The sequence below is a fragment of the Variovorax sp. RTB1 genome (assembly GCF_035018765.1).
Lineage (GTDB): Bacteria > Pseudomonadota > Gammaproteobacteria > Burkholderiales > Burkholderiaceae_C > Variovorax.
In genome coordinates this window covers 1-56425 of sequence record NZ_JASJXG010000020.1, presented here as the reverse complement: position 1 = coordinate 56425, position 56425 = coordinate 1, and the positions used below count along the sequence as shown (strand labels likewise).

Here is a 56425-nt window from a genome sequence, read left to right as displayed (position 1 = left end):
CTTTCCGGTTGCCGCCGAAAAAGTAAGTCTGGTCGGCGATCTCGCATTTCTCAAAGGGAGCCTCGATTTTCACGCACACCTGCTCGAAGAATTCTCTTGCGTGGTTTCTCCGGGCATCGACCTCGTCGAGGGCCGAACTGAAGATCCTCAGGAGATCCTCGAGGCGTTGCGGGTGCTGTTCGACCAATTCGAAATGAAGCACGTCATCATCGTGTCCCACGATTCCAGGAGCGAGTTCGGACTTCCTTTTTGCGAAGCTTTCGAATCGGTCGTTCGCGAGGCGCTTCCAGTGACGGTGGAAGTGATTACGCAAAAGGGAATCGAACACGGCCTGATGGAACCGTATGGCGGAGCGCGCTGGATCATCACGGGTCGCCTTCATGGTCTGATCATCGGCGCCATGCTGCGCAGACGGGTGTTCTACACGACCGGCTCTGCCAAAAAGCTGCGGCCGTTTGCGGAACTCTTTGAATATGGAATGGCAACGCACGTGCAGGGCATCCAATCCCCAAGTACCGCAAATGACTCGATTGCGCCGGCTGTTCTCAAGCAGGGAATTGCCGCCGAATTGAACTTTAATGTTTAGAGCGCTTTCAGTCTTGGGTGTCCATCGACTTCGTCGCGCTACGCGCTGGGCAGCAAGCGCTGTCTTGCTTGCCGTGACGATGGCATCGACCCATGGCGCCGACCCTGCAAGCGCGGCGCGTCCCTTCGGTGATTTCGTCGGCCTGGGCGTCAAGTTCCTGCAGGGCCAGCCACTCGACACCTTGCCCATGCTGGCCGACCTGAAGGTCAAGTGGGTGCGCGAGCACGTCAGCTGGTCGGCTGTCGAGCCATCGCCCAGCCAAATACCCGGTCGCTATGCCGCGTTGCCCGACAACCTTCGAACGCAACTCGCCTATTACCGCGCAAACGACATCGGCGTGGTGGCGCTGCTTACCCTTTCCAACGGAAGGACCGCACCCCAGACGGCTGCAGATGTGGGGCGTGATTCCGACCCTGCGGCTTTCGGTCGGTTCGCGGCGGAAGCTGCACGCCTGCTGAAGGCAGAGGGTGTGCGCTTCGTGCTCGAAGTGGGCAATGAACCGCACAACTCGTTCCTTCCCAAGGCGCTCGGCGGGCAGTGGAACGGCAAGGCTCCGTCGCCATGGCTCGATCACTACGTTCGCATGGTGAACGCCGCGGTGCAGGAAGTGAAAGCCATCGACCCCGCCGTCAAGGTGCTCGCCGGCGACGACATGTGGGTCATCGATTACTGGTTGCTTGCAGGCGGTCTCGATCCGCGTCTCGACGGTCTCACGGTGCACCCCTACACGCCCAGCATTCCCGAGATCACGGCGATCGCGAACGACACCGACTGGGTGCGCCCCTTTGTCGCCGTCGATCCGGATCGCTCGTTCCAGTCTGCATTCGTGCGCTTGCGTGCAGCGGCGCTCGCGCGGCAGGGCCGTCCGTTGGAGCTTTGGGTCACGGAAATGGGATGGCCGGTCGTAGAGGGCGCGAGCCCTGTCAAGGGCAGCGTCACAGAGCGCACAGCGGCGGCGTACATCCCGAGGTCTTTTATCCTGGCCGCTGAGGCAGGGGTCGAAGGGTTCTTGTGGTTCTCGTCGAACGACTCGGTGGACGGTCCGATGGGGCTCACACGCAACGACCGTATGCAAAGGCTGACATATGGCGCATTCAAAACGATGACGTCGGAGCTCGGCACCTTGCGCTTCGCGCGGCGCTTGCTCGGGGGGCAGGGCACTTCGGCCGCTGCACAGGCGTTCCTGTTCACGGACGATCGCGTTAGCACCGTCGTTGCCTGGCAAGCCACGGGCAGCAACGACTCGGAGCTCGTTATCCCGCAAGCTGGCACGGAGCAGTTGATGGTCACCGACTTACTGGGTCGTCAGCGAACGCTGCAGGCGAAAGACGGTCGATTCGAAGTGGCGCTCAGCGGCGAGCCCGTCTACGTACGTTTTTCATCAGGGGCAACGCAGATTTCCCAGATCACGGTCAAGTCATCGACTGCGAAGGTCCGCCCATGAGAACGATCGTGAAGATCGGTCCCTCGAGTGCCCTGACCAACGGTGGCGAGAGGCTGGCTGGCATCGATGGTTTGCGCGCAATCGCGATGACCATGGTGATCGCACAGCACTGCGGCCTGCTTCCTTTCGGATGGATCGGCGTGTGGTTGTTCTTTGTCATCTCGGGCTATGTGATTACCCGGGGTTTCATCGCGGAAGAGTCTTCGGTTCACCTTGGCCGGGCCCTGCCATCGGCAGGTCGGAGGTATGGCGCATTCGTGCGGCGGCGGCTCCTGCGCATCGTTCATGCGTACGCCCTCTATGTCGGCGCGTGCGTGTTGCTCTTTGCCATTCCGTACGGAATGGCCGGTTCGACCGACTTGATCGGCCTGATCACATTCACCTACAACTGGCAGATGGTGTTTCAGCCAGCGGCATCGACAGTGCATTGGCCCGCGATTGCACATCTTTGGACATTAAGCGTCGAACAGCAGTTCTATGTGTTCTTCCCTTTGCTCTTTCTAGGTGTGCCGGAACGGTGGCGCTGGAAGTTGGCATGTGCCCTTGTGTTGCTGGCGCCGCTGACGCGCTGGCTCTGGCTGCTCGTCGTTGGCGCAGCAATGCCGGACGCAGACGCCGGCAGGCTGGCCTTCAGTGTCTATGCGGCGACCATCTGCCAGATCGATGCATTCCTGCTTGGCGCGTTAATCGCACGGTTTCAGCCGCAGCTCTTGCGCAACCCGCGCCTGCCGATGCGCTGGTTGTGGATGGCGGTTGCCTCGGTTGCGGTGTTTGGCGTGATCTACATGTCACTGAACTACGCGCGGGGTGATCGCGGTGCAGACGTGTTCAAGAATATCTTCTCCGGTACCTTGTACGGCCAGGGGCGCGAGTTGTTCGGATACTCGGTCATCAACCTGTTTGCGGCCGGGGTACTGCTGGTGACCATCGCGGGTGTGCGTGGAACAGCCTGGTTGTCGAAGCCATGGATGACTTGGATCGGCCGCATTTCCTACGGCGGCTATCTGTTCCACGCGTTGGTGCTGTGGGGTCTGTCTGATTCGATCGGTGAGCAGTTGAAGTACGCGCCTACGGCATGGCGTGTCGCCGGGTTCGCTACCGTATTCATGACAACAGTAGGGCTGGCCTCGCTGTCATTTAGCTTTTTCGAGCAGCCGATTGCTCGGCGCTTCAAGACTTGGGCGTCGAGACGCGCGTCTGTACCTCGCATGCTCAAGTCGGCAAAGATCGAGCTTTGAAGCACTCGTTCAGCGGCGGTGTGCGGCCGTAGCGGTTTTCCTTTTTCGAATGGAAAGTATCCGCTTCAAATACCGTCGCGCCGCAGGATCGTAGGTTCTGGCGAGGTAGAGCGACACAGCACAAATGCCGACAATAAATGCCGGAATCCAGACAGCCGGGCTGACGCCAAGCTTGCGAGCGAGATAGGAGAAACTGAACAGCGGACCGAAGTGCAGCATGTAGACCGGGTATGAGATGTCACCGAGCACCGTCGCAACACGCTTCAAGGCAGCCGGTGGATTGAAGGCGACTCCCATGTAGACGATCGCCGGGAAGCATAGAACGATTGCAACGATGTCGTAGAACGCCCGGTATGCTGGCGAAACGTCGACAATCAGCACCGCGCAAAGCGCAGCTGCAGCGACGACTGAGAGTGCCGAATCACGCGGCTGGCTCCCGGTCCAGGATTTAGCCAGCAGCACACCGAGGCCGAAACCGAAGAAGCTGCGGATGACGCCGAAGTGAACGTCTGACCAAGCATAGCCCGCTTCCGCCCATCCGGTGCCAACGATCAATGCGCACAGTGCGATGCACAGAACGACAACGTATGCAGCCAGCGTGCGTTTCGATGCTTTGACGAGCACGCTGGCCCAGACTACGTTGACGAGAAGTTCGAAGTAAATCGACCACGACGGGCCATTGATGGGAGCGAGTTCATCCGTTGCAGGAGAAGGCAACATCAGAACATTGAAGACGGCGCTGATCCCAAGGTGTGGCCACGACATTTGAATGGTGTGGTCCGTCGCGATCTGCGCTAGGCGCCGGAGCAAGCCGACCAAGAAGCCCAGGAGGTACAGCGGATAAAGCCGAATGACCCGTTCCAGCAGAAAATCGGTGAACGGCAGGCCTCTGTCGAGTCTCGTCTGGTAGGCGCGCGCGATAACGAGGCCACTCAGCAGAAAGAAGAAATCGACTGCGAGGTAGCCGCTCTGCGCGAACGGTCCGATGAAATCGAGATGAAACAGGATGACACCGATGGCGGCAAGGCCGCGCATGGCATCGAGCGTCAACAGACGCGGATTTTTGGAAGGAAGCATTGGAAGGCTAGCCGCCTCTCGCGCGGCTAGGCGACTTGTTACGCTGCTTTGGCCGCGTACTCATATTCCGAGTACTTGTAGCCCCCATGGCGATAGCCCTGGTTGCCGTTGTACCGGCGACTGAAATCCATTCCGTTGAAGAGCACCCCGTCGATCTTCACACCGGCTTTTGCAAGCCGGCGAACACTCTCGTTCAGTTCCCCCAGCTGGCTCTTTCCGGCGCGCGCCACGAGCAGCACGAGTCCACAGGCGGGTGCCACTGCCGCCGCATCGGCTGCCACCAGCACTGGCGCAGAGTCGATAACCACGCTGTCGTAGCGAGATGAAAGTTCATCGAGCGCAACGGTAAATGCCGCCGACTCCAGCATGTCCGCAGGCAAGCGAGGCAGCTTGCCGGTGGTCAGCACATCGAGATTAGGGTGCACCTGCACATGGATGGCTTGTTGCGCACTGAGTTTGCCGGTGAGCAGTTCAGACAACCCTCCCTCGTGCTGAAGGCTGAAGGTGCCACTCAGATCGCGTTTTCGAAGGTCGGCATTGATGAGCAGCACACGCTTGCCGGACTGGGCCAGCAGCATCGCGAAGTTGCGGGCGATAAAGCTTTTGCCGATACCGGGGGTGGCACCGGTAACGAGGATGCGGTTATTGCTTGCCTCGGCCATCGCAATCTTGAGACCGACCCGCAGTTCACGCAAAGCTTCTATGGGGTGACTGTGGGGAGATACATCGGCCAGCAAGGTGCCGGACGACTTCTTTCTGCCGGTGCCTCGATCGATCAGAAGCTGCTCCGGGCTGTGGGGCACTACGGCATACACGTCCAGGCCGGTGTGGACTTCGATCTCTTCAGGGTTGTGAACGCCCGGCCTCGAGCGGGAGCGCCAGATTGCAAGTGCTGGCCCCGCCATGAGCCCGAGCACCAATGCAAGAGCGAGGACGATCAGCTTCTGCGGCTTGACCGGCACCTTGGACACGGCAGCCTTGTCGACCAGCCGCACATTGCCGGTCTTTCCTTCCTTGAGCAACCGCATTTGCAATACGTTGCTCTGCATGGACTGGTAAAGCGCGCCATTGACGCGCACGTCGCGCTCCAGCCTCAAGGCATCGCGCTGCACATTGGGCATGCCGGCAATGCGCGAATTGAGCGCGCCGAGTTCGCCCTGTACGGCGCCGATTTGCTTGTCCAACGTCAGCACGCGAGAGCTTTGATCGGTGAAGTAGGGCTCCGTCTCGCGCCGCTTCTGTTGCAAGTCGAGAAGGCTGGTCTGCAAGGTCGCTGTTTTGGCCAGCCAGACCTTGGCCTCCTCGTCGAAAGCGACGGTGCCGTTCTCATTGCGAAAGTGCGCATAGGCATCTTCTGAAGCCCTGAGCTGACGCTCGAAGATGGGAAGTTGCGTGTTGAGAAACGTGATGGTCTTTTCGGCTTCTGCCGATTTGCGTTCCATGTTCTGCCGCAGATACTGCTCGGCGATGGCATTGAGAACAGCGGCCAGACGAACCCGGTTGCTGTCTTCCAGCGTCACGCCGATCACGTTGGACTGGCGGCCCTGCTCGACCATTTGCAGACGTCCTTGCAAGGCGTCGACGGCGCGATCCAATGATGCCGCATAGACGTTGAATTGAGCCCCGGGCTTGCCGGACAACTGGCTCAGCTGAATGTCCACGACGCCTTCGGAAAGTGTTTGCTGCAGCGGTTGCCCGACCACGCCTTCGAGCGGCACGTCCAGCAGTTCATGACTCACTCGATAGCGTCCGCCGCCGAGGGTCGTAATGATGAACGGCCCGGTGTCCTCGAGCGAAGGCGGCACATTGAAGCGGGTCACGTCGATGCGTTCGGTTCCACTCACATAGCCGCCGAGAAGGGGGTCCGAAAAACCAACGGCGCGGCGGGCGAGCCATGGGCCGACCAGTGGCAGATAACGCGGTTGTGCACTTGTCTGCAAGCCCGCCTGTTCCGCCGCAGCGTTGAGCACCATGCGAGAACCGAGGACTTGAATTTCTCCGCTGACTGGCGTCTTGACCTCGAACATGCCAGTGGTCTCATTGAGAAAACTCTTGCTGTCGGGTGCGGAGTCTTCGACCTGCACCAGGAGGTTGGCGCGATAGACGGGTGTGGCCAGAGTCACATAGGCCAAGCCGATCAGCAATGTCAATGCAACGATGCAGGCGATCAGCCACTTGTGGTCGAGCAGGATGTCTTTGTAGGCCGACAAGCGTGGCGCCTCTTCGGCATCTACCAACATGGTGCTTTCACCCGAATTTGTGAGTGTCCGCGCGCGAACATCGGGCGTCAAAGTAAGGGGGGATCTGCTCATGCTAAGTGGAAAGTTCCTGTATGCAACGCAAGAGCGCGCATCGAGTGTTGGAACTGCATTAGAGAGCAGAAATCGTGCCTCAGGCCCTCAATGGAGAGTCATCAATAGAACGTTGCATTGCGATACAAGAGCGTCTGAAAGGAGAGTCAGAGAAATCTGTGGGCGCTCCCGGTCACTCATCAGTTTCCGTAGCCCTTTGGGTTACTTTTTTGCCAGCGCCAACTGTCTTCGCACATCTGTTGCAGTCCGCGACGTGCCTTCCAGCCAAGTGTTGAATGCGCGAGTGACGGGTCGCCCCAATAAGCAGGCACATCGCCTGCACGGCGCGGCCCAATGTCATAGGCAATGGGCTGGCCGCTCGCCAGCTCAAAGGCCTTGACGACATCGAGCACCGAGGCCCCTTGACCCGTGCCGAGATTCACTGTCACGAGGCCGGGTGCAAGCGCCGCGTGACTTAACGCGGCTACATGCCCTTCGGCCAGGTCCATCACATGCACGTAGTCGCGCACGCCCGTGCCATCGGGTGTCGGGTAGTCACCGCCATGCACTGCAAGACGGTCGCGCAGACCCACTGCGACCTGGCACACATAGGGCATCAGGTTGTTTGGCTTGCCCTGCGGGTGTTCGCCGATGAGTCCGCTTTCATGCGCGCCGACCGGATTGAAATACCGCAGCAATGCAATACGCCAGTCAGGCTGTGCGACGTGCAAGTCGGCCAGCATCTGCTCGACCATGCGCTTCGAATGTCCGTAGGGGCTTTCTGGCCGACATGGCGCGCTCTCGGGTATGGGCGAACTTTCCGGTTCGCCGTAGACGGTGGCCGATGACGAAAAGATCAGCGCCTTGACGCCTGCCGCTTGCATTGCCGCGGCGAGAACCAGCGTGCCGTTCACGTTGTTGTCGTAGTAGTGCAGCGGGTCTGCGACGGAATCGCCTACGGCTTTGAGTCCGGCGAAATGAATCACGGCTGCAATGGCGTGTTCTCGGAACAGGCGGTCGAGCAGGGCGCGGTCACGCACGTCGCCTTCGATGAATTCGATGCTTTTGCCAGTGATCGTGCCAAGCCGCTGGAGCACACGCACGTCGCTGTTGCCGAGGTTGTCGAGGATCACAGGTGTGTAGCCGGCTGCCACCAGCGCGACGCAAGTGTGGCTGCCGATAAAGCCGGCGCCGCCGGTGACGAGGATCAGTTCGCTCATGTCGTTCCCTCAGAAAATTGTCGGACCGTTGGTCATTCTGCGTGACTTCAACAGGGCCATCTGGCGGCGAAGATTTCCACTTTAGATGGCGTGTCATCCATCGGCTTGTCAATAGAAAATGGCATGCCAACCGGACCACATTCGAACCTCGTTCGCTACCGTAATCTCTCAACTTTTCCGGCTCTGGCGCCGTGCGGTGGATGTGGAACTTCAGCCTTTCGGTCTCACTCAAGCGACACGGCTCGCCTTGCTGCACATCGCCCATTCCAAGGAGGGGCGCGTCAAAAAGATCTGGCGCTTTCACTCTGGCTCGCCAGCTCTTCTGTTGCGCTGACGACGCGTCGCACGTCGGTGGTGGCGTGGGTCGAAAATGCACATGTTCGTGCCGGCGTGCCCGACGGCACCAAAGAGCTGCCTTGCCACATCAACCGGGTCAATGCCGTTCTTGCCTTCGGACCATCAGGCGCGCGCAAGCCGTCGTCGCAAAAAGGCCTTGAGCGGACCGGAGCCGTAGACCATGCGCGAAAAACTCACATACCAGGACTTCGGCAGGCAGATGGCCGCGTAGTAATACATGCGCTGTTGTAGCGGTGCGGCGCGCGTTTGCGGGTGCAGCAAGATCCGGCTCAGCAAACCCATGTCCTTGCCCGAGCCCGACCACCACTTATCGAGAAACTGCAGCCACTGGTAGGACGGCTGGTCTTTCAATGGTGCCCACGGTGCTGCGATCTGCGGCCGGTATTTTTTGAATAGGCCGGTGATCCACGGTTCGAGGCGCTCGTAGCGATGGCGAAGCATTTGCACGTTCGGCAACGAGGACATCAGGCCGCCGGCGGACGAAGATTCCGGATGGATTCGGTATTGCGTCAACCCTTCGTCGATGAAGGCGACCGGGCTGAACAAGGTGCCGGCCAACGAGAGCTGCATGTCTTGCTGCATCCCGCGGTCGTCGTCGAGTGGACCTATGGCCCGAAGCAACTCGCGACGAAACGCCAGGCCCGACATCGGCGTGACGACAGGGCAGTGCACGAGCTGGTGAACTCGGTCGACCAGATAGCCGTGCGGCAGCGCGCCCGCTGCGTAGTGGGGGATCAGCCCGAGGTCCTGTTGCGCAGCCGAGAACCGCTTGAGCGGGTGATGCACCCACCCCGGTATGCGCCCGCCGACTGGCATGCGCAGCGCAGCGAGCACCTTTTCGATCCGCTCGGGTGCCATGATGTCGTCGGAGTCGATCATCAGCACCACATCGCCTGAACTCGCTGCTATTGCAGCGTTGGCGGCGTTGCACATGCCCTGATTTTTGTTCCGTATTGCCCTGATGTTCGGATACCGTTGTGCGTACGACGAGGCAATTTCCCACGAGTTGTCGGTCGACCCGTCGTCGACCATCACGATCTCGTCTGCAGCGATGGTCTGTGCCAAACAAGACTCAAGGCACTCGGCAAGATACCGCCCGTAGTTGTAGCAAGTGACCGCCACGACTCACAGTCGGCCTTGCCGGTCGTTCATCGAGTAGCAGCGGCTCGGGTGCGGTTTGCGTCATGCGAAAGGTTTGGCCTGCGCGCCCCGCTCGCCGTTCGTCGGACCGGGCCACTCAAGGCGCACCTTCACCCTCAACTTCTGCGCCCGCATGCCGATATGAGAAGGAATGGCCGATTCCCCTTTTCTTAGTTCGCACCACGACCTGTGGATCGTCGCGGCTTCGGTCGTGATCGCGACGCTTGCGTCGTTCGTCACGCTCGACCTGTCGATGCGCGTGCGTTCGCCCAGCGGCGACGTGAGCAACACGTGGTGGATGACGGGTTCTCTGGTCATGGGCACGGGCATCTGGGCCATGCATTTTGTCGGCATGCTGGCATACACCTTGCCGATTCAGATCGGCTTTACCGCCTTCATCACGCTGGTGTCATGGGTGGCCGCAGTGGCCGCTGCCGCCGTTGCGCTGCGGGTGGCCAGCAGCGCCGACTACAGCACGCGGTCGATCGGCGTGGCCTCGATGGCGATGGGCGTCGGCATCTGCGGCATGCACTACATCGGCATGGCGGCGCTGAGCGTTACGCCGGGCATCGTCTGGGACTACAGGATCGTGGTGGCCTCCGCGGTCATCGCTGTCGCTGCGTCGGCGGCGGCGCTGCTCATTTTCCGGATGCTGCTGCAAGTACGCGCGGAGCGGCGCTTCCCGATGCAACTGCTCGCGGCCGTCATCATGGGGGTGGCGATCTCCGGCATGCACTACACCGGCATGGCCGCGGCGCAGTTTCCGGTCGGCACCGTGTGCCTGAGCGCCAATGCGCTGAACGGCAGCGGGCTGACCGCCATCGTCGTCGTTGCGTCGTGCATGCTGCTGGTCGGCGCGCTGCTGGCTTCGCTGCTCGAGGCGCGGCTGCAGATTGTCGCGCGGCAGCTGTCGCAGTCGCTGACCGAGTCGAACGCCCGCTTGCAAAGCGCCAACGACGAGCTGCTCAAACGCGCCTTCTCCGACCCGCTGACAGGCTTGCCGAACCGGCTGCTGTTCGAAGACCGCTTGCGACACGCGGTGCAACGGCTGGAGCAGGTCAACCAGTCGGGTGCCGCCGAACAACTGGCCGTGCTCTTCGTCGACCTCGACGGTTTCAAGCCGGTCAACGACTCGTTCGGCCACGCGGCCGGCGACCAGATCCTTAAGATCACCGCCGAGCGCCTCATCAAGCAGTCGCGTCCCGGTGATACCGTGGCCCGCGTCGGCGGCGACGAGTTCCTGCTGCTGCTCGAAGGCATGAAGGCGCAAGAAGACTGCGTGCAGATCATCGACCGCATCCTCTACGCGCTGTCTCGGCCCTTCGACATGATGGGCAAGCACCTGCAGATTGCGTGCTCCATCGGCGTGGTCATGCATCCGCTGCAAGGCGAGCCGGACAAACTGATCGCCAACGCGGACGTGGCCATGTACGCGGCCAAGCGCTCCGGCGGCTCCAGTTATGCGTTCTTCGAGTCGCACATGGCGGTCGACACGGCCGACCAGCTCCAGTTGCAGAGCGACCTCCGGCTGGCGCTGGAGAGCAACCAGTTCGAGCTGTACTACCAGCCCAAGATCGATGGCCGCCGCAATCGCATGAGTGGAGTCGAGGCGCTGGTTCGCTGGAACCATCCGCGGCTCGGTCTCGTGAGCCCCGACAGCTTCATCGGGCTTGCCGAACGCTACGGGCTGATCGTGCGGCTGGGCAACTGGGTGCTCAACGAGGCTTGCCGCCAGGTCGCAGACTGGAGCAAGGAGGGCACGCACATGCGGGTCGCCATCAACCTCTCTGCCAACCAACTGCGCGAGCCGACGTTGGTCGACAAAGTCGAAGAGGCGTTGCGCAAGCACGGCGTGCTCGGCTCGCAGTTGCTGTGCGAGATCACCGAATCGGTCGCGATGCAGGACATGAAGGTGACGCAGCGCACCTTCGAAGGCCTCTCGCGGCTGGGCGTGCATCTGTCGATCGACGACTTCGGCACTGGCTATTCCAGTCTGAGCCACTTGCGCGATTTGCCGGCGCGGCAACTCAAGATCGATCGCAGCTTCGTCAAGGACCTGGAGACCAAGGCGGATGCGCGCGCTGTCGTCGAAGCGGTGGTCAAGCTCGCCCATGCATTGAACCTGACGGTGGTGGCGGAGGGCGTCGAGACACTGGGACAGCGCGACATCGTGTTGAAGCTCGGCTGCGACGAGCTGCAGGGATTTTTCTACGCCCGGCCGATGCGAGCCTGCAAGATCCTGCCCTGGAAGTTCGACCAGGCAGCCAACGCCACGCGACCCGCAGAATTGGCGACGGCCTTCGGCACGCGGTTCTAGGCGGCGTTTTGCGGTCGGGCAGCGGCGGGACAGCGCTGCCAGAATAGGCGCGAAAGGAATCCCATGAGCCGCACTCGAGCCCTGACCCTGGCCGCCAACTACTTCGACGACGGCCGTTTCCAGCATGTGCTGGCGCGCCGTGTGGCGTGCCCCACCGAAAGCCAGGAGCCGTCGCGCGACGCGGTGCTGGCGCAGTACCTTGCGCAGCAGATCGTGCCGGACCTCGAAGCGCTCGGCTTTGTCTGCCGCACCGTTGCCAACCCGATGGCCGGCGGCAGTCCGTTTCTCCTCGCCGAGCGCGCCGAGACGGGTGCGTCTTTTACCGTGCTGAGCTACGGCCACGGCGACGTGGTGCGCGGACATGCGGCGCAGTGGCGGCAAGGACTCGACCCCTGGCAGCTGACCATCGAAGGCGACCGCTGGTACGGCCGCGGCACTGCGGACAACAAGGGGCAGCACTCGGTCAATCTGGGCGCTCTGTCGCAGGTGCTGGTCGCGCGTGAAGGTCGGCTCGGCTACAACCTGAAGCTGCTGCTGGAGATGGGCGAAGAGACTGGGTCGCCAGGCCTGCGCGAGGTGTGCGAACTGCATAGCGAGGCGCTGCGCGCCGATCTCTTTCTCGCATCCGACGGCCCACGCGTCGCCGCCGCTCGACCGACGCTGTTTCTCGGCTCGCGCGGTGGCCTCAACTTCGATTTGCGCATCGCGCTGCGGCCGTCGGGTCATCACTCCGGCAACTGGGGCGGCTTGCTGCGCAACCCCGGCATCCGGTTGGCGAACGCCATCGCATGCCTGGTCGACGAGCGCGGCCGCATTCGTGTTCCGAGCCTGCTGCCTGATGCCTTGCCCGACAACGTGCGCCAGGCGCTCAAGTCCATCGAAGTCGGCGGCGGCGTGGACGACCCCCAAGTCGATGCGGATTGGGGCGAGCCGGGCCTGTCGCCGGCCGAGCGCGTCTTCGGCTGGAACACGCTGGAGGTGCTGGCTTTCAAGACCGGCAACCCGGAAGCGCCGGTCAACGCCATCCCCGGCCGCGCCAGCGCGCATTGCCAGATCCGTTATGTGGTCGGCAGCGACAGCACGCACTTCCTGGCGCATGTGCGCGAGCATCTCGACGCCCATGGCTACACCGATGTCGAAGTCACGCAGAGCGGCGAGTTGATGGAAGCCACGCGGCTCGACCCCGACAACCCATGGGTGCGCTGGGCGCTGGCATCCATCGAGCGCAGCACCGGCAAGGTGCCCGCGCTGTTGCCCAACCTGGGCGGCACGCTGCCCAACGATGTCTTCGCCCACGTGCTCGGTTTGCCGACGCTGTGGGTGCCGCACTCGTACCCGGCCTGCGCGCAGCACGCGCCCAACGAGCACATGCTCGGCAGCGTGGCGCGCGAGTCGTTGCAGCTGATGGCTGGCTTGTTCTGGGACCTGGGCGCGGAGGGCGCGGCGATTGCCGCCGAGCGCCGATCAGCACCTGTAAACACCCGCAGTTCCGCGTTTTGAAGCCGCGCGTCTCCGCTTAAATGCAGGGACCACGTTTCAAAGTGTCGCTGCATGCCGGTTCCGCAAAGTCAAGCCAACGAAGAACCGCGCATCAAAGCGCTGGACGACCTGCGCGTGCGCGACTCCGAAGCCGAAGCGGCCTATGACGACATCGCAGCGCTCGCGGCGCAGATTTGCGGCACGCCGGTGGCATTGGTGTCGTTCGTCGACCGGGAGCTGCAATGGAACAAGGCCACGGTCGGCCTGACGATCTCCGACACAGCGCGTGCGCATTCGTTTTGTGCGCACGCCATCGAAGTGTCCGACGCACTGCTGGTGATCGAAGACGCCACGCTCGACGTCCGGTTCGCGAGCGACCCGCTCGTGACGGCCGCTCCGCACCTGCGCTTCTACGCCGCTGCGCCCATCGTGACAGCGGCCGGTGCCGCGCTGGGCACCGTCTGCGTCATCGACACCCGCCCCAGACAAATCAGCGACGCGCAGCGCGATGCCTTGGCCATGTTGGCACGCCAGGCCGCATCGCTGCTGGCGTTGCGCGCACGCACGCATGAAGCCGAAGCGCTGGCGCTGGAACGTGACCGGCTCGCCACTGAGGCCGATATGCATCAAAAGCGAAGCGACCAGTTGCTCGACCTGGTGCTGCGCGGTGGCGACCTGGGCCTGTGGGACCTCGATGTGGCGTCGGGCCGGTGGACGATCAACACACGCGAGCGCACCATGCTCGGCTACAGCGCCGATGAAGCGCAGCCGGGCAGCCTCGACTGGAAGGGGCTGATCCACCCAGACGACTGGCGTGCCTATGCGGCCGAGTTCAACAGCCATCTGCTGGGCCGCACGCCGTTCTGCGAGTTCGTGCACCGCATGCGCCACCGCGATGGGCAATGGATCTGGGTCATGAGCCGGAGCGTTGCCGTCGAGCGCAGCGCCGACGGCCGTCCGCTGCGCGTGGTCGGCACGCACATTGACGTGACTGCGCAGCGGCAGGCTGAAGAAGAGCGGCGCAAGACCGGCGAGCGGCTTGAACTGGCGCTGAGCGGTGGCGACATCGGCCTGTGGGATCTCGACTTGCGCACGGGCAGGGCGACCTACAACGCGCAGTGGTGGGGCATGTTCGGCTACGTGGTCGGCGAGATCGAGGCCGCCGACGGGCTGTGGCAAAGCATGGTTCATCCGGAGGACTACGACGCGGCGCGCACTGGGCTGGAGCGGCATGTGAATGGCGAGACGCCCATGTACGAAGGCGAAGTCAGGGTGCGCCATAAAGACGGCCGCTGGTTGTGGATTCAGAACCGCGCCAAGGTGGTCGAGCGCGGGCTGGACGGCGCCGCGCTGCGCATCGTCGGCGTTAACCTGAACATCAGCGAACTCAAGCAAAAGCAACTGCTGCTCGATGCGCTGGCCCGAGAAGACGCACTCACCGGTTTGCCCAATCGCCGCTCGTTCGAAGAGCGCGTGTGCGATGCCATGGCGCGGTCGCGCCGTTCACGCACTCCTATGTGCCTGATGTACCTCGACGTCGACAACTTCAAGCACATCAACGACTCGCACGGCCATGCCGGCGGCGATGCGGTGTTGAAGGAATTCGCGCGACGCATCAAGCGCGGCGTGCGCACCACCGACATGGCGGCGCGCTATGCGGGAGACGAGTTCGTGCTGCTGCTGGAAGACGTGGCTGGCGAAGAGGCTGCAGCCATCGCAGCGCGCAGAATTTTGATGGCACTGAAGCCTGTCTTCGGCATCCCGGGCGGTGCGTTGCGTGTGACGACCAGCATCGGCGTCGCGTTGTCGGGCATCGACGATGAAGACATTCCTGCGCTCCTGGCACGTGCCGATGCGGCCCTGTACGAAGCCAAGAAGGGCGGGCGCAACGGTTTCCGCATGGCGGGTGCGGAGTTCAACTCGGTGCTTGGCAGCGATGCGGTGCCGGCCGCTGCTTCGACGTTGAAGCATTGAGACACTGGCGCCCGATTTCCGGGTCGCTAGGGCATGGCAAACTTCTGCCGCCCCGTCAGTTCAATCCACACGAGAGCGCCTGCCCGTCATGACCGCCATGAGTACGTCAGAAATCTTCCTGATAGCGATGTTGATCATCTTCACCGCGCCCTATCTGATCTGGCGTTTGGGGCGCACGGAGTACTTCGCGCCGCTCGTGGTGGTGCAGATCATCACCGGCATCCTGCTCGGCCCCGGCGTGTTGGGTACGCTGTTCCCCGACTACTACAAATTCGTCTTCAGCGCGCCGGTGATCCTGTCGCTCAACGCCATCGCGCAGTGGGCGGTGATGCTCTTCGTCTTCATCGCCGGGATCGAGCTGGATTTGAAGCAGGCCTGGACGCATCGGCGCGAGAGCGGCATCACCGCGGGAATGGCACTCGGCGTGCCGCTGCTGTTCGGTGGTGCGGCCGCAATGGGCATGCTCATGTTTCCGGGCTGGATCGGCGCCAAGGCGCTCACCTGGCAGTTCGTGCTCGGCATCGGCATGGCGTGCGCGGTCACTGCGCTGCCCATCCTCATCCTGCTGATGGAAAAGCTGCAGATCCTGCGGCAGCCGATCGGCCAGCGCATCCTGCGTTACGCGAGCGTCGACGACATCGCGATATGGGGTGTACTCGCGTTGATCCTGATGGACTGGGAACGCGTCGGCAAGCAGGTCGCCTTCCTGGTGATCTTCGGCGTTGCCAGCGTGGTCTATCGCTGGCTGATGGCTCGCATTCCGGAGCGCGACCGCTGGTACTGCAGCTTGACCTGGCTGGCCGCCTGCGGCCTTGGCGCCGACTGGTCGGGGCTGCACTACATGGTGGGCGCCTTCATCGCGGGGGCCGTCATGGATTCGGCGTGGTTCGACCAGAAGCAGATGGACTGGCTGCGCCACAACGTGCTGCTGGTGTTGATGCCGGTGTTTTTCCTGAGCACTGGCTTGCGCACCAACTGGCAGGTGGGCGGGGCTGCGGTGTTCATCGCGGCGGCGGTCTTGCTGGTTGCCTCGGTCGCCGGCAAGCTGATCGGCATTCACATCGCCGGCAAGATCCTGAAGTGGCAACCCGGCGAAAGTTCGCTCGTCGGCTGGCTGCTGCAGACCAAGGCTTTGATCATGATCATCTTCGCCAACGTGCTGCTCGACAAGACGATCATCACCAACGAGAGCTTCACCGCGTTGCTGGTGATGGCGGTCGCCAGCACCATGCTGACGGTGCCAATCGTTTCGCCGAAGCTGGCGCGGATGAAAGAGATCGTCTTCAGGTCGAAGTAGAAGCCAGCATGGTCCCGCGGCAGTTCTCCGAGCCGCAGTGGCACGGAAAGTCCGCCGCCACCTTGTCGTTGTCTGCGGCCAGCCCATAGTCGATGAAGAGTTCGTCGCCGGCCTCGACTGCCACGATGGTCTGGAACCTGAGCACCAGTTCGCCGGATTCGTCGTACTCCTCGACCGCTTCGCAGTTGGGGTCGCACGAGTGGTTCAGGTGGCGCGTCGCGTTCCCGCCCTTGGCACCGTCGATGGTCTCGTCGTTCGTCAGCTTGAAGAGATAGGTGAGGTTGTCGTCCCACGTCTTGGCTGCGATCTGCGCGGGCGAATAGCGCCGGCCTTCGTACAGGCCCAGGAAGGCGTCGGCCGGCAGGTCGCGTGTCGCAAATCCGCCGAGCCCGTGCACGCCGCTGGCTGAAACCCGGATGCAGGGCGTTGAAGAAACGCTGGAACGTGCCATGGATCAAGGGTCTTGAAAAAGAGCGAGCATAGACTCGACCGTGACGGCGTCAATACGGTGCCGCAGGAGACCTCGAAATGCAGATGCGCGACCTCTACCAGCAGAAGCGAACGACAGCCGCGGAGGCGATTCGGCACGTGAAGAACGGCGACTTCATCGTCGTGCCGACGGGCGTCGGGGAGCCACCCGCGCTGCTCACGGCACTGTCGGACCAGCGGCGCGATTTCCTCGATGTGAAGGTCGGGCAAATCCTCGCGATGCGCAAATACGCCTACCTCGACCCCGAGACGGTCGACCATGTCCGGCACGTGGCTTTCTTCTACGGCGGCGCCTCACGGGCGGGTGGACAAGCCGGCTGGATCGACTTCATTCCCAACTACTTTTCAGAGATCCCGGCGCAGATCGAACGCGGCCAGATGGCAGCCGACGTGGTGTTCAGCATGGCATCGCCGATGGACGATGAAGGCTTTTTCGCGCTCAGCCTCGGTGTCGACTACACGATGGCTGCTGTGGCCAAAGCGCGCGCGGTGGTGCTCGAAGTCAACCCGAACGTGCCTTACGCATTCGGCGAGTGTCGCGTGCACATCTCGCAGGTCACCTCGCTCATCGAAAGCGATGAGCCGGTGCTCGAAGTCGGTCTGCCCAAGATTGGCCCGGTGCAGGAGGCGATCGGCAAGTACGTCGCCGACATGATCGAAGACGGCTCGACGCTGCAGATCGGCTACGGCGGCATCCCGGATGCGGTGGTGATGCAACTCACCCACAAGCACGACCTCGGCATTCACACCGAGATGATCGGCGACGGCATCCTGTCGCTGGTGGAATGCGGCGCCGTGACCAATCGCCGCAAGAACTACCTTCCGGGGAAGATGATCGCGACCTTCGCGCTCGGGTCCAAAAAGCTCTATCGGTTCATGGAGCGCAACCCGATGCTGGAGATGCATCCGGTCAACTTCACCAACGACCCCGCGCTGGCCGGCCTGAACGACAACATGGTCGCCATCAACGCGACGCTGCAGATCGATTTGCTGGGGCAGTGCGGCTCGGAGAGTCTGGGCTCGGCGCCGTTTTCAGGCACCGGCGGCCAGAGCGACTTCGTGCGGGCAGCCAATCGCTCGCGAGGCGGCAAGGCGTTCATCGTCGTGCCTTCTACCGCCCGCAACGACACCATCTCGCGCATCGTGCCGGTGCTGTCGCCTGGCACGCATGTGAGCACCAGCAAGAACGACATCAACTACGTCGTCACCGAATACGGCGTGGCGCAGTTGCGCGGCAAATCGGCCAAGCAGCGAGCGAAAGAACTGATCGGTATCGCGCACCCGGACTTTCGCGAGGAACTCACAGCGCAGGCGAGGCTGATTCATCTGCTTTGAGTGAGCGAACTACCGCAGCTGCGTGTACACGACGACGCCCAGCACGACCACGATCGCGAGCAGCAAAGTCCAGCGGTTCAATAAGCCCGACTGCTTCGTCGCGCGATAGCCTTCGAGGCGGCCGGGCAGGGTCTGTATGTCTTCGATGCGCTTGGGCGGCGCCAGCCGCGCGTCTTGCGCGATGAGCGTCAGCAGCGGCACGACGGCGGCATGCGCGTCCGGATCTTCATCGCTGTCGTTGTGGTCGTCCGACGCCCGCTCGACACTCGCGACATACGCGAGGAAGGCGCTGCCCTCGTGCGTGAAGCCAATGTCGTCGCCGCTCATCGCCAAGGCGCCATGCTCGACCAGCGCGTCGAGTCCGCGCCGTACATAGGAGCGCTCGTTGCCGGGCACGCTTTCCTGAAGTTCGATGCGCGAGGTTTCGGTGCTGCGCGACGCCATGCAGCGTTCGAGGATGAGGGTGGTGAGTACGCTGGCAAAGGCTTCGCGGTCGGTCAGGCTGCGGGGCATTCGTGGTCCATTCGTTTTCCATTCGTGTTGTTCTGTGGCCTCCCTGAATGTGGGGTCGATTCTTCCATCTTCGGCCTTCGCCACAATAGGGGTCATGACCCAGCCTTCGACCGAACTCATCCATCACCCCTACGTACCGCCGGCCAGGTTCGCCGCGCCGCAACCCGGTGTGTTCAAGGCCTCGACCGTGTTCTTCGCCGACGTGGCCGCGCTGCGCGCACGCGACTGGAAAACCAAGGCCGGCTACACCTACGGCCTGCACGGCACGCCGACCACGTTCACGCTCGAAGAACGGCTCGCCACGCTCGAAGGCGGCACGGCCGCGTTGTTGGTGCCGAGCGGCCTCGCATCGATCACGCTGGTGTCTTTCGCCTTTCTGAAGGCGGGCGACGAGGTGCTGCTGCCCGACAACGTCTACGGCCCGAGCAAGGCGCTGGCGACAGGCGAACTGGCTAACTTCGGCATCACCCACAAGCTGTACGACGCGATGAATCCGGCCGATCTCGCAGCCAAGATTTCCGACCGCACGCGGCTGGTGTGGGTCGAGGCGGCCGGCTCGGTCACGATGGAATTCCCGGATTTGCCGGCGCTGGTCGCCGTCTGCCGTGCGCGCGACGTGCTGTGCGCGCTCGACAACACCTGGGGCGCCGGGCTGGCTTTTGCGCCGTTCGATCTGGACGGCAGCGGCACAGGGCAGGGTGTCGACATCGTTGCGCACGCGCTTACCAAGTACCCGAGCGGTGGCGGCGACGTGCTGATGGGCGGCGTGACCACGCGCGATGACCGCCTGCACAACGCGCTCAAGCTCACGCACATGCGCATGGGCTTCGGCGTTGGGGTGAACGATGTCGAACTGGTGCTGCGATCGTTGCCGAGCATCGGCTTGCGCTATGCGGCGCACGACCGGGCGGCGAGAGAGCTTGCACGCTGGTTGCAGGCCCGCGACGAGATCGCGCAAGTACTGCACCCGGCCCTCGAAGGCTCACCGGGCCATGACCACTGGCGTGCCCTGTGCGGCAAGACAGATCGGGCCGCTGGCTTGTTCTCGATCGTTTTCGACGAGCGCTTCAGCAGCGAGCAGGCCGACCGTTTCTGCGACAGCCTCAAGCTCTTCCGGCTCGGCTATTCGTGGGGCGGCCCGATCAGTTTGGTGGTGCCGTACGACATCGGCCTGATGCGCGACCCGACTGTTGCGCGCTGGTCGTACAAAGGGACGCTGGTGCGATTTTCGGTCGGCCTGGAAGATGTCGGTGACCTGCGCGACGACCTGGAACAAGCCCTGGGCAAGCTCTGAGCCGTCTTTCGTAATCGCGTACAGTCGGAAGCATCGCAATCCCACGGATTGCCCCGCACCAAGGAGACGCAGTGGCCGCACCCAATTACGGATACGAGAAGCGACAGAAGGAACTGGCCAAGAGGAAGAAAAAGGAAGAAAAGCTGCGCGACAAAGTCAATCGCAAGCTGAGCCCGAGCAGCGATGGCCTGGCACCCGGAGATCCGGAAAGCGACGTGGCCTCGCTCGAACGCGATCCGCCAACCGTGCCGGACCTTCCGACCAAGAACGGCTGATCGTCTCTCGACTTTCTTTTCGCTCTACTTTTAGCGTTCGTGAAAAAGCCGCCATCTGCTTCGTGCAGTGGCGGCTTTTTCGTTGGCTCGTCGGCTTGAATCGATCGTTTACTTCAACAGCTTGCGCAGTTGCGGCCAGACGTTGTCGAGCATCTGCGGATGCGCGGCCGCCACCGGATGGATGCGGTCGGCCTGAAACATCTTGATCGGGTCGGGCGCGTCGGCGACGCCCTTCAAGAAGAACGGAACGACCGGCGCACCGGTGGCGCTGCCTGTGCCGGTAAACATCCGCGAGAAGCGATTCAGATAGTCCATGCCGTAGTTCGGCGGCACCTGCATGCCGAGCAGCAGCACCTTGGCGCCGGCAGCCTGCGCCGCCTTCGTCATCGCGGTGAGGTTGGCTTCGGAGTCCTTGATGGCCAGCCCGCGCAACGCGTCGTTGGCGCCGAGTTCGAGCACCATCACGTCGGGCTTGTTGAGCTTGAGCAGCGCATCCATGCGTGAGCGGCCACCCGACGTGGTCTCGCCGCTGATGCTCGCATTGACCACGCGGGCATCGATCTTCTGCTCTGCCAGCCGCTTTTGCAGCAACGCCACCCAGCCTTCGCCGCGCTTCAGGCCATATTCGGCGCTGAGCGAGTCGCCCATGATGAGGATGGTCTGTGGCGCGGCCTGCGCGAAGGAAGCCCCTGCGCCCAGAAGCCCCGCTGCGCCGGCCAGCGTGGCGCTCAAGATAAAGTGACGTCGCTCCCACCGTCGATCCACAAGTCGATTCAACACGCAAAGCCTTTCAAAGTACCTGATGTCCGCACTGTCACAAGCCACTGCCACTGAAATTGTTGCCGTCGACCATGTTTTCAAGTCCGTCACCGATTCGAGCGGCACACTGGACATTTTGCAGGACATCCATTTCACCCTCGGCGCACGGGAGACCGCGGCCATCGTCGGCGCATCGGGCTCCGGCAAGAGCACTTTGCTGTCGATCATCGCGGGCCTCGACACACCGACCCGCGGCACGGTGCGGCTCGGTGGCGAAGACCTGTTCGCCATCGACGAAGACGACCGCGCCGCGCTGCGTGCCCAAAAGGTCGGCTTCGTATTCCAGAGCTTTCAGTTGCTCGCCAACCTGAGCGCCCTCGAAAACGTGATGCTGCCGCTGGAGCTCGCCAACCGCAAGGACGCGCGCAAGGCCGCGACGGAGATGCTGGGCCGCGTCGGCTTGAGCCAGCGCCTCGGCCACTATCCGAAGGTGCTGTCGGGCGGAGAGCAGCAGCGCGTGGCGCTGGCCCGCGCCTTCGTCGTTCAACCAGCCTTGCTGCTGGCCGACGAGCCGACCGGCAGCCTCGACCACGCGACCGGCGAGCAGGTCATGAAGTTGATGTTCGATCTCAATCGCGAGCTAGGCACCACGCTCGTGATGGTGACGCACGACCGCGGCATCGCCGACCGTTGCGAGCGCCGCATCACCATCGAAGCCGGGCGCGTTGCGTCGGACGACAAGAGCGCCTGAAGTACTGGCCTGAGCATTCGCCCGGCCGACGCCTGACCTTGATAATCGCCGGATGTCTTCCCCCAAAGTGATCTTCGGCTTTCATGCCGTGGGCGTGCGTATCAAAACCGCGCCGAAGTCGGTGCTCGAAGTGCTGTTCGACTCGAGCCGTCGCGACGCGCGCATGAAGCAATTCATCGCCCGTGCGCAAGATGCAGGAGTTCGTCTCGTCGAGGCCGATTCGTTGCGCATTGCCAAACTCGCAGGCAGCCACGGCCACCAGGGCATTGCCGCCCGCGTCGAGGCTATGCCGCAATTGCATTCGATCGACGAACTGCTCGAAGGCCTGGAAGCCGCCGGCACGGTGCCATTGCTGCTGGTGCTCGACAGCGTGACCGATCCGCACAACCTGGGCGCCTGCCTGCGGGTGGCCGACGGTGCCGGTGCACACGCGGTCATTGCGCCGAAGGACCATGCTGCCGGCATCAACGCTACGGTGTCGAAGGTGGCGAGCGGTGCGGCCGACACCATGCCGTACTTCATGGTCACCAACCTGTCACGGACGCTGAATGAACTGAAGGAGCGCAGCATCTGGTGCGTCGGGACCAGCGACGACGCGCCCCGCACGCTTTACCAGACCGACCTGAAGCGGCCGCTGGCGCTGGTGCTCGGTGCCGAAGGCGAGGGCATGCGCCAGCTCACTCGCAAAACCTGCGACGAATTGATCAGTATCCCGATGGCGGGCGCGGTCGAAAGCCTGAACGTCTCGGTGGCGAGCGGCGTGTGTTTGTATGAGGCGATGCGTCAGCGCATCGCCGTGTAGGTAGGGTTCAGCGTTCCGGCTTCAGTGGCGCAGCGCCAGCATCTGCCAAAGGTCGCAACTGCCGGGGCATCGGGTAAGACCGGGTACCGCGGCCGGAGGCTTCAGAGAGCCCGCTTGCGTCGCGCTCGATACGATGACGGCTCGTGCGCTGCTCTGTTCGGAGGTAGTGCCCAGCGTTGCCGGCCCCGCCATCGCGGCTGCGGCAACGCCGCCTGCCAAAACCAACTTGCTAACGATCAACATGGTTGTCTCCTGCGTGATGCATCGACAACTTCAAGATAGTCCTGTGGCGGGCATTGCACTTCGGTGCTTACCCTTGTGGGCTTTTGTCTTATCGAGGCACCTTCACGGAGGGTTTAGGCGAGCGTGAAGAAGCGCATCACCACCTGGGTCGGATGCCTTACGCCGGCACCGACGAACATCCGCTCGCAGACCCATTTGAGCGCCGGAGACGATGTCTCGAAGCGCGGGCTGCAGCGAAAGTAGACCTGCGCCGGATCGGCCGGCTCACCGCGCAACAACTTGGCCATGACGTCGGCTGGCGCTGAGCGGACCGCGTGGTTTTGAACGTAGATCAGATCGCCGCCATCGGTTTCGAGGCTGTAGCGCGCGTCGAGCTCAGACAGCGTGTCGCTCAGGATGAGTTGGAAGTCGCTGCCGCCGGGCAGCACGCGTGCATGCCAGTCGACGCCGCGTGCTTCGCCACCGTTGATGGGGACAACCCGGCGCAAGCCACGTGGGCCGTGGCCGAGCACTTGAGGCACGCCGACGTCGACGTGAAGGTCGGCAAAGAAATCGAGAGCAGGTGTTGCGATCGCAGTGGCGAGTACGCTGGAGTTACCTCCGGACAAGGCTGCTGGAGTGTTGGGCGAAGTCATCGCGCCAGCTTAGGCAAGCGCGACGTTTCCTGCCATCGGATCATCCCGAAGGCGATCCCGAATTTCGGCCTGGTGCTGGTGCTGGCTTTGGGGCTGTGCGGTAAAGATTCAGGACGGGTCTTTGCCGCGGGTGCGACTCACCGCACTGAAGATGCCGATGCCCAGCACGATGAGCGAGCCAATGCCGATGTAGAGCGTCGGCACGCCTGCGACCGACGCGCCCCAGGCGAGACCAGCCAGGAAAATCAAAAAGCCGATCATGTAAAGCGCGAATGACATGGGAATCCTCTCTCTCGAACACTGCGATAGCCGAAGTATCGAGAGCGCTGCCCATAGCCGCAATGGCAGGCGGCGCCAATCGCTGTGGGAGCTTGCCTACTGATCAGCCGGGTGGCAGATCAGGCGTCCTTCGCTTCAACACTGGATTCCGTACTGGCTGCATCGAGCGCCGCGATCGTTTCAGCATCCAGCTTCAGTTCGGCCGCCTTGACCAGATCGTCGAGCTGCTCGATCGAGGTCGCGCTGGCGATCGGTGCCGTGATGGCCGGCCGCGCGATCTGCCATGCGAGCGCCACCTGGCCGGGAGTCGCGTCGTGCTTGCGCGCCTCCACATCCAGCGCGTCGAGGATGTGAAGGCCGCGCGCGTTCAGGTACTTCTTGGTCGTGCTCTCACCGCGCTTGCTCTTGGCTGCGTCTGCTCCGCTGCGGTACTTGCCTGTCAAGAAGCCGGCTGCCAGCGCATAGAAATTGATGACGCCGACGCCACGCTTCAGGCACAACGGTTCCAAATCGTCTTCGAACACCGCGCGGTCGTACAGGTTGTAGAGCGGCTGCAGCGACTCGTAGCGCGGCAGGCCGAGCTTGTCCGAAAGGTCGAGTGCTTCGGCCAGACGCGGCGCGGTGTAGTTCGACGCACCGATGGCGCGCACCTTGCCGGCCTTGATGAGATCGGCAAAGGCGCCGAGCGAATCTGCCAGCGGTGTCTCGGCATCGTCGTCGTGCGACTGGTAGAGATCGATGTGGTCGGTCTTGAGCCGCGTCAGCGAGGCCTCGACCGCCTCGCGGATGTAGGCTGGCGACAGGCCGACCTTGTCGTCGCCCATCGGCTTGCCGACCTTGGTGGCGAGCACCACGCGATTGCGCTTGCCGGTCTGGCGCAGCCACTTGCCGATGATCGTCTCCGACTCGCCGCCGGTATGGCCCGGCACCCAACGCGAATACACGTCGGCCGTGTCGACGAAGTTGAAGCCGGCGTCGAGCCATGCATCGAGCAGGCGGAACGACAGGGCTTCGTCGACGGTCCAGCCGAAGACGTTGCCGCCGAAAGCGATCGGAGAAACCTGAAGGCCGGAGCGGCCGAGCGAACGAAGTTGCATGGGTGTTCCTAATGAGTGGGTGAGAAGGTAACAAGGACTGCTGTGCAGGGCTGGCAGCCGGATTTAAACGAAGCCGAGCACACCCAACGCGGCCCCGGCGCCGAGCAACCACAGCAGATGAATGCGGGTGCGCCAGACGATCAAGCCGGCCACGCCCGTCACGGCCCACACGTGCCAAGCCGGCGTGACGCTCACGTGGTTTGTGTTCGACAAAATCCATCCGGTCGCGATCAGCAAGCCGACCACCACAGGAGCCATGCCTTGCTTGAAGGCGCGCACTTCGCGCAGGGTACGGTTGCGGTGCGCCCAGCGCGTGGCGATGTAGGTGAGCGTGGTGCTCGGCAGCATGATGCCGACCATGGTGATCGCCAGGCCGAACAGCCCGAGCAGCCAGGCCTGCGGTCCGCCGCCGATGCCACCACCGGCGTTGAGCCCGACGTTCCATCCCATCAGCGCGACGAACAGCACGTTGGGACCGGGCGCCGCCTGCGCGATGGCGACGGAAGAATTGAGCTGCGTCGCAGTCAGCCAGTGGTGCTGGTCGACGAGATAGCGATGCATGTCGGGCACCGTGGTGATGGCGCCGCTGATCGAAAGCAGCGACAGCAGCATGTACTGCCCGAAGAGTGCCAGCCAGTCGTGCCAGTGCATGACGATGGCGAGACTTGCCGCGTCGGTCATGGCGTCAGCTGTCGCCAGGTCGCGACGCACGCTGCAGCGCCCACCACCAGCAGCACCCAGCCCAACGGAATCTGCAGCACGCCGATCAGCACGAAGACGAGTGCCACGGTCACGAGGCAAATGCCGAAACCGAGCGGGTGCTTGCGAAGTTGCGGAATGAGTTTGACGCCGGTCGCAGCGATGAGGCCGCCCGACACAGCACCCATGCCGCGCAGTGCGGCCGCGACCTGCGGGTTGGTCGCGAAGTGCGCGTAGACCATCGCGAGCGTCAGGATGATGACCAGTGGCACCGCCAACATGCCAGCCACCGCTGCAACCGCGCCGCGCAAGCCGAAGTAGCGGTCACCGATCATCAGGCTGAGGTTGATGACGTTGGGCCCGGGCATGACCTGCGCCACGGCCCAGTCCTCGAGAAATTCGTCGGGTGTCAGCCACTTCTTTTTCTCGACCAACTCGCGCTGGACAATGGCGAGGACGCCTCCAAAACCCTGCAACGCGAGCCAGGTGAACGACACGAAAAGATCGCGCGGCGCCTGGGGCAGGGGATGGGACATGCGATCGGGCGCTGCCGCCACGTTGGAAGAAGCCGGTTGCATTTGTCGAAGATTATCGTTGGCGAAACGGCCGTCAGCAGGCCGCGCGCACGACTGACAGCTTTGCCTAACCCGGGGGTAATACTCGGCGCATGCAACTGCCGCAACTCCCGGAAAAACTTCGTGCCCTGTTCGACTTGTCGAAGCGGGCCTTCGCCTCGTGGGCAAACGACTACGCCCCGAGCATGGGGGCCGCGCTCGCTTACTACACGGTGTTTTCGGTCGCGCCGTTGCTGCTCATCGTCATCTCGGTGGCGGGGCTCGTCTTCGGCCGCGATGCAGCCCGCGGAGAGATCTTCGCGCAGCTGTCGGGGCTCATGGGTCCGCAAGGAGCGATGGCGGTGCAGGGCATGCTGGAAGCGGTCAACAAGCCGACCGAAGGCATCGTTGCGACAGTGATCGGCATCGCGCTGCTGGTACTGGGTGCGACCACCGTTTTCGGCGAATTGCAGGATGCGCTCGATCGCATCTGGCGGGCGCCGGCGCGCGACAAGAGTACGGGTCTGTTCAACTTGCTTCGAGTGCGGCTGTTGTCGTTCAGCATGATCATGGGCATCGGCTTTTTGCTGATGGTGTCGCTGGTGGCGAGCGCGGCACTGGCCGCGCTGGGCAAATGGTGGTCACCGTTGTTCGGCGGCTGGGCCACGCTGGCGCAAGCGGTCAACTTCGTCTTCAGCTTCGTGATGGTTACGGTCGTCTTCGCGATGATCTACAAGATCATGCCGCGCGTGCGGGTGCAGTGGCGCGACGTGTGGGTGGGGGCGGCGGTGACGGCCCTGCTCTTCACCATCGGCAAGCACCTGATTGGCCTGTACATCGGCAAGAGCAGCGTGGCCTCGGGCTACGGCGCGGCTGGCTCGCTGGTCGTTGTGTTGGTCTGGGTCTACTACTCGGCGCAGATCTTTTTGCTGGGGGCAGAGTTCACCTGGGTCTATGCGCACACGTTCGGTTCGCTCAAGAACGCAGCGGCGCGGCCGGCCGATGGCCGGCCATCACCTACGCGCGGCGAAGCGCTGGGGTCGGCAAAAGTCGGCTGAGCGCGCGATCGCCTTCGGATCAAGTCGCGCGTTTTGCCGACATGACGCGGGCTCCGCAATTGCCTATGCTCGAAAGTCACTTCGACTAAATCCAGGAGATAACCAATGAACCGATACGGCACCTTTTTGCGCGCAACACTCGTCGCAGGCGTCGCCACCATGGCGCTCGCCGGCTGCGGAATGATGGGCATGAATTCCAACACTGCCAGCTTCAGCGGCGCCATGAACGCATCCAGCGAAGTGCCTCCGAACATGACGCGCGGCAGCGGCATGGCCGAGGCCACCCTCGACAAGGGCACCAATGTGCTGAAGTACAAGGTCACCTATTCGGGCCTGAGCGGCCCCGCCACTGCGGCGCACTTTCATGGTCCCGCAGTCGCTGGCGCCAACGCCGGTGTGGTGGTGCCTTTCACCAGCCCGGCCACCCCTATCGAAGGAACCGCAACGCTCACCCCGGCTCAAGCGGCAGATCTGATGGCTGGCAAGTGGTATGCCAACGTGCATACCGCGGCCAATCCCGGCGGCGAAATCCGCGGACAGATGTTGCCGAAGTAAAAACTCGGAGCCGGCCTGCCGGCTGTCAGAAACGCGGTGTCCAATGCGGGAATGAGCACAAGCAAGCCTTCGCCCGTTCCCGCGCCCCGCCAGACTTCCAAGCCCCGCAATCCGCCCGCTCCCCGCGCAGCGCTTTCGGGGCTTTCGTCTGCTCCGGCACCCGCATCCGACATGGGCCAGGCCACCAAGGCGCTCGTGCTGCAAGGCGGAGGAGCGCTGGGCGCCTATCAGGGAGGCGTCTGCGAGGCACTGTTCGAGCGCTATCAATCTCTCGATTGGGTGGCCGGTGTTTCTATCGGTGCCATCAACGCGTCGATCATCGCGGGTAACGCGCCCAATGAACGCATCGACAAGCTCAAGGGATTTTGGGACCTTCTCTCGTCGGGACCGGGTCAGCAACTGCCGTCGGTTCTTGGCGACCGCATGATGCTCAATCAGTGGAGCGCGGCGTCAGCGGTGTTTTTCGGGATTCCGGGGTTTTTCAAGCCGCGCATCGGCCCCGCCATGCTGCTGGGCAGCTCTGCGCCGGTGCTCAGCTACTGCGACACGACGGATCTCAAGTCGACGCTCGAGCGCTTCGTCGACTTCGACCGCATCAACTGCAAAGACGCCATGCGCATCAGCGTGGGCGCGGTGAATGTGCGCACCGGCAACTCGATCTACTTCGACAACACTGCGCAGAAGATCACTCCGGAACACATCATGGCGAGCGGCGCGCTGCCGCCCGGTTTTCCGCCGGTGCACATCGATGGCGAAGACTATTGGGACGGCGGCATCGTGTCGAACACGCCGCTGCAATATGTTCTTGACGTCCATCCGCGCACGCAGCCGTTGGTGGTGCTTCAGGTCGACCTGTTCAGCGCACGCGGCGTCATGCCGAAGACACTGGCCGAAGTGTCGCAACGGCAAAAAGACATCATCTATTCGAGCCGCACGCGGATGAACACCGATGCGGTGTCGGCCAACGTCAACCTGCAACAGGCACTGGCCGACCTCATCAAGAAGCTTCCTGCCGCCTTGCGCAACGACAAGAGCGTGGAAGCGCTGAGCGCACAAATGACGCACAAGCCGATCGACATCGTTCATCTGATCTACCGCAACCGGCCTTATGAACTCGACTCGAAAGACTATGAGTTTTCTCGCACGACAGTCACCGAGCATTGGGAGGCCGGCGCGCGCGACATGAACAACACGCTTGCGCATCCGGACTGGCTGAAGACGACCAGTGCGAACGGCGTGACCACCTACGACCTGACCGAGCCCGACGCATTGCGCGTGCACAAGCCCAGCCTGGACACGCGTGCGGGCACCGCCCGCTCCGGCAGTACGTGAGCTCCCGAAGTGCAAAGACCGCCCCGTCCCGCATTTAAACTTTTACTCATTTAAGGAATTCTCATGCAACTCAAAAACAAAGTCGCGTTCATCACGGGCTCGGCCAGCGGCATCGGCAAGGAAATTGCCATCGTGTTCGCCAAGGAAGGCGCCAAGATCGTCATCGCCGACTTAAACAAGGAAGCAGCGGACGCCACGGCAGCTGAGCTCAAGGCCACGGGCGCCGAAGCTATTGGCGTCGGCATGGACGTCACCAACGAAGACCAGGTGAACGCAGGCGTCGAAGAAGCCGCTGCGGCCTTCGGCGGCATCGACATCCTCATCAGCAACGCCGGCATCCAGATCGTTCATCCCATCGAAGAGTTCAGCTTCGCCGATTGGAAGAAGATGCTAGCAATTCACCTCGATGGTGCTTTCCTGACGACGCGCGCGTGCCTCAAGCACATGTACGCGCAAGGACGCGGCGGCAGCGTGATCTACATGGGCTCGGTCCACTCGAAGGAAGCGTCGCTGCTCAAGGCCCCTTACGTGACCGCCAAGCATGGCCTCATCGGCCTGTGCAAAACGGTCGCAAAGGAAGGCGCCAAGTACAACGTCCGCGCCAACGTGATCTGCCCCGGCTTCGTGCGCACGCCGCTGGTCGAAAAGCAGATTCCCGAACAGGCGAAGACGCTCGGCATCACCGAGGCGGAAGTCATCAAGAACGTGATGCTCAAGGAAACCGTCGACGGCGAGTTCACAACGACCGACGACGTGGCGCAGGTAGCGCTGATGTTCGCGGGTTTTAAGACGAATGCGTTGACCGGACAGTCTTTGGTCGTCAGCCACGGCTGGTTCATGCAGTAGGCGGGTTCCATGACCGGATCTTTGGGAACCCAACGCAATCGCTGGCTCGCCAGTGCTTCCCATGTCGACATGTCTCAAGCACGCGCAACGCCGCGAACGCTCGAGCTGTCGAGCACCCCGCAGTCGATAACGATCGACCTGAACCGCACCGCGCTACTGGTTATCGACATGCAGAACGACTTCTGCGCGGCCGATGGCATGGTGGGGCAGGCGGGCGGCGACTATTCGGCCGACCGTGCCCCGATCGAGCCGCTCAACCGGCTGACGCCGGCGTTGCGCGCAAAAGGGGTACCCATCATCTGGGTCAACTGGGGCAATCGCGCCGATCTGGCCAACATGGCGCCAAATCAGGTGCATCTCTTCAAGCCGACTGGCACCGGGCTGGGGCTCGGTGATCCTTTGCCGGGCAGCGGTCCCGCCGGCGGAGCGCGCATTCTGCAGAAAGGCAGCTGGGCCGCAGCCATCGTCGACGAACTCGACGTCGCCGATACCGACCTGCGTGTCGACAAGCACCGCATCAGCGGCTTCTGGGACACGCCGCTCGATTCGATCCTGCGCAACCTCGATGTTCAAACGCTTCTATTTGCGGGCGTCAACACCGACCAGTGCGTCCTCTGCACACTCACCGACGCCAACTTCCTCGGATACGGCTGCGTGCTGCTCGAAGACTGCTGCGCCACGTCGTCGCCGGCCTTCTGCACCGAGGCGACGCTGTGGAACGTGCGCAAGTGCTTCGGCTTCGTGACGGGTGCGGACGATCTCGTCAGTGCACTTGCGGCGTGTTGACCCATAGCACGCGCGCCACCTTAGCGCTGGTGTTGCGATAGCTGTTGGTCAGGTGGTTCTTGAAGAAGAAAGAGTCACCGACTGCCAAGCTGTATGAGGTCTTTTCCACTGTCAGTTCGAGCTGGCCTTCGAGCAGATAGCCCAGCGTTTCGCCCTGGTGCGTGATCGGGTCGTGCTTCTTCGCGTCGGGCTCGACCACATGGATGTTGCCTTCCAGCAGATTGCCGGCGCCAAAAGGGACCAGTCGCTCGTAGCTCACGCCGAAGCCCTGGCGTATCGGATCGGTGTTCGTGATGAGCCGTTGGCCAACACGCATCACCAGCGCCGGAGAATTCGGATCAGAGCCGAAGAACGAGGCGAGATCGCGACCAAGCGCTTCGACCAGCCGCTGCAGCATCGGCAGCGACGGCACCACGCGGCCGCTTTCGATTTTGGACACCATGCTTTCAGTGCAGCCTACCTTGTTGGCCAGTTCGCGCATGAGGACGCCACTCAGCAGTCGCGCATGCCGCAGTCGGCCTCCGACCTGAAGATCGTCGCGCCGTATCGGTGGTTCGGGTGGCTCAGTGGCTTGTGTCGCTTTGACTGCCTTCGCCGTCTTGATTATCTTGACCGGCTTGCTTGGCGCGACGGCGATAGCGTTGCGCTTCGCAGTGGCTCTGCTTTTGGTGGTGCTGGTGGTCACGGTTGTCTTTGTCTCTCTGGCCGTCTCGGCGTCTTGCCCCGGATGATGCCTGTGTCCTCGGCGCCCATCGGCACGAAGTCTTCGAACAGGTCGGCGCCTGCGATGGCTGCGGCACCCGCGCGCGCGACGGCCAGATCCTGACTGCCGTTGCCGGAACCGGCGGCCACGGCGCCGACGACGTAGCCTTCGACACGGATCGGCAGGCCGCCGATCAGGTTGGTCCATTTGCAGTCGGATGCCATGGCGATCTGCAGTTCCACATCGGTATGCGCGCCGCCGGTGGGTGTGCCGGACATCGCGGCTGTGACGGCCTTGTGGTTCGAAGAGATGATGCTCAATGCCTTCGAGCCATCCATTCGCGCGAAGGCGAGCAGGTTGCCGCCTAGGTCCACCACGGCGATGCACATCGGCTGTCCGATGGCATGGGCGTGGCCAATGGCAGCCTGCAGTACACGCTGGGCGCCCTGCAGGGTCAACAGACGGGCTTCGATCACGCCGGACATTGCATCTCCTCACGGCCAGGATGGCTGTCGACACCGAAGCACAAAGCACACCACGGCATGCATTGCACGTCAAGTAACTTGCCTATGCATCATGTAGGTGCATCTTCAGCGGGCTTGCGCTGGCACGCAGCTTGCGACGACTTGACGGTCGGTCGTCCAGTTCTCCGAACCCTTCCTCTGCCTGTTCCGCATCTTCTGCCATATCCCTCCATGTCATTTGTCTGGAAGCGAATCCTTGGCACGGTCCCGAGTCTGTTCGGCATCGTGGTGATCACATTCCTGTTGTCGCATGCTCTGCCGGGCGACCCGGCTGCGTACTTCGCAGGTCCTGCGGCCAACGCCGATTCGATCGCGCAAATCCGAGCGTCGCTGGGGCTCGACAAGAGCTTGCCCGAGCAGTTCTTCAAGTACCTGAGCGACCTCGCGCAAGGCAACCTGGGGACGTCGCTGACCACTGGCCAGCCCGTACTCGACGACCTCGTGACACGGCTGCCAGCATCGATCGAACTCACCGTCTGCGCGCTGCTCTTCGCGGTCGTCATCGCGATACCGATAGGTCTGCTGGCTGCAACGCGACCCGATTCGGCCATCGATCATTTCTGCCGCGGAATCATCACGGTGAGTTCCGCATTCCCGACCTTCTTCGTCGGCTTGCTGCTGGTCTTCGTCTTCTATTTCTTGCTGGGCTGGTCGCCGCAACCAGTGGGCCGGCTCGACGAAATGCTCTTTTCGCCACCGCCGCGTATCACCGGCTCTTACCTTGTCGACAGCCTCTTCGCCGGCGAATTCGACGTTTTCCGCGCCTCGCTGTCACAGCTCGTGCTGCCATCGATTTCGCTCGGGCTCTTTGCACTGGCTCCGATCGCGCGCATCACCCGGGCGTCGATGCTGGCGGCGCTGAGTGCCGATTTCACTCGCACAGCGCGCGCCGGCGGCCTGCGTGGCCACACGGTGCTCATGACCTACGCGTTTCGCAACGCGTTACTGCCGATAGCCAACATCCTCGGCATGGTGTTCAGCTTTTTGCTCGGCTCCAACGTGCTGATCGAGCAGGTGTTCGGCTGGCAGGGCATCGGCGCGTATGCGGTGTCGGCGGTGCTGGCGTCGGACTATGCGGCGGTGCAGGGCTTCGTGCTGATGATGGCGTTGCTCTACACGCTGCTCAACCTTGCAGTCGACGTGGCGAGCACGCTGATCGATCCGCGCGTGCGCTTCGAGGGCTGACACGATGGCCACTCTCGCAAGCCTTACCGTCGTCGCGCAGAACACGCGCTACGCATTCGCCCAGAACAAGCTCACGCTGGTGGCGGTACTCATCCTGTTGCTGATGATCGTGTTCGCGATCTTCGGCCCGTGGATCGCGCCTTACGACCCGCTCACGACCGACGGCACCGCCAGGCTGGTGGCGCCCAACGCGGCGCACTGGTTCGGCACCGATGCGTTGGGCCGCGACATCCTGAGCCGCGTGATCGTGGCGACGCGGCTCGACCTGGGCATGGCCGTGTCCGCCGTCGCGCTGTCTTTCATGGTCGGCCTGGCGTTGGGTGCGGTGGGCGGCTACTTTGGCGGCTGGCTCGAGCGCATCCTGGGTCGGGTGATGGACACCATCATGGCTTTCCCGCTCTTCGTGCTTGCGATGGGCATCGTGGCGGCGCTCGGCAACAACGTGCTGAACATCGTGATCGCGACGATGATCATCAACCTCCCGTTCTATTACCGCTTCGCGCGCGGCGAGGTCAACATCCGGCGCGAGCTCGGCTATGTGGAGGCGGCGCGCATGGGCGGCAATCGCCCGCTGCAGGTGCTGCTGCACCACATCGTGCCCAACATCCTGCCGCCCATGATGGTGCAGGCTTCGCTCAACATGGGATGGGCCATCCTCAACGCGGCGGGGCTGTCGTACATCGGCCTCGGGGTGAGGGCGCCGACACCCGAGTGGGGAATCATGGTGTCGGAGGGTGCCAGCAACATCATCTCCGGTGAGTGGTGGACTTTCATCTTCCCGGGCGCCGCACTGGTGCTGGCGGTGTTCAGTTTCAACCTGCTGGGCGACGGCTTGCGCGACCTGCTCGACCCGCGGAGGCGCACGTGAGCGAAGCCGCGACGACCACACGGGCGCAACTCAGCGTCGACGGCTTGTCCCTTGTCTTCAAGACGCGACATGGCACCGTCAAGGCGCTCGAAGACGTGTCGTTCACGGTGCAGCGCGGCGAGATCGTCGGCGTCGTTGGGGAGAGCGGTTCGGGCAAATCGGTCATGGCGTACACGGTGATGGGTCTGCACGATCCGGCCGCGCGCATCGAGGCGGGGCGCATCGAGTTCGGCGGCACCGATCTATTGCGGTCGAGCGAGGCCGAGCTCGGCGAGATCCGTGGCCGTGAACTCGCGATGATCTTTCAAAGCCCGCGCACCGCGCTCAACCCGATCCGCAAGGTCGGCCTGCAGATCGAGGACGTGCTGCGCCGGCATGCGGCGATTCGCAGCGAGGACCTGCGTCGCCATGCCGTGCAGGCATTGGAGCGGGTGCGCATTCCGGACCCGGAGCGCCGCTTCGACGCCTACCCCTTCGAGCTGTCGGGCGGCATGTGCCAGCGCGTGATGATCGCGATGGCGCTGGCCTGTTCGCCGTCGATGCTCATCGCCGACGAGCCGACCACCGGGCTCGACGTGACGACACAGGCGGTGATCATGGATCTGATCCGCGACCTGAGCCGCAGCACACGCATGTCGACGCTGCTGATCACGCACGACCTCGGCTTGGCCGGTGAATACTGCGATCGCATCGCCGTCATGCATGCCGGCCACCTGGTCGAGTTCGCGCCCACGGAGACCTTGTTGCGCACCCCTGCGCATCCCTACACCCAGCAGTTGCTCGCCGCCACGCCGACCCCGCGTTCCAGCGTCGCGTCGCTCACTTCGATTCCGGGTCAGCTGCCCGACCTTCGCGGCGACCTCCCGGTCTGCCGATTCCGCGACCGCTGCGAGCGTGCCTTGCCGGTGTGCGACGAGCCGCCGTTGCCTTGGACGCGCATCGATGCCGATCACGTCGTGCGCTGCAGGAACCCGCTGTGAACGCGCCGCTGCTGGAGGTGACAAACCTCGTCAAGCTGTACCCGGTCGGCCCGCGCCGCAAGGGCGCGATGCTGCATGCGGTGGACAACGTGCAGTTCACCATCGACGCCGGTGAATGCGTGGGCCTGGTCGGTGAGTCAGGCTGCGGCAAGTCGACGCTGGCACGGCTGCTGGCGCGGCTGATCGATCCGACCTCGGGCCGCATCCTGTTCGCCGGGCAAGACTTGACGGCGCTGTCGTCCGACCGCTTTTCGCGCTCGCCCGAACGCGCGCGCATCCAGGTCGTGTTCCAGGACCCGACCGAGAGCCTGAACCCGTCGTTCCGCGTGTTCGATTCGATCGCAGACCCATTGCGCCGCCTTCTCGGCCTCAAGAGCGGCACAGAACTGGATGAGCGTGTGTACAGGGCGGCCGAACTGGTCGGTTTGCCGGCCGAGCTGGTCATGCGCTATCCGCACCAGCTTTCGGGCGGCCAGCGGGCGCGCGTGGGCATAGCGCGCGCCGTCGCTGTGGAGCCGTCGCTGCTGATCCTCGACGAGCCGACCTCCGCGCTCGACGTGTCGGTGCAGGCGGTGATCTTGCGGCTGCTGGCCGACCTGCGCGACCGGCTCGGCATGAGCTACCTCTTCGTCTCGCACGACCTCAACGTGGTGCGGCTGCTGTGCGAGCGCATCGTCGTCATGTACCTCGGCCGCGTGGTCGAGGTCGCATCCGCCGAAGACCTTTTCACTTCGCCGAAGCATCCGTACACGCAGGCGCTAGTGGCTGCGATACCCGACCCGGCGCGGCGCGGTGAGCAACGCCTGCGGCTCGACGGCAGCCCCACCAGCCCGGTCGATCCCGACCCGAATCGCTGCCGCTTCTACGGTCGTTGCCCGCAGGGCACAGACCGCTGCATCACCGCATCGCCGCAGCTGCGCAGCGTCGGCGACGGCCACCTCGCCGCCTGCCACTTCGCCTGACGCGACCCCCCTGTTCTCTTCCACAACCTGACAAGGAGTACCGATGTCCACGCAATCCACCGACAACGAAATCTGCAGGATGGATGCCATTTCCATCGCGCAGCACATCAAGACGAAGAAGTTCTCCGCGGCCGAAGTGACCGAAGCCGTGCTGCGCCGCATGGAGGTGCTGGAGCCGCACATCCATGCCTTTTGCACGCCGACCCCGGACGTGGCCCGCGCGGCCGCGGCCGAGGTCGATCGCAAGCTGGCCAAAGGCGAGCCCGTAGGCGTGCTCGCGGGCGTGCCGATCGGCATCAAGGACCTGGTTGCCACCAAGAACATCAAGACGGTGATGGGCTCGGTGCTGTACGAGGACTTCGTGCCCGACGAGGACGACATCGTGGTCGAGCGCCTTAAGGCTGCAGGCGCGGTGATCATCGGCAAGACCAACGTGCCCGAGTTCGGCTATAGCGGTGTCGGGCACAACCCGGTGTTCGAGACCACGCGCAACCCGTGGGACCTTGCCTTGACCTCGGGCGGATCGAGTGCGGGCTCGGGCGCCTCGGTGGCGACGGGCGTCGCGCCCTTCGCGATCGGCAGCGACGGCGGCGGTTCGGTACGCATCCCGTCGGCGCATTGCGGGCTTTACGGCATCAAGGCATCGATGGGCCGCGTGGCGCTCTATCCGGGCTGCCGCGACGAGCGCTATCCCGGCGTATCGAGCTGGGAAACGCTAGAGCACATCGGCCCTATGAGTCGCACCGTCGCCGATTCGGCACTGATGCTCGGCGTGATCGCGGGCCCCGATCCACGCGATCGTTATTCGATCCCGGCTGCCGACTACGACTACGTGGCCGCCACCACCGAAGACATCAAGGGCCTGCGCATCGCCTACAGCGAGGATTGGGGCTACGCGGCCGTCGACCCGGAAGTACGCCGAGTCGTCAGCGAGGCCGTATCGGTTTTCGAGAAAGACCTGGGCTGCACCGTCGAGCGCGCGAACCCGGGTTGGGATGCCGACATGGGCGCGCACTTCTGGACACTGGTCGCCGCCGACACCGACCTTGCCGGCATGCGTCGGATCATGAAGGGGCACGAAGACAAGATATCGCCGCACCTGCTCGACCTGGTGATGCGACCGTGGACCGGCCAGGAATTCACCGATGCCCACACCAAGCGCAAGCACCTGTGCAACAAGATGTGGCGCTTCATGGCGAACTACGACCTGCTGATCACGCCGACACTGGCGGTGCCGCCGTTCCCGGTGCACATGCAGGGCCCCGAGATCATCGAAGGCCGCATGGGCCGCAATGCCGACTGGCTGTGCTTCACCTTCCCGGCCAATCTCACCGGCCAGCCTGCGGCCAGCATCCCGGCCGGCTTCACGAAAGACGGCTTGCCGATCGGCCTGCAGATCATCGGCCGCCATCTCGACGACCGCACCGTGCTGGCCGTCTCAGGTGCCTTCGAGCGCGCGCGCCCATGGGCGCACAAGTGGCCCGCGCTGCTCGACCGGCTCGGCCTCTAGACAGATTTCCCTCCCAGTCCCTCAACTTCCAAGGAAGCTTCATGAACACTCAACGCATTCGCGGCGCCACGGCGCTGCTTGCTTTTGCCGCGACCCTTGCTGCGGCGCTTGCCGCGCCCGTCCTGGCGGCGACGCCGAAGGACACGCTGGTGATCGTCTCCGAACAGGGGCCCAACGGCCTCGACACCATGGTGCCCACGGCCAACGACCACAGCCGCATGGTGGTGTGGCAGGTGTACGACCGGCTAGTGAGCCACGGTGAGAAGAAGCTGCCCGACGGCACCGTCTCGTACGACGCCAAGGTTATGACGCCCGAACTCGCCGAGCGCTGGGACATCAGCCCCGACAACAAGGTCTACACCTTCTACTTGCGCAAGAACGCGACCTTCCACGATGGCACGCCGGTCACGGCAAAGGACGTCAAGTGGTCGTTCGACCGCGCGGTGGCGGCAGGCGGCTTCCCGGCGGTGCAGATGGCGGCGAGCTCCTTCGATAATCCGGGCAAATTTTCGGTCGTCGACGACCACACGTTTCGCATCACGCTCGACAAGCCCAACAAGCTCGTGATGCCCAACCTCACAGTGCCGGTGCCGGTGATCATCAACTCGACGCTGGCCAAGAAGCATGCGACGGCCGCCGACCCGTGGGCGCTCGAATGGGTGCAGCGCAACGATGCGGGCGGAGGTGCCTACAAGATCGAATCGTGGACACCGGGACAGCAGACCGTATTCGTGCGATTCGACGAGTGGAAATCGGGCCCTAGCCCCAAGCTCAAGAAAGTGATCTATCGCCAGATCGCGTCGGCCGGCACGCGTCGCGCGCTGATCGAGAAGGGTGATGTCGACATCTCCGTTGGCTTGCCGCCAAAGGACTATGCCGACCTCGCCAAGATTGGCAAAGTCAAGGTGATCGGCGTGCCGGTGCAGAACGACCTCGTCTTCGTGGACATGAACACCAAGATGAAGCCTTTCGACAACCCGAAGGTGCGCGAGGCAATCTCGTATGCGATTCCGTACAAGGAGATCTTGGCTTCGGCGCTCTACGGTCGAGGTGTGCTGATGGCGGACAGCACCAAGCCCTATGGCGCGGCCTGGCCGGTGGCGATCAACCACGGCACCGATCTGGCCAAGGCCAAGGCGCTGCTGGCCGAAGCGGGCCTGCCCAATGGCTTCAAGACCACGCTGTCGTATGACCTGAGCGAAGCCACGGTGCGCGAGCCCACCGCGATCCTGATCCAGGAGTCGCTCAAGAAGATCGGCGTCGAGCTCACCCTCGAAAAGGTGCCGGGCTCCAACTGGTTCGCGCAGATGGCGAGCAAGTCTATGCCGATGGTCATCGCCGAGTTTTACGGCTGGCTCGACTATCCGGAGTACTTCTTCTTCTGGAACTTCGACGGCAAGAACAACGCGGTGTTCAACACGGCCAACTACACCAATGCAGCACTCGACGCGCAGATCGAAACCGCACGCTTCACCGCCGACGACAAGGTCTACAAAGACAGCCTGACTTCCATGGTCGGAACGGTGATGACCGAGCTGCCACGCATACCTCTCTACACGCGATTCGCCGACTATGCGATGCAGCCGAACGTCAAGGGTTTCGAGTACTGGTTCCATACACATCCGGACTTCCGCAAGCTCTCCAAGGAATGACGCGCATGAATGACGCACTGGGTGCGTTCGTCGCGGGCACTGATGTGGTGGTTCAGGGTGCGACGCAGGGTCCTCTTGCGGGCCTGAGCTTCGCTGCGAAAGACCTGTTTGACGTGCAGGGCTACGTCACGGGTTGCGGCAATCCGGACTGGCTGCGCACGCATGCGCCTGCGCGACGCTCGGCATGGTGCGTCGAGCGTCTGCTGGCCGCCGGCGCGACGCTGGTCGGGAAAACAGTCACCGACGAGATCTCGCTCGGCCTGCTCGGAATCAACCGCTTCTACGGAACACCGGTCAATCCGCGTGCCGTGGATCGCGTTGCGGGTGGATCGTCAAGCGGCTCCGCCGCGGCCGTTGCGGGCGGGTTGGTGGACGTGGCGCTGGGCACCGATTCGGGCGGTTCGGTCCGCGTGCCCTCGTCGTATACCGGCGTCTACGGCTTGCGCCCTACGCATGGCGCCATCCCGGTCGAGGGGATGATGACGCAGTCGCCGACCTTCGATACGGTGGGTTTCTTCGCTGACGATGCCGCTCGGTTAGAGGCGCTTGGCGACGTGCTGTTGCCAGCATCTGCCGACGCTGCGATCGAAGAGCTGCTGATCGCGACTGATGCCTTCGCGCTTGTCGATGACGTCGTCAGAGCGGCGCTGGCGGGTGCGGTGCAGAGGGTGAGCGGCGCGGTGCCGCGCGTGTCGAGTGTGGCGGTCGCACCCGAGGGCCTTGCGACCTGGTGCAGCAATCAGCGCCTGCTCCAGTCTTTCGAGTTCGGAAGAACCTTCGCATCCTGGGTCGACCGCGTGAATCCCACTTTCTCTTTCGAAGTCGGGCGCTCGCTGGCATTGGCGGCGAGGGTGACAGAAGGCGATCTTGCTGAGCCGCACCAGCTGCGCGCCTCAGCCCGCGCTCGACTCGACGAACTGCTTGGTGGAGGTCGAATCCTGTGCCTGCCAACCACACCGCAACTGCCGGTCCGTCGTGACGCGACCCTCACGGAAATGAGCAGCGCCTGCGATCGCATCGTTGAATTGACTTGCATCGCGGGACTGACCGGCCTGCCACAGGTCAATCTGCCGCTGGGCAGGACAGCCGAGGGGATTCCAGTGGGCCTGTCATTGATCGGTAGTCGCGGCGCCGATCGACAGTTGCTGAAGCTGGCGGGTCAGCTGTCGCGGATCGCCCAGCCGGCGTCTTGAAGCTTCAAAGACCAGGTCTCACCCACCAGCTTTTGTCCGAAGCCTTCATACGGCGCGGACTTGACCAGCTCGAAGCCGCGTCTGGCGTAGATGCCGCGAGCGGCAACGAGGCAGCTGTTGGTCCACAGCACGATCTTCCTGTAGCCCTTGGCGCGCGCGAAGGCGATGCATTCGTCGGTGAGCCGAGCGCCCAGACCGAGCCCGCGGGCGCCGGGCGTGAGCAGCAGCATACGTAGTTGAGCGGTGGTGGCCGATTTGCGGACAACGAAGATCGCGCCGACGCGCTCGCCTTCGAGCTCGGCGATCCAGCACTTCTCCCATTGCGGGTCGAACTTGCGGATGAACTGCGCGGCGATGTCGGCCACCATCGCTTCGAACTCGCTGTTCCAGCCGTACTCGCGCCAGTAGATCTCGCCGTGCTGTTGCACGACCCAGCCCATGTCGCCGGGAATCGGGTCGCGCAGCAGGGCAGTGCGGGGCTTGATGGCATCGGCAGCCTGCGGTTCCAGCAAGGCTTCGATCTGCTGCATGGCGGTCACCACTTTCTGCTGGCGTGCGGGATCGAGCGATGCCAGCAGCGCAGCCGCCTCGTCGCGCGACCTCTGCTGCAGGGGTTCAAAAGCCGTGCGGCCGGCTTCGGTGATGGTCAACACGCTTTGGCGCGCGTCGTTGGCGTGGGCACTGCGTGTGAGCCAGCCGGCCTGTTCGAAGCGCCGCAAGATGCGGCTTAGATAGCCGCCGTCCAGCCCTAGGTCACGCGCGAGTTCGCTGGCGACGGGTGCTTCGCGGTGCGCCAGTTCGTAGAGCACCCTCACATCGGTGAGCGACAGGTCGCTGCCCAGATAGGGATCGAGCACGCCGATGCGGCGGGTGAAGAAGCGGTTGAAGCGTCGCACGGCTTTGACGGAGGCGGTCGGCACACTGGTCGAAGTCTGGAACATGCATGCCATTGTCAACAAATCGATTGACTGAGGCAAGTAGTTGCGATGCGGGCGCATTGCCCCGCCGAATGCCGGACTATGGTTGCCAAGGGCGACAAAAAGAGAGTGCCGACTTACAATAGTGGGTTGCCTGAGGCCTCCCTCTCAAGTCCCGGAGGCGTTCGCCGAGCAGTTTGCGACCCTCTCTCTATCCGCATCGCCGGCCGCACCGGTCCCCAGTTTTTTTGCCCCTGATGAACGCCCCCGTCGACGTCTCCTTTTTCGCTCGCGCCGCCAAGCCGCTGACCAGCTACCGCAAGTACTGGGCGGCCCGCTTCGGCACGGCCAAGTTCTTGCCGACGTCGCGCAAGGAGATGGAAGCGCTCGGCTGGGACAGTTGCGACATCGTGATGGTCACCGGCGACGCGTACGTCGACCACCCGAGCTTCGGCATGGCGGTCATCGGGCGCATGCTGGAGGCGCAGGGCTTTCGGGTCGGCATCATCGCGCAGCCCGACTGGCAAAGCGCCGAGCCGTTCAAGGCGCTCGGCAAACCAAACCTGTTCTTCGGCGTGACGTCGGGCAACATGGATTCGATGATCAATCGGTACACCGCCGACCGCAAGATCCGGAGCGACGACGCCTATACCCCCGGCGACATCGGCGGGAAGCGTCCCGACCGCGCGGCCATCGTCTTTTCGCAGCGCTGCAAGGAAGCCTGGAACGACGTGCCGATCATCCTCGGCGGCATCGAAGGCAGCCTGCGACGCATCGCCCACTACGACTACTGGTCGGACAAAGTGCGCCGCTCGATCGTCACAGACTCGAAGTGCGACTTGCTGCTGTACGGCAACGCCGAACGCGCCATCGTCGAGATCGCGCATCGGCTTGCCGCACGGGAGCCGGTGCATGACATCACCGACGTGCGTGGCACCGCTTACGTTTGTCGCGAGACGCCTGAAGGCTGGTTCGAGATCGACTCGACCAGCGTCGACGAGCCGGGTCGCGTCGAGGCGCATGTCAATCCGTATCTGATGGTGTCGGACCAGGCGAAGGCGAACGGGGCCACGTGCGCGCGCGAAGACGAAGCCGACGCCGTGGCCAAAACCGCCAATAAAGCGGCAGAAGCCAACCCGGCCATCAAACCGCTGACATTCATGCCAAACCCGGCGCTCGTCGCGCGGGTCAAGATCCAGGTACCACCGCGCGACCGTTCGGTGATTCGCCTGCCGTCGTACGAGCAGGTCCGTGCCGATCCGATCCTCTACGCCCACGCCAATCGGGTGCTGCATCTCGAAACCAACCCCGGCAACGCCCGTGCGTTGGTTCAGGCGCACGGTGAAGGCGCCACGGCGCGCGATGTCTGGATCAACCCACCGCCGATCCCGCTGACCACGGCGGAGATGGACCACGTGTTCGACCTGCCGTATGCGCGCAGCCCGCATCCGAACTACGCCGACGCAGCCGGCAGCCACGATGGCGCCACAAAGATTCCCGCGTGGGAAATGATTCGCTTCAGCGTGAACATCATGCGTGGCTGCTTCGGCGGCTGCACCTTCTGCTCGATCACCGAGCACGAGGGCCGCATCATCCAGAGCCGTTCCGAAGAATCGATCATCAAGGAGGTCGAGGCCATTCGCGACTCGGTCACCGGCTTCACCGGCACGATCTCCGACCTCGGCGGACCTACGGCCAACATGTACCGGCTGGGCTGCAAGAGCCCCGAGATCGAGAAGGCGTGTCGCAAGCCGAGCTGCGTGTATCCCGGCATCTGCCCTAACCTCGGTACCAACCACGATCCGCTCATCAAGATCTACCGCCGCGCGCGTTCGCTGCGCGGCATCAAGAAGATCCTGATCAGTTCGGGCCTGCGTTACGACCTGGCCGTGCAGAGCCCGGAGTACGTCAAGGAACTGGTGCAGCATCACGTCGGCGGCTACCTGAAGATCGCGCCCGAGCACACCGAGCAGGGCCCGCTCACCAAGATGATGAAGCCGGGCATCGGCAGCTACGACAAGTTCAAGCAGATGTTCGAGAAGTTCTCGGCGGAGGTGGGCAAGAAGCAATACCTCATCCCGTACTTCATCGCAGCGCACCCCGGCACCAGCGACGAGGACATGATGAACCTCGCGATCTGGCTGAAGAAGAACGGCTTCAGGGCCGACCAAGTGCAGACCTTCTATCCATCGCCGATGGCCACTGCGACCGCGATGTACCACAGCAACCGCAACCCGCTGCGCAAGATCACGCGTGACAGTGAAACGGTCGACATCGTGCGTGGCGACAAGCGACGCCGGCTGCACAAGGCCTTCTTGCGCTACCACGATGCCAACAACTGGCCGCTGCTGCGCGAGGCGCTGAAGTCGATGGGCCGCGCTGACCTCATCGGCAATGGCAAGCACCACCTGATCCCGACTTGGCAGCCATTGACCGACGGCAGCTACACCAGTGCGCGCAAGAAAAATTCGAGCGCGGCGCCGACGAGCACACAGAACACCGCACCGGTGAAGCTGGCCGTCAAGCCGGCACCCGGCCGCATGCTGACGCAGCACACCGGCCTGCCGCCGCGCGACAACGGCTCCGCGCCGGCGCCGCGATCGGCGCGCGGCATTCGCCGGCCGCGCTGACCGGCCCAGTCAGACCCTGCGCTCACGCGCAGTGTTCAGAGCACGGGCCACCCGGCCGGCAGCCGGACGATCCATGCGGTTGCCGCGGCGAAATGGGCCACCACTGTGGTCCAGTACCCGACCATGAAACTCGTCTTGCGGGATTTGTGATGGAACAGCCGCTGGGCACACCAGGCACCCGGCCATCCGCCGAGCAATGCCAGCAGGTGGAGCGTGCTTTCGGCAGTGCGCCATCGTCCGTTTTCCGCGGCACTCTTGTCGAACCCGTAAACGAAAAATGTGAAGAGGCTGATGAGCACAAGCACGCCGACCGCGATGAGTGGAACGCGTCCGGCCCAGACGCCGAAGCCCAGCAAAGCCGCGTAGCAGACCATCAACACAGCGCCGGGCAGCGCAGAGGAAGTCGATCCCGAGCCACCGCGACGCTGGCCGCTACCGGTACGGTTTCCGCGCGTTGCAGGCGAAGCGGGGCGGGCACGGGAGGTCGGACGAGCGGGATGCATTGGCGCCATGTCGTGCGCCTCGTGTGCGCGGAAGGCAGCCGCACCGACGGCTCTAACCGCTACGGCGCGAGGGCCCTTGCCGCCGACGTGAATCTCTTCGAAGACCAACGACATGCCGACCACGGGGTTCACTCCGCGGTCGTGGAAATCGCGCAGGTGCACGAAGACGTCGGCAGAAATGTCGGGGCATCGAATGAAGCCAAAGCGCCGGTCTTTCTCCCATCGAACGAGCATGCCTTGTCGGTTCATTGAATTTGTGGCGCTGGTGGACGCGGTCCGGAATTCTCCCTTGTTCGAGCCCCGGTGTGGCCGAGCATCGAACCGGCCGACGTTGTATGGTTGGGGCATGAGCCTGTCGCGCCGCATTTGCAACGCCTGGATCGCGGCTTGTGCGGTCGGCACGGCGGCGGGCATGACGGTTTGCCTTGCGGCGGCGCCGACCGAATGGGTGCCGCCTTCGACCTCGGCTTCAACTTCGACATCGACCTCGACTGAAGCCGCGCAGACGGGGTCCCCTCCCTTGCTCGCGACCTACCAGCGCATGGGCGAAAAGCTCGCGCACAACGCTTTCGGTCGACCGCTGCAGCTCGACTCGGCGGAGACAGCGGACGGGCTGAAGGGCGACGTCTACGCGGTGGTCGATCACCCGATCACCGAGGTGAGCGCAACGCTGAAAAGCGCGTCGCACTGGTGTGAGCTGCTGCTGCTGCACATCAACAATCGGCGCTGCAAGACGACCGGCGAAACGACCGGGGCCACGGCCGGCGCCCGGACGCTCACCTTGAGCGTGGTGCGTGCCTACGACCAGGCGCCCGAAAGCGCCTTCGAGCTGCCGTTCGCCTACCGCGTCGTTCATTCGGAGGCCGACCATCTCGAGGTCGATATGTCGGCGCCGAGCGGGCCTCTGGGCACCAGCAACTATCGCGTCTCGCTCGAGGCCGTGGCCATCGACGAGCACAAGACATTCGTGCATTTCAGCTACAGCTACGACCACAACATGATGGCGCGCCTGGCCACGCAGGCCTATTTGGCGACCTTCGGCAGTGACAAGGTCGGCTTCACGATCGTCGGCCAAGGCTCAGGGTCTGAGCCCGAATACATTCGCGGTACGCGCGGCCTGGTCGAGCGCAACGCCATGCGCTACTTCCTTACGCTCGATGCTTATCTGGCCGAGCGCGCAGCGCCGCCGGGCCAGCAGTTCGAGCGGCGGCTGCATCACTGGTACAACGGCGCTGAACGCTATGCGCGCCAGTTGCACGAGGTCGATATCGAGACCTATCTCGCGCTGAAGCGAGACGATCGGGAGCGGACGAGGTCCAGGCAGGGCACCGGCGACCGATGACGATGGAGGCATGCAGTCGAACCCGCAGGCTCGCTCAGCCGCGAACCGCTGCTTGCGGGTCCGGAAGCGGCGGAAGAGGCGGCTGGGGCGATGTCCGCAAATGCCGGGTCGCGCTGGCGGTGCGCACCACTGCCGACAGCAGCGACCGAAACCAGATCTGACCCGGTGCGTGCTGCGTGCGCCCATGCCACAGCTGATAGAAGCGCATCGGCGGAAAGACGATGGGCGAGGGCACCACCACCAGCGGCAGGATGGCCGCAAAGTGCTGCGCGAAGTGCCGGCTGGTCGTGAAGATCAAGTCGGTGCCGGGCAGCAGATGTGGCGCCATTGCAAAGTAGGGCACGGTCACCGTCGGCGTGCGCGTCATGCCTTGCGATGTGAGATGCGTCTCGACCACGCCGCGTTGCGTGGTGCTGTAAAGCAGCGGCAGCACATGCGCGCCCTGCAGGTAATCGGCCAGCCTGAAGTCGCCCGCGGCCGGGTGGTCGCGGTCGATCAGGCAGACGATCTCGTCTTCGAGCAACAGGGTGGTGCGCAGGTGCTCCGGCGGCTGCGGCCAGTTGCCGATGACGACGTCGAGTTCGCCTTCGGCCAGTGCGGTGTCGAAGTCATACTCGGCACCGAGCGGCTGCAGGATGAGGCGTGCGCCAGGGGCTGTCGTTCGCAAGTAGTTGACCACCGCGGCTATCAGCGGTGGCGCCAGATAGTCGGGGGTGCCGATGCGGAAAGTTTGTCGCGTGGTAGCCGGGTCGAACGCATCGCCGGGCGCCAGCAACGCATCGAGCTCGCCCAGCACTAACCGCACAGAAGACTCCAGTTGCAGTGCGCGCTCGGTCGGCACCAGCAGTTCATGGTCGCGCGTGAGCAGGGGGTCGCCGAAGATCTCCCGCAGTCGCTTCAGCGTGGCGTTGACAGCCGGTTGAGACTGGTTGAGCCGCGTGGCAGTGCGCGAGATGCTGCGCTCCGTCATCAGGATGCTGAAGACGCGCAACAGAGCGGTATCGAAGGGGTCGTCGGGTCGTGACATGTTTAGGTTGAGCGCACGACTTTGGTGCCGTGCCCTCTCCCTTAGCGATTGGCGTGCCACCGCGCCGAACGGCGCCGAATGCAGGCCTTTAGTCGTACGAATCTGATTGCTCCTCTACCGCCTCCTCGGCATCAAGGTCGGCTCACCGCAAACCAACAACTCGCCACGACCCGGCCGCGGATGAAATTCGGTGCCGTCCCACACCACTTCGCCACGGCTTAATGTCATGCCGGGCCATGCCTTCAGGCGCATGCCTTCGTAGGGCGTGTAGTCGACTTCATGATGCAGTTGGGCGTTAGTCAGCGTGAACTCGCGCTCGTCCCAGATCACCAGATCGGCATCGGCGCCGATGGCTATCGTGCCTTTGCGTGGGTGCAGGCCGTAGGCCTTGGCCGGCCCGGTTGCGGTGAGTTCGACGAAACGATTTGCGGTCATGCGGCCGGCCAAAACCCCTTCGGACCACAGCAGCGCCATGCGTGTTTCCAGCCCCGGAATGCCATTGGGGATGTGGCGGAACGCGACCTCTTCGCCGTTCGGCTTCTTGCCTTCCGGCGCGTCGTACTTGAAGGGCGCATGGTCCGAAGAAAACACCGTGAAGAGCCCATCGTTCAGCCCGTCCCAGATCACCTGCTGGTTGGCCTTGTCGCGCGGCGGCGGGCTGCAGACGCACTTCGCACCCTTGTAGCTGTCGTCGATACCAAGGTCTTCGGCAGTGAGGAACAGGTACTGCGGACAGGTCTCGGCGAACACGTTGAGCCCATGCGCACGCGCCCAGCGAATCTGCTCCACCGCTTCGCGCCCCGATACATGCACGATGAGGATCGGCACGTCGACCAGCTCGGCCAGTGCGATGGCGCGGTGCGTGGCCTCGCGCTCAACCAGCATGGGTCGCGAGTGCGCATGGAAGCGCGGTGCCGTGCGGCCGGCGGCTTCGAGTCGCTTGGTCAGCCATTCGATACAGTCGGCGTTTTCGGCATGAATCATTGCCATCGCACCCTGCTGGCGCGCAACATCGAGCACATCGAGGATCTGGCCGTCGTCGAGCTTCATGTCGTCGTAGGTCATGTAGATCTTGAACGAGGTGAAGCCTTCGCGGATGAGTTCGGGCAACTCTTCTTTCAGCACCGTCGGCGTCGGATCGCTGACGATCAGGTGGAAGGCATAGTCGATGTGTGCCTTGCCTGCCGCGCGTGCCCGATAGTCTTCTACAGCGGCGCGCAGCGATTGACCCTTGTGCTGCGCTGCGAACGGAATGACGGTGGTGGTGCCGCCGCAAGCCGCGGAGCGTGTGCCTGAATCGAAGCCGTCGGCATTGCGCATCGGCGGCGGCATCGGTTGGTCGAGATGGCAGTGCGCATCGACACCGCCGGGCGTCACAGTGCGGCCTGCCGCGTCGATCTCGCGCGCGGCAGGTCCAAGGTCGGCGCCCAGTTGAACGATGCGTCCGGCATGAATGCCGATGTCGCAGTCGAAGGTGTCTGCGGCGGTCACGACGCGCGCGTTGCGCACGACAAGGTCGAATTTGGTTTTCATCATCATCAGGCTCGACATCTTGCAAGGATCGTGCGCGAACCTTGTTCAGCCTTCATGTATTCAATTCCGCGAGAACTTCACCCGTGCCGCCTTGGTGATCGCCACCACACACGGATGCGTGATGCGCCGCTCGACCGAGATGGCAAAGAACTCTTCGATCAGCTCCGCGGCGCGACCGATCACTTCGACGCCGTACTGTGCACAGGTTTCGTCTTCGAGCACGGTCGGTGTCATGAAGACGCCGCGGCCTTCGCCGCCGAAGGCTTTGAGCAGCGCCGCGTCGTCGAACTCGCCGATGAGGCGTGGTCGCAAGCCGTGCTCTGCCAGCCATAAGTCCAGCCGTTGCCGCACCGCCGACGAGGCGCCCTGGATCAGCATCGGTGCACCGTCCATGCACTGCGGAAACTTTCCTTTGAGAGATCGTTTGAGGTCGCCCGATGCGAAGAAACTCATCGCCGTGGTGCCCAGCGTGTGGTTGAAAGCTTTGACGCTTGTTTGCTTGCCCATGGCTTCGTCGGCAATTACCAGGTCGAGGCGCTGCACCGACAGCTGACCGAGCAAATCGCGGAAGTTGCCTTCGTGGCAGATGAGGCGGACCTGCTCCGGAATGGCGAGCGCCGGCTCCAGCAAGCGGTAGGCGATCGACTTGGGTACGGCATCGGCAATGCCTACGCGGAAGTTGAGCGTCCGGCCGCTCTCGCCGCGATTGCCGAGTGCGCTTTCCAGCTCGGCGCCGAGCGAAAAAATCTGGTCGGCATAGCTCAGGGCGGTGTGCCCCTCAGGCGTAAGTTCGACGCCGCGCCCGCTCTTTTGAAACAGATGGCAGCCCAGCCGCTCTTCAAGCAGCTTGATTTGGCCCGACAGCGTTTGCGGCGTGATGTGCAGCTGCTCGCTGGCGCGCACGATGCCGCCCGCCTTGGCCGCGGCCCAAAAGTAGTGGAGATGCTTGAAGTTCATGACGCGAGGCGATTTTGAAGTGGGCAATCAATCGGTCATGTTAAGCAAAAAGCGAAACGATCGTGTCAAAAATTCGACTTTTCCCGAATGCTTCGCGCGCCTAGAGTGGCTGCATCGCGCGATCTTTATCGAGAGCGCGTTGTTCAACCACCAAGGAAAAATCATGAACGAAAACATTCAAGTCTTCGGTGCCCCGCAAGCGGGAATGTCGACGACCAATCAACGCAATCAGGTTCTGCGCAACACTTACTGGCTGCTGGCGCTATCGATGGTGCCGACGGTGCTGGGCGCATGGGTTGGCATCGAAACCGGCATTGCGCGCGCGATGTCGCCGGGCATCGGCCTGGTCGTCTTTCTGGTCGGCGCGTTCGGCTTCATGTTCGCGATCGAAAAGACCAAGAACTCGGCGGCCGGCGTGCCGGTACTGCTCGGGTTTACCTTCTTCATGGGCCTGATGCTGGCGCGGCTGGTGGGCACGGTGCTCGGCCTCGCAAACGGCGCAGGCCTGGTCATGACGGCCTTCGCCGGCACGGGTGCAATCTTCTTCGGCATGGCGACGCTGTCGTCGGTCATCAAGCGTGACCTGTCTTCGATGGGCAAGTGGCTCTTCATCGGCGTGATCATGTTGCTGGTCGCGGGCATCGCCAACTTCTTCATCCAGTCGAGCGCGTTGATGATCACGCTGTCGGTGCTGGCGATCGGCATCTTCTCGGCATTCATCCTGCACGACCTGAAGCGCGTGAAGGACGGTATCGAAACCAACTACATCACCGCCACGCTGGGCGTCTACCTGAGCCTCTATAACGTGTTCTCCTCGGTGTTGGCACTGCTCGGCATTGGTGGCGGCAAGGAAGAATAAGGGGAAGAGACGAATGAACATCACGTCGCAAGAACTTATGCAATGGTGGTGTGCGTGTGCGATGCCGATGGTGCGCAGTCCAACGCCGAGCGGCTTTTTTCTCGCCGACCTGGCGAGCTCTCTCGGCCTGGAGGCTCGCGCGGTGGCCGAATTCACTCAGCAAGCGGACGAACTGGCCTCGGCACCGATCGCCGCCACTGCCGCCGCCACGTCAAGCACTGGAGCGGTACTGCGAATCAGGCGGTCAGCTCGGGCATGAGCTTCGCGACGACCTATGCGCTCGGCCATGTTGCCAAGCGCTATTACGCCGGCGGCCGCACGCTGTCGACGCAGCTGCTCAAAGACGCGTACGCCGACGTCGTGCAGGAGGCGCAGGGCCTGCAGACGCGTTACTTGCCGGAGATGCGCGACAAGGCCAGGTAGCTCGACGCCGGGTCGGTGCTGTCCATGGTTCGCAAGGCCTGACACCTGCCACGTCCGGTGCAGGCAGCAGCGCTTTGCGCCGACTACGTTCCCACGAAGCCGCCGTCGACGCGCTGCACCACCACGGTTGCAGATCGCGGCCGAACAGTTCCCGGCACCGTGCCATCGGGCCACGCGCTGCTGGGTTCGCCCGTGCCGTCGTCGCGCCGCTCGCCCGGATGCTGGATGTTCACGAACAGCGTGCGCCGGTCGGGCGTCGATGTACAGCCAGTGATCTCGCAGCCGTTTGGCCCGACTAAAAATCGCTTGATGCGGCCGGTCGCGACGTCAGCGCACAGCATCTGGTTGTTTCCGAGCGCGGTCATCGCGCCCTTGCCGATGTCCTGCCCACTGATTTCGGTCTGGATCCACAGCAGGCCGCCACTGTCGAAGTGCAGGCCGTCGGGCGAGCCGAAGGCATCGGCTTCTTTGCTCGGGTACCGCGTTTCGGCATCGTGCAGGGCGGGGTCGCCGGCCAGTGCGAAGTGGTCCCAGTCGAACGACGTCGCGCCAGCGTCATTGCCATCTTCGCGCCAGCGCAGGATGCCGCCAAAGATATTGACTGCGCGCGGGTTGGCAGCGTCGACCGGCGGACGGCCCGGCGTGCCGCGCTGGCTGTTGTTGGTCAAGGTGACGTAGACCTCGCCGGATTGCGGATGCACCGCGATCCATTCGGGTCGGTCCATCTTCGTGCCTCCGACCACGTCGCCGGCGAGCCGCGCATGCACCAACACGTCGGCAGGCGATGCGAAGCCTGCGGCGGCGTCGATTCCGTTCTTGCCGTGCGCAAGTTCCAGCCATCGGCCGCGACCGCCTTCGTCATAGCGCGCCACGTACAGCGTGCCGTCGTCCAGCAGCGTGCGGTTGGCTGCGCGCGATGCAGCGTCGGTGCCTTGCCGGATCTTCTCGCGGCTCACGAACTTGTAGATGTATTCGAAGCGTGAGTCGTCGCCCATGTACACGGCCACGCGGCCGTCTTTGGTTGTCGTGCAGGTCGCGCTCTCTTGCCGCTTGCGGCCGAGCGCAGTGCGCTTGACGGGTGCCGCGGTCGGGTCGAACGGATCGATCTCCACGACCCACCCGAAGCGGTTCGATTCGTTTGGATGCTTCGTGATGTCGAAGCGCTCGTCGAAGCGCCAGTACTCGGCCCACTGCGATCCGGGGACGATGCCGTAACGCTGCTGTGCCGCGTCGATGCGTGCCGCTGCTTCCTTGGGGCCGCCGAAATAGCCGTGGAAGTTTTCCTCGCAGGTGAGGTAGGTGCCCCACGGCGTGACGCCCATCGCGCAGTTTGCGAAGGTTCCGAACACCTGGTCGCCGGTCGGGTTGGCGGCCGTGCGCAACCGTGGTGAACCTGCTGCCGGGCCGGCAATGCGCATGGCAGTATTGCCGTGCACACGGCGGGCGTAGGGCGAGGGAAGGACCTGGCGCCAGCCTTCAGGGAGCCGCTCGATCTCGATCACCGACACGCCCATCGCATGCAGCGACTTGCGCACTTTTTCCGCGGTCCACCGGGTGACGCCGTCGGTGTGCAGCAACTGTTCGTCGGTGTACTCGTGGTTCATCACCAGCAAGCCGCGGTCGCCACTGGAACCCAGCGGAAAGAAGTGCATGCCGTCGTGATGCATGCCAGCCTGCACGGCCTGTTCAGCGGCGCTGTTCGATGCATCTCTTGCAAAGGCGGGCATGGCGCCGGCAACGCCGGTGGGCGAGCCCCACGGGTAGAGGACCTGCGCGACGTAGCCGGGCGGGACGGTGACGGCATCGTGCAACGTGGCGGGCACGGAGGTGAAGCCGAGCACGGATGAAGAAGCCGTGCCGGAGAGGGCGCAGCCTTGCCCGAGAAGGGCGACAACGGCGGCAGCGCCGGACTGGAGGAATTGGCGGCGGTCGAAAGTCATGGACCGACATCATCGCCGAGCAAGGTCGGGCGTGCCGACGAATGCTGCGGCGCGATACTCTGAGGCAAAGTCACAACCGCAAAAGAAGGAGACAGTGATGAGCGAACGCATCGAATGGACCCGCCACCCAGATGGCGTGGTCGAACTTCAACTGGCCCGCGCCGACAAGATGAACGCGCTCGATTCCGCGATGTTTGACGCGCTCATCGACGCTGGCGAACGGTTGCGCAAGGACACCGAGGCGCGCGCGGTCGTGATCTCCGGCCGCGGCAAGGCCTTTTGTGCCGGGCTCGACATGCAGTCGTTCGAGCGCATGGACCAGGGCAGCGTCAACGTGCTAGGTGAGGGCGCCGCTGGTGCCGATCTGCTGGTGCGCACGCATGGGCTCTCGAATGCGGCGCAGCAGGTGGCGATGACCTGGCGCGATGTGCCGGTACCTGTCATCGCTGCGGTACACGGCGTTGCTTTCGGCGGTGGACTGCAGGTGGCACTGGGCGCCGACATCCGCATCGTCGCACCCGACACGAAGATGTCGGTCATGGAAATCAAATGGGGCCTGGTGCCCGACATGGCCGGCATGGTGCTCATGCGCGAACTGGCGCGGACCGACGTGGTGCGCGAGCTCACGTTCACCGGCCGTATTTTCAGCGGCGAAGAGGCGCTGAAAATCGGCTTTGCAACGCGTCTATCGGCGGAGCCTTTGGCCGATGCACTGCAAATGGCCCACGACATCGCCGCCAAAAGTCCGCATGCGATCCGCGCCGGTAAGCGGCTGCTGAATGCGTCACTGAGCCACAGCGCGGCCGAGATGCTGCTCGCCGAATCGGTCGAGCAGAAGGCGCTGATCGGCAGTGCGAACCAGAGCGAAGCCGTGCGGGCCAATATCGAGCGACGGGCGCCGACGTTCATACGCATCTAGGCTACTAGGACTTCAGGTGGGACCTTGCCAGCATCACACGCCGATGAATCGCGCCCACTCGTCCAGCGGTGCGCGGTCGGCTACCAACTCGTTGACAGGGTGCGCCGAGTCCCGCCAACCGATCGCCATACCGGCGAATAGCATGCGCTCAGCGGGTAGGTTCAAAGCGCGCCCCACGGTTTTCGGATAGAGCGACCAGGCTTCCTGCGCGCAGCTATCGAGCCCTTCTTCTCGCAGAAGCAGCATCACGGTCTGCAGGTACATCCCCAGATCCGACCACTGCGGTGGTCCCATCAAACGATCGACCGAGCAAAAGAGCGCCATCGGCGCACCAAAGAAAGCGAAGTTGTTGGCGAACCAGCGCAGCCGCGCCGGCTTGTCATCGCGCGGAATGCCCAGGCGGGCGTACATTGCTTCGCCTATGCCGAAGCGCCTTTCACGCCACGGTGAAGGCAGCGACTTCGGATAGACCTCGTAGGCCGGGGCTTCAGCGTCGGACACCCGTTCTGTCTGCGTATGTTCCGCCAGCAGCCGTCGCTGCATCGTCGCTTTGAGTTCGGCCAGCGGCTCGCCGGCCAGAATGTCGATATGCCACGGCTGGATATTTCCGCCGGAAGGCGATCGTGCCGCCATTTCGATTACGCGTCGAATGACTTCGCCTGCCACCGGGGTGGGAAGAAAAGCGCGAATGGATCGGCGGCTGGTGACTGCTTCTTGTACTTGCATACGGGTTCCGGGGTCGAACGTGGAGCGGGCCTTTGCCGCGCTCGTGCATTCAACCAGAGCGGGCGGCCGGACGTTCACTGCAGACCATCTTTGCCATCAATGCTTCTGCGCGTTTCGCTCACTACGATCTTCCTAGCCCTGTTCGATCTGTTCAGCTTGGCGCCTTTGCTTGTTCGCATGCGACGACTTGTCACCCTTCGGCATGGTTGCTCCTTCCGATTTGAGAATTTACATGCTGCTGTTTGGTGAAGGTGCGGGGGTAGAAATATGCGTTGTTGCGGGTCGGTATCGACTGACGCGTGGCCGACAGATCGGCTGCTCAGTCGCAGCGAAACAGCGCGCCCTGATGCGCGTCCAGCGCTGCGTCTTCGGGCTTGACCAAACGAAACGGCGCACCGTCTTTGGCGCAGAAGGCTTCGGCTTCTTGCTGAGTTGGCGCCTTCAGCAACCCGTCGTAGAGCCGGATGACGCCTGTGACGGGCACGCTGCAGCCTGCGATAAGCGCGGTCAACAGAAGGCACGACTTCAGCAGCGGCTGGGTATGCATGCTTCGGAAAAGAAGAGGAGTTGGGTTCATTGCAATTGGGTGTGAATATCGGGCCTTATTCGTCGTTTGACTCGATGAATCGCCGCCTACATTTCAAAGCATTAAAACCTGAGGAGTCTTCATGCCCCGAATGATCGTCATGTCCGACCGCGGCCTCATCAAGCAGGTATCGCTGCGCGCCGGTAAAACAACATTGGGCCGCGATGCCGACAACGTCGTTGTCATCGACTCGAACCGTGTGAGCCGTCGTCACGCAGTGCTGATCAAAGAGGGGAGTTCAGTGTGGGTGCGCGACTTGGGCAGCAGCAATGGCACCTTCGTCAATGACGAGCGAGTGGTCTGCTACCGACTCGAGCATGGCGACACGGTGGTGATTGGTGACTACAGGTTGCGCTTCCTGGAGCCCGTCGGGGCCCGCGAGTCCGCCACCGTAACGCTTGACCTCGCCTCGATGCACAGCGCGCTGGCGTCGCGACGCCATGACCCGACTGGCCGGACCGAGTCGCTTCGGCGTTGACCAAAAAAAGAGCCCGCTCATCGCGGGCTCAAAGATCTTTGGTTAGGAGATCCATGGAGAAACCACTATCTATATCGGCTGTGCCGAAAAAGACTTGAGGGGGTTCCTATGAAGATCGATCTCCGCAGGCCAAACGGGGCAAGACTCTCACAGTGCGTTTGATCGGCTCGATGCGAGCCAGGTTGTGCGACGCGGGTCGGGCCTTCGAACTGCGACGGCAAGCCCGCGTACTGCCCGGGTATGACGCGAACGATCGGCGAAACGTAGTTCTGGAAATTCATGATTTGATCAAACGGCTGTCGATGATTCGCATGTTTCATGAGATTCCTGAGAGGAGCCTTCGAACACGGTAGGCAGCGCTCGGCTCTGCAAAAAATATAGCGAAGGTATTCGTTTGCGGCCGCGAGACGGTTGGACTGCCACGTTGCGTGCGTGCAGTGTGAGCGCGCTAGGGTGTCGCTCTCTGGTCGTGAGCCGTGACGGCAACAACAGGAGCGGCTGCTCGCTGTGCCGCATGGCCTGCCCGGCAGGGATCGAACCTGCGACAACCGACTTAGAAGGTCGGTGCTCTATCCAACTGAGCTACGGACAGCTGCGACGCGATTATGCCGCGCAGCTTCCACCAAATCGGCCGGTCAGTGATGTGGCCATAGCCATCCGACGAGCGCGCGCCAGCGGACAGTTGTCAGAGGGCTCATCGCGAGAGAAAGCATGGTTTGCGAACGCGAGCTTCGCGTCGACTGCCTCTCAGTGCACGGTTGCGGCATGCTGGGACAATGCGGCGATGGCTCAAGGCAAGCGAATCTCGGTTGATATAAGCGACGACGCTCTCATGGCGATAAAGAACATAGGGGTTGCAGCGAAGGAGGGACGCATCAGGTCTGGCGAGGCGCAGGCAGTGGCCGCGGCTCGTTTGGGTGTGCATGTGCAGACCATCGCACGGATTGAATCGGGTCAGCCGGGCGTCGCGATTGGGCACGCGCTCGGCATGCTGGCGTTGTACGGTATGTCGATAGAGGTGAATCGGCCTGCCTCCTGATCACCCCTCCCTACCAGTCGCTTGGTCGACAGGTAAGGGGCACTGACCTGGGGGCACGGTGGGCAACGATGGATACCGAAATCTTTTTTCACTCCATGGTTGACCAGTATGAAAAAACGATGGCATAATCTAAGGCTGCGCTGATCACAGCGAAGCGAGTTACTCGGCAAAAGATGTTGAGTAAACAGTTCGTTAAAAATTTACAGCCGATAAGCGTGGGCGTTTGAAGGCTAATTGCCAAGTTCTT

54 protein-coding genes and 1 tRNA gene (1 of these 55 cut by a window edge) are annotated in these 56425 nt (G+C 63.2%); 31 read left to right on the top strand and 24 right to left on the bottom strand.

Annotation, left to right across the window (positions count from 1 at the left end; all coding sequences use genetic code 11):
- From QN397_RS14290 to QN397_RS14280, 3 genes are all read left to right on the top strand, one after another.
- Nucleotides 1–586, top strand: the 3' portion of a protein-coding gene (locus tag QN397_RS14290) for a polysaccharide pyruvyl transferase family protein (RefSeq protein WP_323498453.1). It extends 473 nt beyond the left edge of the window; only the last 586 of its 1059 coding nucleotides appear in the window; the start codon falls outside the window, past its left edge; the stop codon is at nt 584–586.
- A gap of 79 nt (nt 587–665) precedes the next feature.
- Nucleotides 666–2030: a hypothetical protein gene (locus QN397_RS14285; protein WP_323498452.1), complete on the top strand. Its 1365-nt coding sequence runs from the start codon at nt 666–668 to the stop codon at nt 2028–2030.
- Entirely contained in the window at nt 2027–3268 is a 1242-nt protein-coding gene (locus tag QN397_RS14280; RefSeq protein ID WP_323501220.1) for an acyltransferase, read from the top strand. Before QN397_RS14285 ends, QN397_RS14280 begins: the two co-directional genes overlap by 4 nt.
- A gap of 9 nt (nt 3269–3277) precedes the next feature.
- Here QN397_RS14280 and QN397_RS14275 read toward each other — a convergent pair whose 3' ends face one another.
- The 4 genes from QN397_RS14275 to QN397_RS14260 all read right to left on the bottom strand — a co-directional run bounded on the left by QN397_RS14275 (nt 3278) and on the right by QN397_RS14260 (nt 9335).
- Nucleotides 3278–4345, bottom strand: coding sequence for an acyltransferase (locus QN397_RS14275; RefSeq protein ID WP_323498450.1), 1068 nt, complete (start codon nt 4343–4345; stop codon nt 3278–3280).
- A gap of 38 nt (nt 4346–4383) precedes the next feature.
- Nucleotides 4384–6585: a polysaccharide biosynthesis tyrosine autokinase gene (locus QN397_RS14270; protein WP_323501219.1), complete on the bottom strand. Its 2202-nt coding sequence runs from the start codon at nt 6583–6585 to the stop codon at nt 4384–4386.
- Between the two features lie 251 nt (nt 6586–6836).
- Entirely contained in the window at nt 6837–7856 is a 1020-nt protein-coding gene (galE, locus tag QN397_RS14265) for a UDP-glucose 4-epimerase GalE (RefSeq protein ID WP_323498448.1), read from the bottom strand.
- 459 nt (nt 7857–8315) lie between these two features.
- Nucleotides 8316–9335: a glycosyltransferase family 2 protein gene (locus tag QN397_RS14260; protein ID WP_323498447.1), complete on the bottom strand. Its 1020-nt coding sequence runs from the start codon at nt 9333–9335 to the stop codon at nt 8316–8318.
- Nucleotides 9336–9504: 169 nt separating this feature from the next.
- On the opposite strand from QN397_RS14260, the gene QN397_RS14255 reads away from it, so the two are divergent.
- The 4 genes from QN397_RS14255 (at nt 9505) to QN397_RS14240 (ending at nt 16420) form a co-directional block, all read left to right on the top strand.
- Nucleotides 9505–11670, top strand: a complete 2166-nt coding sequence (locus QN397_RS14255; RefSeq protein ID WP_323501218.1) for an EAL domain-containing protein — start codon at nt 9505–9507, stop codon at nt 11668–11670.
- 63 nt (nt 11671–11733) lie between these two features.
- Nucleotides 11734–13170 carry a M20 family metallopeptidase gene (locus tag QN397_RS14250; RefSeq protein ID WP_323501217.1) on the top strand — a complete coding sequence of 479 codons (1437 nt, stop codon included), beginning with the start codon at nt 11734–11736 and terminating at the stop codon, nt 13168–13170.
- 51 nt (nt 13171–13221) lie between these two features.
- Nucleotides 13222–15123 carry a diguanylate cyclase gene (locus QN397_RS14245; protein ID WP_323501216.1) on the top strand — a complete coding sequence of 634 codons (1902 nt, stop codon included), beginning with the start codon at nt 13222–13224 and terminating at the stop codon, nt 15121–15123.
- Nucleotides 15124–15220: 97 nt separating this feature from the next.
- Nucleotides 15221–16420 (top strand): cation:proton antiporter, encoded by a 1200-nt coding sequence (locus tag QN397_RS14240; RefSeq protein ID WP_323501215.1) that lies wholly within the window; start codon nt 15221–15223, stop codon nt 16418–16420.
- On the opposite strand, the gene QN397_RS14235 is transcribed toward QN397_RS14240, so the two are convergent.
- On the bottom strand, nt 16407–16871 hold the full coding sequence (locus QN397_RS14235; RefSeq protein ID WP_323498442.1) for an SET domain-containing protein: 465 nt from the start codon (nt 16869–16871) through the stop codon (nt 16407–16409). The genes QN397_RS14240 and QN397_RS14235 overlap by 14 nt on opposite strands.
- 77 nt (nt 16872–16948) lie before the next feature.
- Between QN397_RS14235 and QN397_RS14230 the strand changes: the two genes are divergently transcribed.
- Complete coding sequence (locus tag QN397_RS14230; protein ID WP_323501214.1) at nt 16949–18244, top strand: acetyl-CoA hydrolase/transferase family protein; 1296 nt, start codon at nt 16949–16951, stop codon at nt 18242–18244.
- Between the two features lie 9 nt (nt 18245–18253).
- Here the strand turns inward: QN397_RS14230 and QN397_RS14225 are convergent, their stop codons facing one another.
- Nucleotides 18254–18757 (bottom strand): hypothetical protein, encoded by a 504-nt coding sequence (locus QN397_RS14225; RefSeq protein ID WP_323501213.1) that lies wholly within the window; start codon nt 18755–18757, stop codon nt 18254–18256.
- Nucleotides 18758–18851: 94 nt separating this feature from the next.
- Between QN397_RS14225 and QN397_RS14220 the strand changes: the two genes are divergently transcribed.
- Nucleotides 18852–20051: a PLP-dependent transferase gene (locus QN397_RS14220; RefSeq protein ID WP_323501212.1), complete on the top strand. Its 1200-nt coding sequence runs from the start codon at nt 18852–18854 to the stop codon at nt 20049–20051.
- A 71-nt stretch (nt 20052–20122) separates the two neighbouring features.
- Entirely contained in the window at nt 20123–20326 is a 204-nt protein-coding gene (locus tag QN397_RS14215; protein WP_187051646.1) for a hypothetical protein, read from the top strand.
- Nucleotides 20327–20434: 108 nt separating this feature from the next.
- On the opposite strand, the gene QN397_RS14210 is transcribed toward QN397_RS14215, so the two are convergent.
- Nucleotides 20435–21058 carry an arylesterase gene (locus QN397_RS14210; RefSeq protein WP_416352330.1) on the bottom strand — a complete coding sequence of 208 codons (624 nt, stop codon included), beginning with the start codon at nt 21056–21058 and terminating at the stop codon, nt 20435–20437.
- Between the two features lie 70 nt (nt 21059–21128).
- On the opposite strand from QN397_RS14210, the gene QN397_RS14205 reads away from it, so the two are divergent.
- Together QN397_RS14205 and rlmB are read left to right on the top strand one after the other, a co-directional pair.
- Nucleotides 21129–21836, top strand: coding sequence for an ABC transporter ATP-binding protein (locus QN397_RS14205; RefSeq protein WP_323501211.1), 708 nt, complete (start codon nt 21129–21131; stop codon nt 21834–21836).
- A gap of 52 nt (nt 21837–21888) precedes the next feature.
- Nucleotides 21889–22638, top strand: a complete 750-nt coding sequence (gene rlmB / locus QN397_RS14200; RefSeq protein ID WP_323498437.1) for a 23S rRNA (guanosine(2251)-2'-O)-methyltransferase RlmB — start codon at nt 21889–21891, stop codon at nt 22636–22638.
- Nucleotides 22639–22659: 21 nt separating this feature from the next.
- Here the strand turns inward: rlmB and QN397_RS14195 are convergent, their stop codons facing one another.
- The 6 genes from QN397_RS14195 to QN397_RS14170 all read right to left on the bottom strand — a co-directional run bounded on the left by QN397_RS14195 (nt 22660) and on the right by QN397_RS14170 (nt 26169).
- On the bottom strand, nt 22660–22881 hold the full coding sequence (locus QN397_RS14195; RefSeq protein ID WP_323498436.1) for a hypothetical protein: 222 nt from the start codon (nt 22879–22881) through the stop codon (nt 22660–22662).
- Nucleotides 22882–22994: 113 nt separating this feature from the next.
- Entirely contained in the window at nt 22995–23516 is a 522-nt protein-coding gene (locus tag QN397_RS14190; RefSeq protein ID WP_323498435.1) for a DUF3237 domain-containing protein, read from the bottom strand.
- Nucleotides 23517–23624: 108 nt separating this feature from the next.
- On the bottom strand, nt 23625–23795 hold the full coding sequence (locus QN397_RS14185) for a hypothetical protein (RefSeq protein ID WP_187051650.1): 171 nt from the start codon (nt 23793–23795) through the stop codon (nt 23625–23627).
- A gap of 119 nt (nt 23796–23914) precedes the next feature.
- Nucleotides 23915–24892 carry an aldo/keto reductase gene (locus QN397_RS14180; protein ID WP_323498434.1) on the bottom strand — a complete coding sequence of 326 codons (978 nt, stop codon included), beginning with the start codon at nt 24890–24892 and terminating at the stop codon, nt 23915–23917.
- Between the two features lie 63 nt (nt 24893–24955).
- Nucleotides 24956–25573 (bottom strand): chromate transporter, encoded by a 618-nt coding sequence (locus QN397_RS14175; protein ID WP_323498433.1) that lies wholly within the window; start codon nt 25571–25573, stop codon nt 24956–24958.
- A complete protein-coding gene (locus QN397_RS14170) occupies nt 25570–26169 on the bottom strand; it encodes a chromate transporter (protein ID WP_323498432.1) in 600 nt (199 codons plus the stop codon). The genes QN397_RS14175 and QN397_RS14170 overlap by 4 nt, the downstream gene beginning before the upstream one ends.
- Before the next feature lie 89 nt (nt 26170–26258).
- Here QN397_RS14170 and QN397_RS14165 point away from each other — a divergent pair, with 89 nt between their 5' ends.
- The 5 genes from QN397_RS14165 to QN397_RS14145 all read left to right on the top strand — a co-directional run bounded on the left by QN397_RS14165 (nt 26259) and on the right by QN397_RS14145 (nt 30722).
- Nucleotides 26259–27203, top strand: coding sequence for a YihY/virulence factor BrkB family protein (locus QN397_RS14165; RefSeq protein WP_323498431.1), 945 nt, complete (start codon nt 26259–26261; stop codon nt 27201–27203).
- A gap of 105 nt (nt 27204–27308) precedes the next feature.
- On the top strand, nt 27309–27758 hold the full coding sequence (locus tag QN397_RS14160) for a CHRD domain-containing protein (protein WP_323501210.1): 450 nt from the start codon (nt 27309–27311) through the stop codon (nt 27756–27758).
- A 171-nt stretch (nt 27759–27929) separates the two neighbouring features.
- Entirely contained in the window at nt 27930–29090 is a 1161-nt protein-coding gene (locus QN397_RS14155; protein WP_323501209.1) for a patatin-like phospholipase family protein, read from the top strand.
- Nucleotides 29091–29153: 63 nt separating this feature from the next.
- Nucleotides 29154–29936, top strand: coding sequence for a 3-hydroxybutyrate dehydrogenase (locus tag QN397_RS14150; protein ID WP_323501208.1), 783 nt, complete (start codon nt 29154–29156; stop codon nt 29934–29936).
- Between the two features lie 9 nt (nt 29937–29945).
- On the top strand, nt 29946–30722 hold the full coding sequence (locus QN397_RS14145) for an isochorismatase family cysteine hydrolase (RefSeq protein WP_323501207.1): 777 nt from the start codon (nt 29946–29948) through the stop codon (nt 30720–30722).
- On the opposite strand, the gene QN397_RS14140 is transcribed toward QN397_RS14145, so the two are convergent.
- Nucleotides 30700–31407 carry a cupin domain-containing protein gene (locus tag QN397_RS14140; RefSeq protein ID WP_323501206.1) on the bottom strand — a complete coding sequence of 236 codons (708 nt, stop codon included), beginning with the start codon at nt 31405–31407 and terminating at the stop codon, nt 30700–30702. The genes QN397_RS14145 and QN397_RS14140 overlap by 23 nt on opposite strands.
- Nucleotides 31404–31910, bottom strand: a complete 507-nt coding sequence (locus tag QN397_RS14135) for a GlcG/HbpS family heme-binding protein (protein ID WP_323501205.1) — start codon at nt 31908–31910, stop codon at nt 31404–31406. The genes QN397_RS14140 and QN397_RS14135 overlap by 4 nt, the downstream gene beginning before the upstream one ends.
- Nucleotides 31911–32120: 210 nt before the next feature.
- On the opposite strand from QN397_RS14135, the gene QN397_RS14130 reads away from it, so the two are divergent.
- Genes QN397_RS14130 through QN397_RS14100 form a run of 7 tightly spaced genes read left to right on the top strand, consistent with a single transcriptional unit; the run spans nt 32121 to nt 40299 of the window.
- Nucleotides 32121–33134 carry an ABC transporter permease gene (locus QN397_RS14130; protein ID WP_323501204.1) on the top strand — a complete coding sequence of 338 codons (1014 nt, stop codon included), beginning with the start codon at nt 32121–32123 and terminating at the stop codon, nt 33132–33134.
- Between the two features lie 4 nt (nt 33135–33138).
- Nucleotides 33139–34002 (top strand): ABC transporter permease, encoded by an 864-nt coding sequence (locus QN397_RS14125; RefSeq protein ID WP_323501203.1) that lies wholly within the window; start codon nt 33139–33141, stop codon nt 34000–34002.
- Entirely contained in the window at nt 33999–34982 is a 984-nt protein-coding gene (locus tag QN397_RS14120) for an ABC transporter ATP-binding protein (RefSeq protein ID WP_323501202.1), read from the top strand. Before QN397_RS14125 ends, QN397_RS14120 begins: the two co-directional genes overlap by 4 nt.
- A complete protein-coding gene (locus tag QN397_RS14115) occupies nt 34979–35944 on the top strand; it encodes an ABC transporter ATP-binding protein (RefSeq protein ID WP_323501201.1) in 966 nt (321 codons plus the stop codon). Before QN397_RS14120 ends, QN397_RS14115 begins: the two co-directional genes overlap by 4 nt.
- 43 nt (nt 35945–35987) lie before the next feature.
- A complete protein-coding gene (locus tag QN397_RS14110; protein ID WP_323501200.1) occupies nt 35988–37454 on the top strand; it encodes an amidase in 1467 nt (488 codons plus the stop codon).
- Between the two features lie 41 nt (nt 37455–37495).
- Nucleotides 37496–39106, top strand: a complete 1611-nt coding sequence (locus QN397_RS14105; RefSeq protein ID WP_323501199.1) for an ABC transporter substrate-binding protein — start codon at nt 37496–37498, stop codon at nt 39104–39106.
- A gap of 5 nt (nt 39107–39111) precedes the next feature.
- Nucleotides 39112–40299 carry an amidase gene (locus tag QN397_RS14100; RefSeq protein ID WP_323501198.1) on the top strand — a complete coding sequence of 396 codons (1188 nt, stop codon included), beginning with the start codon at nt 39112–39114 and terminating at the stop codon, nt 40297–40299.
- Here the strand turns inward: QN397_RS14100 and QN397_RS14095 are convergent.
- Nucleotides 40266–41249 carry a bifunctional helix-turn-helix transcriptional regulator/GNAT family N-acetyltransferase gene (locus QN397_RS14095; RefSeq protein WP_323501197.1) on the bottom strand — a complete coding sequence of 328 codons (984 nt, stop codon included), beginning with the start codon at nt 41247–41249 and terminating at the stop codon, nt 40266–40268. The two genes, QN397_RS14100 and QN397_RS14095, sit on opposite strands and share 34 nt — an antisense overlap.
- 224 nt (nt 41250–41473) lie before the next feature.
- Here QN397_RS14095 and QN397_RS14090 point away from each other — a divergent pair, with 224 nt between their 5' ends.
- Complete coding sequence (locus tag QN397_RS14090) at nt 41474–43846, top strand: YgiQ family radical SAM protein (RefSeq protein WP_323501196.1); 2373 nt, start codon at nt 41474–41476, stop codon at nt 43844–43846.
- Between the two features lie 35 nt (nt 43847–43881).
- On the opposite strand, the gene QN397_RS14085 is transcribed toward QN397_RS14090, so the two are convergent.
- Complete coding sequence (locus tag QN397_RS14085; protein WP_323501195.1) at nt 43882–44598, bottom strand: cold shock and DUF1294 domain-containing protein; 717 nt, start codon at nt 44596–44598, stop codon at nt 43882–43884.
- Nucleotides 44599–44695: 97 nt separating this feature from the next.
- On the opposite strand from QN397_RS14085, the gene QN397_RS14080 reads away from it, so the two are divergent.
- A complete protein-coding gene (locus tag QN397_RS14080) occupies nt 44696–45691 on the top strand; it encodes a hypothetical protein (protein ID WP_323501194.1) in 996 nt (331 codons plus the stop codon).
- Nucleotides 45692–45725: 34 nt separating this feature from the next.
- On the opposite strand, the gene QN397_RS14075 is transcribed toward QN397_RS14080, so the two are convergent.
- The 3 genes from QN397_RS14075 to nhaR all read right to left on the bottom strand — a co-directional run bounded on the left by QN397_RS14075 (nt 45726) and on the right by nhaR (nt 49208).
- Nucleotides 45726–46718: a LysR family transcriptional regulator gene (locus tag QN397_RS14075; protein ID WP_323501193.1), complete on the bottom strand. Its 993-nt coding sequence runs from the start codon at nt 46716–46718 to the stop codon at nt 45726–45728.
- 114 nt (nt 46719–46832) lie between these two features.
- Nucleotides 46833–48254 carry a dihydropyrimidinase gene (gene hydA / locus QN397_RS14070; RefSeq protein ID WP_323498422.1) on the bottom strand — a complete coding sequence of 474 codons (1422 nt, stop codon included), beginning with the start codon at nt 48252–48254 and terminating at the stop codon, nt 46833–46835.
- Nucleotides 48255–48311: 57 nt separating this feature from the next.
- Nucleotides 48312–49208, bottom strand: a complete 897-nt coding sequence (gene nhaR / locus QN397_RS14065; protein WP_187051662.1) for a transcriptional activator NhaR — start codon at nt 49206–49208, stop codon at nt 48312–48314.
- A gap of 163 nt (nt 49209–49371) precedes the next feature.
- Between nhaR and QN397_RS14060 the strand changes: the two genes are divergently transcribed.
- Nucleotides 49372–50067 (top strand): Bax inhibitor-1/YccA family protein, encoded by a 696-nt coding sequence (locus QN397_RS14060; protein ID WP_323498421.1) that lies wholly within the window; start codon nt 49372–49374, stop codon nt 50065–50067.
- Between the two features lie 255 nt (nt 50068–50322).
- On the top strand, nt 50323–50490 hold the full coding sequence (locus QN397_RS14055; protein WP_323498420.1) for a hypothetical protein: 168 nt from the start codon (nt 50323–50325) through the stop codon (nt 50488–50490).
- An 83-nt stretch (nt 50491–50573) separates the two neighbouring features.
- On the opposite strand, the gene QN397_RS14050 is transcribed toward QN397_RS14055, so the two are convergent.
- Entirely contained in the window at nt 50574–52430 is a 1857-nt protein-coding gene (locus QN397_RS14050; RefSeq protein WP_323501192.1) for a PhoX family phosphatase, read from the bottom strand.
- Nucleotides 52431–52527: 97 nt separating this feature from the next.
- On the opposite strand from QN397_RS14050, the gene QN397_RS14045 reads away from it, so the two are divergent.
- Nucleotides 52528–53349, top strand: coding sequence for a crotonase/enoyl-CoA hydratase family protein (locus tag QN397_RS14045; protein ID WP_323498418.1), 822 nt, complete (start codon nt 52528–52530; stop codon nt 53347–53349).
- 33 nt (nt 53350–53382) lie between these two features.
- Here QN397_RS14045 and QN397_RS14040 read toward each other — a convergent pair whose 3' ends face one another.
- Nucleotides 53383–54075, bottom strand: a complete 693-nt coding sequence (locus tag QN397_RS14040) for a nitroreductase (RefSeq protein ID WP_323498475.1) — start codon at nt 54073–54075, stop codon at nt 53383–53385.
- A 319-nt stretch (nt 54076–54394) separates the two neighbouring features.
- A complete protein-coding gene (locus QN397_RS14035) occupies nt 54395–54622 on the bottom strand; it encodes a hypothetical protein (protein WP_323498417.1) in 228 nt (75 codons plus the stop codon).
- Nucleotides 54623–54743: 121 nt separating this feature from the next.
- On the opposite strand from QN397_RS14035, the gene QN397_RS14030 reads away from it, so the two are divergent.
- Nucleotides 54744–55139 (top strand): FHA domain-containing protein, encoded by a 396-nt coding sequence (locus QN397_RS14030; RefSeq protein WP_323498416.1) that lies wholly within the window; start codon nt 54744–54746, stop codon nt 55137–55139.
- 515 nt (nt 55140–55654) lie between these two features.
- Here the strand turns inward: QN397_RS14030 and QN397_RS14025 are convergent.
- Nucleotides 55655–55731 (bottom strand) — tRNA-Arg (locus QN397_RS14025).
- Nucleotides 55732–55923: 192 nt separating this feature from the next.
- Between QN397_RS14025 and QN397_RS14020 the strand changes: the two genes are divergently transcribed.
- Entirely contained in the window at nt 55924–56178 is a 255-nt protein-coding gene (locus QN397_RS14020; protein WP_323498415.1) for a helix-turn-helix transcriptional regulator, read from the top strand.
- Nucleotides 56179–56425 lie beyond the last annotated feature (247 nt).

Coding starts and splice junctions, on each gene's coding strand:
- QN397_RS14205 (WP_323501211.1), top strand. CDS start 21,129: ATGTCCGCACTGTCACAAGCCACTGCCACTGAAATTGTTGCCGTCGAC.
- QN397_RS14165 (WP_323498431.1), top strand. CDS start 26,259: ATGCAACTGCCGCAACTCCCGGAAAAACTTCGTGCCCTGTTCGACTTG.
- QN397_RS14020 (WP_323498415.1), top strand. CDS start 55,924: ATGGCTCAAGGCAAGCGAATCTCGGTTGATATAAGCGACGACGCTCTC.
- QN397_RS14055 (WP_323498420.1), top strand. CDS start 50,323: ATGAGCTTCGCGACGACCTATGCGCTCGGCCATGTTGCCAAGCGCTAT.
- QN397_RS14170 (WP_323498432.1), bottom strand. CDS start 26,169: ATGCAACCGGCTTCTTCCAACGTGGCGGCAGCGCCCGATCGCATGTCC.
- QN397_RS14275 (WP_323498450.1), bottom strand. CDS start 4,345: ATGCTTCCTTCCAAAAATCCGCGTCTGTTGACGCTCGATGCCATGCGC.
- QN397_RS14060 (WP_323498421.1), top strand. CDS start 49,372: ATGAACGAAAACATTCAAGTCTTCGGTGCCCCGCAAGCGGGAATGTCG.
- QN397_RS14090 (WP_323501196.1), top strand. CDS start 41,474: ATGAACGCCCCCGTCGACGTCTCCTTTTTCGCTCGCGCCGCCAAGCCG.
- QN397_RS14040 (WP_323498475.1), bottom strand. CDS start 54,075: ATGCAAGTACAAGAAGCAGTCACCAGCCGCCGATCCATTCGCGCTTTT.
- QN397_RS14145 (WP_323501207.1), top strand. CDS start 29,946: ATGACCGGATCTTTGGGAACCCAACGCAATCGCTGGCTCGCCAGTGCT.
- QN397_RS14045 (WP_323498418.1), top strand. CDS start 52,528: ATGAGCGAACGCATCGAATGGACCCGCCACCCAGATGGCGTGGTCGAA.
- QN397_RS14235 (WP_323498442.1), bottom strand. CDS start 16,871: ATGGCACGTTCCAGCGTTTCTTCAACGCCCTGCATCCGGGTTTCAGCC.
- QN397_RS14080 (WP_323501194.1), top strand. CDS start 44,696: ATGAGCCTGTCGCGCCGCATTTGCAACGCCTGGATCGCGGCTTGTGCG.
- QN397_RS14095 (WP_323501197.1), bottom strand. CDS start 41,249: ATGGCATGCATGTTCCAGACTTCGACCAGTGTGCCGACCGCCTCCGTC.
- QN397_RS14030 (WP_323498416.1), top strand. CDS start 54,744: ATGCCCCGAATGATCGTCATGTCCGACCGCGGCCTCATCAAGCAGGTA.
- rlmB (WP_323498437.1), top strand. CDS start 21,889: ATGTCTTCCCCCAAAGTGATCTTCGGCTTTCATGCCGTGGGCGTGCGT.
- QN397_RS14105 (WP_323501199.1), top strand. CDS start 37,496: ATGAACACTCAACGCATTCGCGGCGCCACGGCGCTGCTTGCTTTTGCC.
- QN397_RS14125 (WP_323501203.1), top strand. CDS start 33,139: ATGGCCACTCTCGCAAGCCTTACCGTCGTCGCGCAGAACACGCGCTAC.
- galE (WP_323498448.1), bottom strand. CDS start 7,856: ATGAGCGAACTGATCCTCGTCACCGGCGGCGCCGGCTTTATCGGCAGC.
- QN397_RS14185 (WP_187051650.1), bottom strand. CDS start 23,795: ATGTCATTCGCGCTTTACATGATCGGCTTTTTGATTTTCCTGGCTGGT.
- QN397_RS14255 (WP_323501218.1), top strand. CDS start 9,505: ATGGCCGATTCCCCTTTTCTTAGTTCGCACCACGACCTGTGGATCGTC.
- QN397_RS14155 (WP_323501209.1), top strand. CDS start 27,930: ATGGGCCAGGCCACCAAGGCGCTCGTGCTGCAAGGCGGAGGAGCGCTG.
- QN397_RS14035 (WP_323498417.1), bottom strand. CDS start 54,622: ATGCATACCCAGCCGCTGCTGAAGTCGTGCCTTCTGTTGACCGCGCTT.
- QN397_RS14180 (WP_323498434.1), bottom strand. CDS start 24,892: ATGCAACTTCGTTCGCTCGGCCGCTCCGGCCTTCAGGTTTCTCCGATC.
- QN397_RS14085 (WP_323501195.1), bottom strand. CDS start 44,598: ATGAACCGACAAGGCATGCTCGTTCGATGGGAGAAAGACCGGCGCTTT.
- QN397_RS14135 (WP_323501205.1), bottom strand. CDS start 31,910: ATGTCCGGCGTGATCGAAGCCCGTCTGTTGACCCTGCAGGGCGCCCAG.
- QN397_RS14245 (WP_323501216.1), top strand. CDS start 13,222: ATGCCGGTTCCGCAAAGTCAAGCCAACGAAGAACCGCGCATCAAAGCG.
- QN397_RS14195 (WP_323498436.1), bottom strand. CDS start 22,881: ATGTTGATCGTTAGCAAGTTGGTTTTGGCAGGCGGCGTTGCCGCAGCC.
- QN397_RS14075 (WP_323501193.1), bottom strand. CDS start 46,718: ATGTCACGACCCGACGACCCCTTCGATACCGCTCTGTTGCGCGTCTTC.
- QN397_RS14285 (WP_323498452.1), top strand. CDS start 666: ATGGCATCGACCCATGGCGCCGACCCTGCAAGCGCGGCGCGTCCCTTC.
- QN397_RS14150 (WP_323501208.1), top strand. CDS start 29,154: ATGCAACTCAAAAACAAAGTCGCGTTCATCACGGGCTCGGCCAGCGGC.
- QN397_RS14250 (WP_323501217.1), top strand. CDS start 11,734: ATGAGCCGCACTCGAGCCCTGACCCTGGCCGCCAACTACTTCGACGAC.
- QN397_RS14175 (WP_323498433.1), bottom strand. CDS start 25,573: ATGACCGACGCGGCAAGTCTCGCCATCGTCATGCACTGGCACGACTGG.
- QN397_RS14270 (WP_323501219.1), bottom strand. CDS start 6,585: ATGTTGGTAGATGCCGAAGAGGCGCCACGCTTGTCGGCCTACAAAGAC.
- QN397_RS14240 (WP_323501215.1), top strand. CDS start 15,221: ATGAGTACGTCAGAAATCTTCCTGATAGCGATGTTGATCATCTTCACC.
- QN397_RS14190 (WP_323498435.1), bottom strand. CDS start 23,516: ATGACTTCGCCCAACACTCCAGCAGCCTTGTCCGGAGGTAACTCCAGC.
- QN397_RS14130 (WP_323501204.1), top strand. CDS start 32,121: ATGTCATTTGTCTGGAAGCGAATCCTTGGCACGGTCCCGAGTCTGTTC.
- hydA (WP_323498422.1), bottom strand. CDS start 48,254: ATGATGAAAACCAAATTCGACCTTGTCGTGCGCAACGCGCGCGTCGTG.
- QN397_RS14050 (WP_323501192.1), bottom strand. CDS start 52,430: ATGACTTTCGACCGCCGCCAATTCCTCCAGTCCGGCGCTGCCGCCGTT.
- QN397_RS14225 (WP_323501213.1), bottom strand. CDS start 18,757: ATGCCCCGCAGCCTGACCGACCGCGAAGCCTTTGCCAGCGTACTCACC.
- nhaR (WP_187051662.1), bottom strand. CDS start 49,208: ATGAACTTCAAGCATCTCCACTACTTTTGGGCCGCGGCCAAGGCGGGC.
- QN397_RS14280 (WP_323501220.1), top strand. CDS start 2,027: ATGAGAACGATCGTGAAGATCGGTCCCTCGAGTGCCCTGACCAACGGT.
- QN397_RS14100 (WP_323501198.1), top strand. CDS start 39,112: ATGAATGACGCACTGGGTGCGTTCGTCGCGGGCACTGATGTGGTGGTT.
- QN397_RS14110 (WP_323501200.1), top strand. CDS start 35,988: ATGTCCACGCAATCCACCGACAACGAAATCTGCAGGATGGATGCCATT.
- QN397_RS14230 (WP_323501214.1), top strand. CDS start 16,949: ATGCAGATGCGCGACCTCTACCAGCAGAAGCGAACGACAGCCGCGGAG.
- QN397_RS14220 (WP_323501212.1), top strand. CDS start 18,852: ATGACCCAGCCTTCGACCGAACTCATCCATCACCCCTACGTACCGCCG.
- QN397_RS14160 (WP_323501210.1), top strand. CDS start 27,309: ATGAACCGATACGGCACCTTTTTGCGCGCAACACTCGTCGCAGGCGTC.